Source organism: Vibrio ruber DSM 16370, from assembly GCF_900163965.1.
In the GTDB taxonomy this organism is placed as follows: Bacteria; Pseudomonadota; Gammaproteobacteria; order Enterobacterales; family Vibrionaceae; genus Vibrio; species Vibrio ruber.
The window spans coordinates 1-57,671 of record NZ_FULE01000044.1 but is presented as its reverse complement, the minus strand read 5'-3'; the positions used below and the strand labels follow the sequence as shown (position 1 = coordinate 57,671).

50 protein-coding genes (1 of these 50 running past the window's edge) are annotated in these 57,671 nt (G+C 44.7%); 22 read left to right on the top strand and 28 right to left on the bottom strand.

Annotated elements, in window-relative coordinates; all coding sequences use genetic code 11:
• Together VR7878_RS15655 and VR7878_RS15650 are read left to right on the top strand one after the other, a co-directional pair.
• Positions 1-43, top strand: partial view of a GNAT family N-acetyltransferase gene (locus tag VR7878_RS15655; RefSeq protein WP_077336983.1) — the 3' portion only. The gene continues 470 nt to the left of window position 1, outside the view; only the last 43 of its 513 coding nucleotides appear in the window; its start codon lies off the left edge, out of view; the stop codon is at positions 41-43.
• Between the two features lie 124 nt (positions 44-167).
• Positions 168-554, top strand: a complete 387-nt coding sequence (locus VR7878_RS15650) for a hypothetical protein (RefSeq protein WP_139344117.1) — start codon at positions 168-170, stop codon at positions 552-554.
• A 98-nt stretch (positions 555-652) separates the two neighbouring features.
• On the opposite strand, the gene VR7878_RS15645 is transcribed toward VR7878_RS15650, so the two are convergent.
• Genes VR7878_RS15645 through VR7878_RS15630 form a run of 4 tightly spaced genes read right to left on the bottom strand, consistent with a single transcriptional unit; the run spans position 653 to position 6,302 of the window.
• On the bottom strand, positions 653-2,110 hold the full coding sequence (locus tag VR7878_RS15645; protein ID WP_077336981.1) for a glycoside hydrolase family 1 protein: 1,458 nt from the start codon (positions 2,108-2,110) through the stop codon (positions 653-655).
• 9 nt (positions 2,111-2,119) lie between these two features.
• Positions 2,120-2,959 (bottom strand): BglG family transcription antiterminator LicT, encoded by an 840-nt coding sequence (licT, locus tag VR7878_RS15640; RefSeq protein WP_077336980.1) that lies wholly within the window; start codon positions 2,957-2,959, stop codon positions 2,120-2,122.
• 18 nt (positions 2,960-2,977) lie between these two features.
• Positions 2,978-4,888, bottom strand: a complete 1,911-nt coding sequence (locus tag VR7878_RS15635) for a PTS transporter subunit EIIC (protein WP_077336979.1) — start codon at positions 4,886-4,888, stop codon at positions 2,978-2,980.
• A gap of 28 nt (positions 4,889-4,916) precedes the next feature.
• Positions 4,917-6,302, bottom strand: coding sequence for a PTS transporter subunit EIIC (locus VR7878_RS15630; RefSeq protein WP_077336978.1), 1,386 nt, complete (start codon positions 6,300-6,302; stop codon positions 4,917-4,919).
• A 407-nt stretch (positions 6,303-6,709) separates the two neighbouring features.
• Between VR7878_RS15630 and VR7878_RS15625 the strand changes: the two genes are divergently transcribed.
• The 3 genes from VR7878_RS15625 to VR7878_RS15615 all read left to right on the top strand — a co-directional run bounded on the left by VR7878_RS15625 (position 6,710) and on the right by VR7878_RS15615 (position 9,648).
• Complete coding sequence (locus VR7878_RS15625) at positions 6,710-7,297, top strand: LysE family translocator (RefSeq protein WP_077336977.1); 588 nt, start codon at positions 6,710-6,712, stop codon at positions 7,295-7,297.
• Between the two features lie 147 nt (positions 7,298-7,444).
• Positions 7,445-8,890, top strand: coding sequence for a sodium:proton antiporter NhaD (gene nhaD / locus VR7878_RS15620; RefSeq protein WP_077336976.1), 1,446 nt, complete (start codon positions 7,445-7,447; stop codon positions 8,888-8,890).
• 143 nt (positions 8,891-9,033) lie between these two features.
• On the top strand, positions 9,034-9,648 hold the full coding sequence (locus VR7878_RS15615) for a fumarylacetoacetate hydrolase family protein (RefSeq protein ID WP_077336975.1): 615 nt from the start codon (positions 9,034-9,036) through the stop codon (positions 9,646-9,648).
• 8 nt (positions 9,649-9,656) lie between these two features.
• On the opposite strand, the gene VR7878_RS15610 is transcribed toward VR7878_RS15615, so the two are convergent.
• From VR7878_RS15610 to VR7878_RS15600, 3 genes are all read right to left on the bottom strand, one after another.
• Entirely contained in the window at positions 9,657-9,977 is a 321-nt protein-coding gene (locus tag VR7878_RS15610; RefSeq protein ID WP_077336974.1) for an AzlD domain-containing protein, read from the bottom strand.
• Between the two features lies 1 nt (position 9,978).
• A complete protein-coding gene (locus VR7878_RS15605; protein WP_370737097.1) occupies positions 9,979-10,689 on the bottom strand; it encodes an AzlC family ABC transporter permease in 711 nt (236 codons plus the stop codon).
• 198 nt (positions 10,690-10,887) lie between these two features.
• Positions 10,888-11,943 (bottom strand): DUF3103 family protein, encoded by a 1,056-nt coding sequence (locus VR7878_RS15600; RefSeq protein WP_077336972.1) that lies wholly within the window; start codon positions 11,941-11,943, stop codon positions 10,888-10,890.
• A 281-nt stretch (positions 11,944-12,224) separates the two neighbouring features.
• On the opposite strand from VR7878_RS15600, the gene VR7878_RS15595 reads away from it, so the two are divergent.
• Complete coding sequence (locus VR7878_RS15595; RefSeq protein ID WP_077336971.1) at positions 12,225-12,788, top strand: GNAT family N-acetyltransferase; 564 nt, start codon at positions 12,225-12,227, stop codon at positions 12,786-12,788.
• 51 nt (positions 12,789-12,839) lie between these two features.
• Here VR7878_RS15595 and VR7878_RS15590 read toward each other — a convergent pair whose 3' ends face one another.
• Complete coding sequence (locus tag VR7878_RS15590) at positions 12,840-13,769, bottom strand: LysR substrate-binding domain-containing protein (protein ID WP_077336970.1); 930 nt, start codon at positions 13,767-13,769, stop codon at positions 12,840-12,842.
• 152 nt (positions 13,770-13,921) lie between these two features.
• Here VR7878_RS15590 and VR7878_RS15585 point away from each other — a divergent pair, with 152 nt between their 5' ends.
• Complete coding sequence (locus tag VR7878_RS15585; protein ID WP_077336969.1) at positions 13,922-14,917, top strand: aldo/keto reductase; 996 nt, start codon at positions 13,922-13,924, stop codon at positions 14,915-14,917.
• A 55-nt stretch (positions 14,918-14,972) separates the two neighbouring features.
• On the opposite strand, the gene VR7878_RS15580 is transcribed toward VR7878_RS15585, so the two are convergent.
• The gene (locus VR7878_RS15580) at positions 14,973-15,860 is read right to left on the bottom strand and encodes a LysR family transcriptional regulator (RefSeq protein WP_077336968.1); all 888 of its coding nucleotides are present in this window, start codon (positions 15,858-15,860) and stop codon (positions 14,973-14,975) included.
• A gap of 101 nt (positions 15,861-15,961) precedes the next feature.
• Here VR7878_RS15580 and VR7878_RS15575 point away from each other — a divergent pair, with 101 nt between their 5' ends.
• The gene (locus tag VR7878_RS15575) at positions 15,962-17,188 is read left to right on the top strand and encodes a multidrug effflux MFS transporter (RefSeq protein ID WP_077336967.1); all 1,227 of its coding nucleotides are present in this window, start codon (positions 15,962-15,964) and stop codon (positions 17,186-17,188) included.
• A 4-nt stretch (positions 17,189-17,192) separates the two neighbouring features.
• On the opposite strand, the gene VR7878_RS15570 is transcribed toward VR7878_RS15575, so the two are convergent.
• Positions 17,193-17,807 (bottom strand): acyl carrier protein phosphodiesterase, encoded by a 615-nt coding sequence (locus VR7878_RS15570; protein WP_077337011.1) that lies wholly within the window; start codon positions 17,805-17,807, stop codon positions 17,193-17,195.
• A 331-nt stretch (positions 17,808-18,138) separates the two neighbouring features.
• Here VR7878_RS15570 and VR7878_RS15565 point away from each other — a divergent pair, with 331 nt between their 5' ends.
• Complete coding sequence (locus VR7878_RS15565; RefSeq protein WP_077336966.1) at positions 18,139-19,092, top strand: porin; 954 nt, start codon at positions 18,139-18,141, stop codon at positions 19,090-19,092.
• Between the two features lie 320 nt (positions 19,093-19,412).
• Here the strand turns inward: VR7878_RS15565 and VR7878_RS15560 are convergent, their stop codons facing one another.
• On the bottom strand, positions 19,413-19,763 hold the full coding sequence (locus VR7878_RS15560; protein ID WP_077336965.1) for a hypothetical protein: 351 nt from the start codon (positions 19,761-19,763) through the stop codon (positions 19,413-19,415).
• Positions 19,764-19,989: 226 nt separating this feature from the next.
• Between VR7878_RS15560 and VR7878_RS15555 the strand changes: the two genes are divergently transcribed.
• Positions 19,990-21,831, top strand: a complete 1,842-nt coding sequence (locus VR7878_RS15555) for a putative bifunctional diguanylate cyclase/phosphodiesterase (protein ID WP_077336964.1) — start codon at positions 19,990-19,992, stop codon at positions 21,829-21,831.
• 35 nt (positions 21,832-21,866) lie between these two features.
• On the opposite strand, the gene shyA is transcribed toward VR7878_RS15555, so the two are convergent.
• The gene (gene shyA / locus VR7878_RS15550; protein ID WP_496477926.1) at positions 21,867-23,183 is read right to left on the bottom strand and encodes a peptidoglycan DD-endopeptidase ShyA; all 1,317 of its coding nucleotides are present in this window, start codon (positions 23,181-23,183) and stop codon (positions 21,867-21,869) included.
• Between the two features lie 186 nt (positions 23,184-23,369).
• Positions 23,370-23,669 (bottom strand): isoamylase early set domain-containing protein, encoded by a 300-nt coding sequence (locus VR7878_RS15545; protein ID WP_077336963.1) that lies wholly within the window; start codon positions 23,667-23,669, stop codon positions 23,370-23,372.
• A 528-nt stretch (positions 23,670-24,197) separates the two neighbouring features.
• Between VR7878_RS15545 and VR7878_RS15540 the strand changes: the two genes are divergently transcribed.
• The gene (locus tag VR7878_RS15540) at positions 24,198-25,577 is read left to right on the top strand and encodes a YjiH family protein (RefSeq protein WP_077336962.1); all 1,380 of its coding nucleotides are present in this window, start codon (positions 24,198-24,200) and stop codon (positions 25,575-25,577) included.
• Between the two features lie 221 nt (positions 25,578-25,798).
• Here VR7878_RS15540 and pstB read toward each other — a convergent pair whose 3' ends face one another.
• From pstB to VR7878_RS15520, 4 genes are all read right to left on the bottom strand, one after another.
• Positions 25,799-26,548, bottom strand: a complete 750-nt coding sequence (pstB, locus tag VR7878_RS15535) for a phosphate ABC transporter ATP-binding protein PstB (protein ID WP_077336961.1) — start codon at positions 26,546-26,548, stop codon at positions 25,799-25,801.
• Positions 26,549-26,598: 50 nt separating this feature from the next.
• Positions 26,599-27,462, bottom strand: a complete 864-nt coding sequence (gene pstA, locus VR7878_RS15530) for a phosphate ABC transporter permease PstA (RefSeq protein ID WP_059122220.1) — start codon at positions 27,460-27,462, stop codon at positions 26,599-26,601.
• 3 nt (positions 27,463-27,465) lie between these two features.
• On the bottom strand, positions 27,466-28,410 hold the full coding sequence (pstC, locus tag VR7878_RS15525) for a phosphate ABC transporter permease subunit PstC (protein WP_077336960.1): 945 nt from the start codon (positions 28,408-28,410) through the stop codon (positions 27,466-27,468).
• A gap of 89 nt (positions 28,411-28,499) precedes the next feature.
• Positions 28,500-29,321: a phosphate ABC transporter substrate-binding protein gene (locus tag VR7878_RS15520; protein ID WP_077336959.1), complete on the bottom strand. Its 822-nt coding sequence runs from the start codon at positions 29,319-29,321 to the stop codon at positions 28,500-28,502.
• Between the two features lie 332 nt (positions 29,322-29,653).
• Here VR7878_RS15520 and VR7878_RS15515 point away from each other — a divergent pair, with 332 nt between their 5' ends.
• Positions 29,654-31,297 (top strand): methyl-accepting chemotaxis protein, encoded by a 1,644-nt coding sequence (locus VR7878_RS15515; RefSeq protein WP_077336958.1) that lies wholly within the window; start codon positions 29,654-29,656, stop codon positions 31,295-31,297.
• A 132-nt stretch (positions 31,298-31,429) separates the two neighbouring features.
• Here the strand turns inward: VR7878_RS15515 and VR7878_RS15510 are convergent, their stop codons facing one another.
• On the bottom strand, positions 31,430-32,773 hold the full coding sequence (locus VR7878_RS15510) for a DEAD/DEAH box helicase (RefSeq protein WP_077337009.1): 1,344 nt from the start codon (positions 32,771-32,773) through the stop codon (positions 31,430-31,432).
• Positions 32,774-33,079: 306 nt separating this feature from the next.
• On the opposite strand from VR7878_RS15510, the gene VR7878_RS15505 reads away from it, so the two are divergent.
• On the top strand, positions 33,080-33,349 hold the full coding sequence (locus VR7878_RS15505) for an Lpp/OprI family alanine-zipper lipoprotein (protein WP_072954543.1): 270 nt from the start codon (positions 33,080-33,082) through the stop codon (positions 33,347-33,349).
• Positions 33,350-33,476: 127 nt separating this feature from the next.
• Here the strand turns inward: VR7878_RS15505 and VR7878_RS15500 are convergent, their stop codons facing one another.
• The 4 genes from VR7878_RS15500 to VR7878_RS15485 are packed head-to-tail and all read right to left on the bottom strand — an operon-like array spanning position 33,477 to position 37,638.
• The gene (locus tag VR7878_RS15500; RefSeq protein ID WP_077336957.1) at positions 33,477-34,379 is read right to left on the bottom strand and encodes a L,D-transpeptidase family protein; all 903 of its coding nucleotides are present in this window, start codon (positions 34,377-34,379) and stop codon (positions 33,477-33,479) included.
• On the bottom strand, positions 34,369-35,790 hold the full coding sequence (gene phrB / locus VR7878_RS15495) for a deoxyribodipyrimidine photo-lyase (RefSeq protein ID WP_077336956.1): 1,422 nt from the start codon (positions 35,788-35,790) through the stop codon (positions 34,369-34,371). The genes VR7878_RS15500 and phrB overlap by 11 nt, the downstream gene beginning before the upstream one ends.
• A 35-nt stretch (positions 35,791-35,825) precedes the next feature.
• Positions 35,826-36,689: a MerR family transcriptional regulator gene (locus tag VR7878_RS15490; protein WP_077336955.1), complete on the bottom strand. Its 864-nt coding sequence runs from the start codon at positions 36,687-36,689 to the stop codon at positions 35,826-35,828.
• On the bottom strand, positions 36,679-37,638 hold the full coding sequence (locus VR7878_RS15485) for a YbgA family protein (protein WP_370737096.1): 960 nt from the start codon (positions 37,636-37,638) through the stop codon (positions 36,679-36,681). Before VR7878_RS15485 ends, VR7878_RS15490 begins: the two co-directional genes overlap by 11 nt.
• Positions 37,639-38,057: 419 nt before the next feature.
• Between VR7878_RS15485 and VR7878_RS15480 the strand changes: the two genes are divergently transcribed.
• Together VR7878_RS15480 and VR7878_RS15475 are read left to right on the top strand one after the other, a co-directional pair.
• On the top strand, positions 38,058-39,524 hold the full coding sequence (locus tag VR7878_RS15480; RefSeq protein ID WP_077336954.1) for a tetratricopeptide repeat protein: 1,467 nt from the start codon (positions 38,058-38,060) through the stop codon (positions 39,522-39,524).
• Position 39,525: 1 nt separating this feature from the next.
• The gene (locus VR7878_RS15475; RefSeq protein WP_077336953.1) at positions 39,526-41,109 is read left to right on the top strand and encodes a GGDEF domain-containing protein; all 1,584 of its coding nucleotides are present in this window, start codon (positions 39,526-39,528) and stop codon (positions 41,107-41,109) included.
• Positions 41,110-41,188: 79 nt separating this feature from the next.
• Here the strand turns inward: VR7878_RS15475 and VR7878_RS15470 are convergent, their stop codons facing one another.
• Positions 41,189-42,370: an MFS transporter gene (locus VR7878_RS15470; protein ID WP_077337007.1), complete on the bottom strand. Its 1,182-nt coding sequence runs from the start codon at positions 42,368-42,370 to the stop codon at positions 41,189-41,191.
• Positions 42,371-42,936: 566 nt separating this feature from the next.
• Between VR7878_RS15470 and VR7878_RS15465 the strand changes: the two genes are divergently transcribed.
• Together VR7878_RS15465 and sstT are read left to right on the top strand one after the other, a co-directional pair.
• A complete protein-coding gene (locus tag VR7878_RS15465) occupies positions 42,937-43,857 on the top strand; it encodes a polyprenyl-phosphate transporter (RefSeq protein WP_077336952.1) in 921 nt (306 codons plus the stop codon).
• A 377-nt stretch (positions 43,858-44,234) separates the two neighbouring features.
• Positions 44,235-45,452 (top strand): serine/threonine transporter SstT, encoded by a 1,218-nt coding sequence (sstT, locus tag VR7878_RS15460; protein ID WP_077336951.1) that lies wholly within the window; start codon positions 44,235-44,237, stop codon positions 45,450-45,452.
• A 62-nt stretch (positions 45,453-45,514) separates the two neighbouring features.
• On the opposite strand, the gene VR7878_RS15455 is transcribed toward sstT, so the two are convergent.
• Positions 45,515-46,681, bottom strand: a complete 1,167-nt coding sequence (locus tag VR7878_RS15455; RefSeq protein ID WP_235862899.1) for a tetratricopeptide repeat protein — start codon at positions 46,679-46,681, stop codon at positions 45,515-45,517.
• A gap of 426 nt (positions 46,682-47,107) precedes the next feature.
• On the opposite strand from VR7878_RS15455, the gene glgX reads away from it, so the two are divergent.
• The 3 genes from glgX to VR7878_RS15440 all read left to right on the top strand — a co-directional run bounded on the left by glgX (position 47,108) and on the right by VR7878_RS15440 (position 52,012).
• Positions 47,108-49,126 (top strand): glycogen debranching protein GlgX, encoded by a 2,019-nt coding sequence (gene glgX, locus VR7878_RS15450; protein WP_077336949.1) that lies wholly within the window; start codon positions 47,108-47,110, stop codon positions 49,124-49,126.
• 139 nt (positions 49,127-49,265) lie between these two features.
• Positions 49,266-51,095 carry an ABC transporter ATP-binding protein gene (locus VR7878_RS15445; protein WP_077336948.1) on the top strand — a complete coding sequence of 610 codons (1,830 nt, stop codon included), beginning with the start codon at positions 49,266-49,268 and terminating at the stop codon, positions 51,093-51,095.
• A 212-nt stretch (positions 51,096-51,307) separates the two neighbouring features.
• The gene (locus VR7878_RS15440) at positions 51,308-52,012 is read left to right on the top strand and encodes a DUF445 domain-containing protein (RefSeq protein WP_077337006.1); all 705 of its coding nucleotides are present in this window, start codon (positions 51,308-51,310) and stop codon (positions 52,010-52,012) included.
• 142 nt (positions 52,013-52,154) lie between these two features.
• Here the strand turns inward: VR7878_RS15440 and VR7878_RS15435 are convergent, their stop codons facing one another.
• Positions 52,155-54,041 (bottom strand): methyl-accepting chemotaxis protein, encoded by a 1,887-nt coding sequence (locus tag VR7878_RS15435; RefSeq protein ID WP_077337005.1) that lies wholly within the window; start codon positions 54,039-54,041, stop codon positions 52,155-52,157.
• Between the two features lie 425 nt (positions 54,042-54,466).
• On the opposite strand from VR7878_RS15435, the gene fos reads away from it, so the two are divergent.
• Complete coding sequence (gene fos, locus VR7878_RS15430; protein WP_077336947.1) at positions 54,467-54,865, top strand: fosfomycin resistance glutathione transferase; 399 nt, start codon at positions 54,467-54,469, stop codon at positions 54,863-54,865.
• A 29-nt stretch (positions 54,866-54,894) separates the two neighbouring features.
• Positions 54,895-55,266, top strand: a complete 372-nt coding sequence (locus VR7878_RS15425) for a RidA family protein (RefSeq protein ID WP_038180174.1) — start codon at positions 54,895-54,897, stop codon at positions 55,264-55,266.
• Between the two features lie 65 nt (positions 55,267-55,331).
• Here VR7878_RS15425 and VR7878_RS15420 read toward each other — a convergent pair whose 3' ends face one another.
• The 3 genes from VR7878_RS15420 to VR7878_RS15410 form a co-directional block, all read right to left on the bottom strand.
• Positions 55,332-55,868: a nucleotidyltransferase family protein gene (locus VR7878_RS15420; protein ID WP_077336946.1), complete on the bottom strand. Its 537-nt coding sequence runs from the start codon at positions 55,866-55,868 to the stop codon at positions 55,332-55,334.
• 45 nt (positions 55,869-55,913) lie between these two features.
• Positions 55,914-56,621, bottom strand: a complete 708-nt coding sequence (locus tag VR7878_RS15415; protein ID WP_077336945.1) for an ion transporter — start codon at positions 56,619-56,621, stop codon at positions 55,914-55,916.
• Positions 56,622-56,713: 92 nt separating this feature from the next.
• Positions 56,714-57,094, bottom strand: a complete 381-nt coding sequence (locus tag VR7878_RS15410) for a hypothetical protein (protein ID WP_159440481.1) — start codon at positions 57,092-57,094, stop codon at positions 56,714-56,716.
• Positions 57,095-57,671: the final 577 nt, after the last annotated feature.

Sequence of the window (57,671 nt, the reverse complement as noted above, 5' to 3'; positions counted from 1 at the left end):
CTGGCAACTGGAAATTGATGCCAGCATGCGGCAAAGGGATTGATGTCATCACCATCATACTGCGTGATGAACGTAGAAAATCACACTTATTATATTCAATCAAACACATACCATCGCAAAGTGAACTATTGTCATATCAGTACATCACATTGATTAAGGTGAAAGATATGAATCCATGGTTTACATTTTGGTTAAAAGACATCTACTTACCGTTAAGCGGCGCGGTTGAACAAGAGATTAACGCCCGGAATAACTTTTTATCCCCCCAAATCGAACTGAATTTTGCCGGCAATCAAGCGATAGAAAAAGAGATCGTGAGTCATGTTGCAAGTTACGGTACTCAGCTAGGTTTGCTAGCCAAGGTGGTTCTTGAGTTAAGTAAGAATAGTAAAAGCAAAGAGGTTGCAGAACTGACTAAACTTTTGGATAAAGTTGAAACGGTGAAAAAAACGCATCAGGAGAATATAAGAAACACTGCAAAAGATGCTTTGGATAAGCTTGCACAGCAAGACCCGGATGCATTGAAACGTTTATTGGCACAATATAGCCACTGAGTGAATGTCTGCGGCTGAACGATGAACACCTTGGGGGAAAAATCGGATTGATATGACTCAGGTAAGGTGTTCATCATTCTTCTTGCACTACAGCTTAATTATAAGCCATTATCTTCAATGACATTTTTATACCATGAGAAACTTTTTTTCACTTTCCTTTCTAAAGTCCCATTACCATCATTATCCTGATCTACGTAAATTAAACCATATCGCTTCTCCATCTCTGACGAAGAATAACTAATCAAGTCAATGATCCCCCACAATGTATATCCCATGAGTTCAACACCGTCTAAAATCGCTTCGTGCATCTGTTCTATATGAGCCCGTAAATATTGAATTCGATAGTCATCGATAATCGAGCCATCATCTTCAACTTTGTCATATGCACCCAGTCCATTTTCCACAATAAAGAGTGGTTTCTGGTAACGCGAATATAAATTATTGAGTGCGATTCTCAAACCAAGCGGATCAATTTGCCAGCCCCATTCAGATACAGGCAAGTATGGGTTCTTTATTCCACCCATCGTGTTACCACTGACGGTTTCCAAACCCTCACTATCCGCACTTGTCACGAAAGAGTTGTAATAACTAAAAGAAATGAAATCTACAGTATTATTATAGAGTAAAGCTTCATCCCCCTCTTCTAGTTTTATTTCTATTCCTTTATCATTAAAATAGCGTTGAATATATTTAGGATAAGCGCCCCTTACTTGAACATCAGTAAAGAAATAATTAAATTGATTATTCCAATGTGCTGCGAACACATCATCAGGATTACAAGTATGCGGATAAGTGAGCAGGCTTGTTAACATACAGCCGATCTGTGCATCAGGTATAATTTCTTTACAATGTTTAACCGCAATAGCACTTGCAATAAATTGATGGTGGAGGCCATCATAAACTGCTTGCTCTACATTCTCAAAGCGATGTGGAATAATACCACCACTACTGAATGGATGGCGGACAATACTATCAATTTCATTAAATGTGATCCAATATTTAACTTTTTCTTTGTAGCGTTCAAATAAAGTCACACATAAGCGTTCAAAAAAACCGACAACCTGACGAGAAGACCATCCACCATATTTATTCACTAAATGCATTGGCATTTCATAATGAGATAAAGTGACTACAGGCGTAATATTCTGTTCAATTAACGCATCAATTAAACGATCATAATATGCTAGACCTGCTTCATTTGGCTGCGTCTCATCACCATGAGGATAAATTCGAGTCCATGCAATTGAAAAACGTAACGCTTTAATTCCCAACTGCCCCATCAAGGCAACATCATCTTTATATCTATGATAGAAATCAATCCCTCTACGTTTCGGGTATTCATCTGTTGATACAGATGCCATTGCATCTTTAATTTGCTGTTCATCAACAGCATTATGTTTTGCGTAGTCACCCTTTGATAGATTTTTTTTATAAGTTGCTATATCTGCCGTTGATATTCCCTTACCATCAATATTCCAAGCTCCTTCGACCTGATTAGCGGCTATTGCACCTCCCCACAAAAATTCGTTTGGGAAATTTCTCATCACTTCGGACATTTTAGCTCCTTATTTATCTCTTACAATTACTCGATTAATATGAATAATTAAATACAAAAGTTCTTCATTTGGAATTGAGCGCTCAAATCGAGCTTTAACATAATCACTAATCGATAATGCACACTCATATTCTTCATTGTACTTATGTATTGCACTCATTAAAAACTCATCATCATCGCTCTTCAACATTTTATCGCCCACTAGTCTTTGAGCAAAAAACTGCAAATGATTGACAAAGCGAGAATAGTTTACTGAAAACGTATCAAATTCAACATCAAATGTCATTTTGACAATATTTAAAATATTCTTCACAATGCTTGCTAGCAACATCACCTGATTCATATTTTGATCAATCTGCTGTGCGTTAATCAGATGGAATGCGATATTAGATGCCTCTTCTTCAGGAAAATCGACATCTAAATATTGCTTAGCAAGTATTAATGCATGTTTGCCTAAGCTATATTCAATAGGATATAGCTTTTGTATTTCCCAATGCATTCGATTAGAGATAGGCATATTTTTTTCTAATCTTTTAGCTGCGAAATATAAGTGATCAATAAGTGAAACATAAATATGCTCGTATAAGGATACTTTTAACACTGATTCAGAATGTTCAACAATTTCACTCACCAAAGACAGGAACTCTCCGGGGATATCTCTCAGTAAGTCAATCACATCTAATGTTACGGATTCACTTTCCAGTATGTATGTTTTTTCAATATCGTCCGGATTAACTCGATCACCCGGCTTGCTTTTGAAGCCAATGCCTTTTCCAAATACAATAACTTCTTGATTGTCATCTCTTTTTACAAGAACAACACTTATGTTTAAAACTTTTATAATTTTCATATTCATATCACCATATAATTATAATATTGTAAGCAAAGGCTTACTTGGTTTTATGCTATTTGTTTCTATATTTGAAATAACATCAACATAGTCGGACGAATTGGTAACAATTACCACACTTAGAATATCCATATTATGTTTGATCATTTTCTCAATATCAAATTCAATCAGTTTATCACCAAGCTCTACATAATCTCCCACATCAATATATGAGGAAAATAAATCTGAATTCGTTTGGCGTTGATTCACACCGACACATATCAGTAACTCAACACCTTCTATTGAAGTTAAACTTATTGAATGATTACTTTCAGATTTTGAGGTGATAACGCCATCAAATGGTGCTCTGATAATGCCTTGAGTGGGAAATATGGCAACCCCTTTACCGTTTCTCAAATCTTCGTTATTTATTTCATCTAATAGACGTAACTCACCAAACATCGGTGAAAAGATAACGGTCCGATCTGCTAGTTTATTGGAATTTTTTATTTTATTATCATGCTCTTCCCTGTCTGTAATATCATCAATGTTACTTGTCTCATCAGATTCATTGACCGCAGAAAGGAATCCAGTTTTCAAATTCCATAAATATATAGAGGCAGATGTAACCAAAATAGAAGTAAATATGACTATCAAAGAATATTGGAAATTTAATCCATCATCAATAAACATAGGTAAAGTGACTAATCCGGGGGCTAAATTTGCGTAAGCTTTAAGTCCGAACATACCGGCAAGCAAGCCGGAAGTTGCAGCACCAATCATACAACAAATAAATGCTTGTCTAATTTTTAAGTGGACACTATATAATGCAACTTCGGTAATACCAAATAACGACGCTATCCCCGCAGGTAATGCGATTTGCTTGATCGACTTTCTCTGTGTGAATAACCAAACCGTTAAAGCACCAGCCCCCTGAGCAACATTAGATGCTAACATCGCGGTAAGAACCAATGTATCATACCCTGTTTTAGCCATTGCTGATATCACAATAGGATAGAATATTTTGTGAATGCCAAACATGACAAAAAATGGCATACAAGCAGCAAGAAGAGCATTCGCAAACCAGCCAAATTCTCTCTGAACAAAAACCGTGAAATTGGATAGCATATCTCCGATATAATTACCAATAGGACCTAAAATAGTCAGTGAGATTGGCACAATAATAATTAAAATAACGACTGGTTTTAAAAATATTGCAACCATACTTGGTATCACATGATCACAAAATCGTTCAATATAAGACATCAACCAAATTGTGAGTATGATAGGAATAATCGATGATGCATATTGTGTAGAAGATATATCTATTCCAGCTATCTGTATAATATTGTTATTCAACAACACCTTTAAAAGTTCAGGATGAACTAAAACACCTGCAATTGAGATAGATAAAAATGAATTTGTGTTAAACTTATATGAGCACGATAATGCAAGTAGTATCGGTAGAAAATAATATATGGAGTCAGAAATCAAACTTAATAATTGATAGATATCACTCGATTTATCTATAAAATCAAGACTAACAAAGAGCAACAAACCAGCCTTAATCATACCTGCACCAATGATCGCAGGGACAATAGGTTGGAATATACCAACCAGCGTGGACATCAATTTATTTAAAGTTCCTTTTAATGAGGAGTCACTATGATTAAATATCAATCTTGATTGACATTTAACAGGGATTTCATAAGTTCTCAATAATTCTTTATATATAATACTAACATCATCTCCTATAATAATTTGAACTTGTCCTGCTCTGTAAAATGCCTCAACAACTTTAGGAATTCTATTGAGTGCATTTATATTCACTTTTTCTAGATCATTAATATCAAATCTCAATCGAGTTGAGCAGTGGTTTACCCCAAGGACATTATGTATCCCACCAATATATAATATAATCTCACGGATAAACTCACTGACTCTTATCATATTTTAATTTACCAAATCATTAATAAATTTACTGTTTATTTTCCACAGGGCTATCTACACCAATAAAATATACAGCAATTGGCGTAACAATTACAGAAATGGCAAGCGTAATCAGTGCATGATAGAAATTATCACCTTCACCAATCCACATTGGTAATGAAGCTAATCCGGGGCCAACGGGAGCATATGCTTTGAGTGTGACGACACCGGCATAGATCCCCGCACAACCGGCACCAACCATACAACCAAGCAACGAGCGTTTTAACTTTAAATGAACGCCATACAAGGCAGGCTCAGTGATACCAAATAGCGCTGAAATCCCTGAAGGCAATGCATTTTGTTTTAATTGAACATCCTTAGTAAGATACCAGACAGCCAATGCGCCTGCACCTTGAGCCATATTTGAGGATAACATAGCACTATGAATTAATGTCTCATATCCCGGAGATGCCATTGCAGCAAATATAATTGGGTAAAAAACCTTATGCATACCAAACATAACAATTAATGGCATAAAAATAGATAACAGTGCAACTGCTAACCAACCAACTTTGCTTTGTATCCAAAAAACACCACTGGATAAGCCTTGTCCCATATAAGTCCCCATTGGCCCTAATATAATCAAGGCGATAGGTGCGACAATAACCAAAACTAATAGAGGCTTCATAAATATTTTCACCGCACCTGGAGATACTTTATCAGCAAGAGGTTCAATATATGACATCAACCAAATTGTGAATATAATTGGCAATACAGAAGAGGCATAAGAAACAGAAGGGATATTCATACCAATATATTCAATCGGTGTTCCGGACCCCATTAATGCAATAAGTTTCGGATGAACTAGTACACCGGCTAAAGCAACCGAAACAAAAGGATTAGTTTTAAACTTCTGAGCACAGGAAAAAGCCAAAAGCAACGGAAGAAAATAAAAGGCCGCATCGGCAATAAAGCTGGTCACCAAATAAAACTGACTTGTTTTTGTAGTTAGCCCCATAGAAACAGAGAGTAAGAGTAATGCTTTTAGCATACCCGAGGCAGCAATCGCAGGAATAATTGGCTGAAATATACCCGTCACAAGCGCGGCAAATTTGTCAAACAATCCTTTCAGAGACAAATCTAATTTTTCAGTCGCTGCTTTTTCAGTTTCAATGTCTTCACGATGACCATGACCAATCAAGGTGGTTAATTTATTAAAAACAAAGCTCACATCATTGCCAATAATCACCTGACATTGGCCACCACTATTTACAGCCCCCATAACACCATGAATTTCTTTAATTTTTTCTAAATTTGCATCAGATGCATTATGAAGTTCTAATCGGATTCGGGTTGAACAGTGTAAAGCATTGGATATATTATCTTTTCCACCCACACACTCTAAAATGGACTTTGCTATATTCTCGTAATTCATTATTTATCCTTTTTAAAGTAAAAAAAAGACCTGGATTGGGCAGTTCAAAATAAACTGTCCAATCCAGGTCTTGCCTGCGTATCAGTAACACGCCTGGTAAATACTATCGATATCAATATTGTTAGTAATGTAACAAAAAGAATTATGATCGAAACTACAAAGGTTAAAATTTTTGAGATACGTCACTATCTTGCTCACAGCTTTTAATGCGGCAGCGGTTATGAATCTCAATCATATGCACTCTGTTATCTATTAACTACACAACACAATATTTATATGAAAAAAAGCAAAAATATAAATTTTATTGCTTCAAATTCCATTTAAGATGCAATATAAACACAAAATTGCGCCACTATCTCGTTATGATTGCTGTTATTCACACGGCAAAAATAATCAGAGACCAATCCATGCTATTTGAACAAATCCCCGCACTTGTACTCTTTGCATTTACCGCAACATTCACGCCCGGGCCAAACAATATGATGCTGATGGCTTCCGGGGCAAATGTCGGTTTTATGCGGACACTCCCCCATATGCTGGGCGTCACTCTGGGCTTTGGGGCGATGCTATTTCTGGTCGGGATCGGGGCTAGCAGCGTCTTCCACGCTTTCCCGGCCCTGCAACCGATTCTCAAATGGCTGTGCCTGGCTTATCTGGTTTATTTGGCAATCAAAATCGCAACCAGTCAATCAAAGATAGCCACCGGTGACTACCAACCGATGACATTCTATGCCGCAGCATTGTTTCAGTGGGTCAACCCGAAAGGCTGGTCGATGGCACTGACCGCGGTGAGTCTCTATAATCCTTCGGCAAGCGTGCAAGGGCTGCTCTGGACGGCTGTGATTTTTATCATCATCAATATTCCCTCCAGCACCACTTGGATTTTTGCCGGAAAGCAGATCAGCACCTTACTGAGAAAACCGGCTCATCTTTTATGGTTTAACTACACCATGGCTTTCCTGCTGGTTGCATCAACTCTGCCGATGGTATTGTAACGTTCTTGAGTTTGTCGGCAGCTAAAGCACTGGTGCAATGATTGATATATTGAACAGAGTGAATATGGTTGATTTTGATTCGACTCACAGTCAGCACGATGAATGCGGTCTACACTAAATATGCTTTTTCATCAGAAGGATAACGTGATGACGACAAGATCAGCCGGACGCTTTTTGATTTTACTCCTGTTTGTTCCCTTTCTCAGTGTTGCATCGACCCATTCCAGCCCATCACTTTCAATTGATATGACACATTCTTGGGCGGGGTATGCTTGTGTGATTCTCTTCGTGCTCGCCTATATTACGGTCACTTTTGAAGAAGCTATCAAGCTGAAAAAATCGAAACCGGTACTATTGGCTGCCGGGATTATCTGGGCCATTATCGGGTTCTCTTATCAACAAATTGATCAAATTGAAGTTGCCAAAGCAGCTTTCGAGAAAAATTTGCTGGAATATGCTGAACTACTGCTCTTCCTGCTGGTGGCGATGACGTACATCAACGCGATGGAAGAACGCCGCTTGTTTGACACATTGCGTTCATGGATGGTCAGTAAAGGGTTCAGCTATGCAGCGTTGTTCTGGCTGACGGGATTACTCGCTTTTTTCATTTCTCCGGTTGCAGATAATTTAACCACGGCGCTGTTGATGTGCGCTGTGGTGATGAAAGTCAGTGAGAATAACCCATTTTTCGTCAACCTGTGCTGCATCAATATCGTAATTGCCGCCAATGCCGGCGGCGCATTCAGCCCGTTCGGGGATATTACCACCCTGATGGTCTGGCAAGCGGGCATGGCCAGTTTCCTCCAGTTTTTTGACCTTTTCATACCATCAGTCGTCAACTACTTAGTCCCGGCACTGATCATGTCATGTTTTTTACCCAAAGGCCGTCCTGACCTTGTTCAGGAACAAATTACGCCCAAACGGGGAGCCAGACGGATCGTGGCATTATTCTTACTGACGATTGTCACCGCGGTCAGTTTTCACGCCTTATTTGAGTTTCCGCCGGTGGTCGGCATGATGATGGGATTGGCTTATCTGCAGTTTTTCGGCTATTACCTCCAAAAATCCCTGCCCCGTTTCCTCGCCCAACAGAAGGCGCTGGCGCAGGCCAATCATGATGAAAAAACCCTCAAAAGACTGGGTTCAATCGTGCCATTTGACGTGTTTAAACGCATCTCACATGCAGAATGGGATACGCTGCTGTTTTTCTATGGCATCGTTATGAGTGTCGGTGGCTTAAGTCTGTTGGGTTACCTCAGCCTGATCTCGGGCACCATCTATCCGTATTGGGGTGCGCAATGGGCGAATATTTTCATGGGCGCCCTCTCTGCGATTATCGATAACATCCCGATTATGTATGCCGTACTGACGATGGATCCGGTGATGTCCGGGGGAAACTGGCTCCTTATCACACTGACTGCCGGTGTCGGCGGGAGTATGTTATCGATCGGTTCTGCGGCCGGTGTTGCGTTGATGGGCGCGTCTCACGGGCAGTATACATTTTTGAGTCATTTGCGCTGGACGCCCGTCATTGTCTTAGGCTATATCGCCAGTATTGTGACACATATCTGGCTCAATCAAGCCCAGTTCTGAAGTCGGTCAATTTAGTCTGAAAGCAAATAAGCTATTGAATATATATTAATATTCATTCTGCCTCAGATCGGATAGACTATTCTCTGACCATCTCTGACAGTCAGATGCAGAGCTTTACGAGAGACTTTATCAAGGACAGGATCATGAACACCATTCGCTTCGGCAACCGGAAAATCACACCGTCAAAAGTTGTCTGTGTCGGCAGAAATTACATCGAACATATTCATGAATTGGACAATGCCGTGCCTGAGCAGATGGTGGTATTTCATAAACCCAACAGTAGTATCACCACGCAGTTGAATGCCTTCCATGAAGAGCCGCTCCACTATGAAACCGAAATCTGCTTTCTGGTCAAAAATAACCGCTTTCACGGGGTTGGGCTCGGCTTGGATCTGACTAAAAGAAACCTGCAATCCCAACTGAAGAAACAGGGACTGCCTTGGGAGCGGGCAAAAGCATTCAACGGTTCAGCGGTATTCAGCAAGTTTATTGCTTTAAAAGATATCAGTGTCGAGACACTCAATCTGGAGTTACTGATTAATTGCGTGCGCATTCAGCATGGCCGGGTTACACAGATGATGTATTCGCCCGATACCATTTTGCAGGAATTACAACGTTATACCACGCTGGAAGACGGAGATATTGTCATGACCGGAACCCCCAAAGGTGTTGGCGTTGTTCAGGCGGGTGATGTTTTCCTTGCCCGGCTGAAGAGTGAAGACAAAACCTTAATCGAGATTGAATGGGTCGCTCAGTAACCTTGCCGTTATGCCGGAAACACCACCAAATGAAGGATCAAAAACACCATCATGCTCAGCACGGTGGTGAGCAGAACATTTTTGGTTTTCCAAGAAATCACTCCTGCCGTTAAAGCGCCCCACAAATAAGGGTTGTGCCAGTGAATCCATAACGACTGTTCCGGCATAAACACAATCGGTGCCCAGATCACCGTTAAGATGGCCGGACCGGAATAGCTCAAAAACCGATGTAAATGAGGGCCAAAACGTAAGGGCAATTTAGGTTCTAAAAAGAGATAGCGGCTGAGAAACACCACCCCTGCCATAGCTATAATTTGGATGAGCACCATACTATTTCCTCTCCAGATAGGTTTCAGTCATATAACCGGCGATCATCGCAGACAGACTGGCGATCACCAGACTGCCGTCCACCTGATATAAATTCAACAGAACCGACATCACCAGCCCCGTCAGGACGGCAACTGTCACTGGTACTGTTTTGACATTCGGAATGACAATCGCAATAAAAGTGGCTGCAATGGCAAAATCAAGCCCCATCGAATTAAGTTGCGGAATCGTATGACCGGCAACAATCCCCACCAGCGTGGCGATGTTCCATAACAGATAAAAACTAAACCCGGCTCCGAATGCATACCAGCGGTTAAAGCGGGCATCATCCTGATGGTTGAGTAAAGCGAACAGTTCATCGGTCAGTAAAAATCCCAGAATGAGCCGCCAGCGCAATGGCATTGGGCTGATTTTTGAACGCATCGACACACTGTAGAGAAAATGGCGTGAGGTAATAAAAAAGACCGTCAGGAGCAGAGAAAACAATCCGGCACCGGCTTTTAGCATCCCAGTGGCAACCAACTGGGCTGAACCGGCAAATAAAATCGCAGATAACGCTTGGCTCTCTATCACGGTTAATCCGGATTCGACTGCAAAAGATCCCGCCAACAGCCCCCAAGGTAGTACCGCAATACTTAAAGGCATCATCGCCAGCGCCCCACGGAAAAATAACCTCATCGGCGAATCCGAAGCGTGATGTGCTGCTGTCACCATCGTCATAGTTTGCTGATTCCTTATCCTTATCTTTTTGCCCTATCATAACCAACACTGAAGCAAAAAAATTGTACATTATTGCGCTTGAGTGATTCGCATCAGAATAGACACGAGGCGCAATAGCATAGCAACATCAGCAACACATCGGAAACAAAAAAAATCCGGCGGTTGCCGGACTCTTACTGAACGCTCAAAGATTTAGTTGGGTTCAACGAAAAAGGGTTCCATACTGATAGCTGCATTATCGGCTGAACAATGGAAATCCGCATAAGATTTACCGCGCTCAAGGGTATAACAGGCATCAACAAAATCATCGTCATCAACAAACACAGAATCTGGCATCGCAGCAATCACACGGTTGGTAATTTCAGCAATCGCAGATGAGGGTGGCCAGCCAGCCAGAGACCCTGCGGCGCCAATCGCACTGACTAATGCCTGAACCAAGGTTTTATAATTGGTTCCTGAATCATGTTCATACATCAACATATCAACCACCCGATAATCATACGCTGACCAGTTAATCACGATTTGATTAGGATAATAGGTGGCCTCTTTGTCATCCAGATAAGGCATTTCAACGGCAATCACTTGCGGTTTATTATCGGTCAGAACCCCCGTGACCAGACTGTATATTTCTGCCGGGCCTTTGACCCAGGGTTCATGAGTATCTTTGACGCTGATTTTGGTTAATTTCGTCGCATCAAACCCGGTCGCGGCCTGAGCTTGCATACTTTGCTGAGGGGCTGCTGATGCTTTTTCCTGTAAACCGCTTTTCTGTAAGAGGGCATTGAGTTTTTCCATTCCCTCTTTCATGGCGTAATAACCATTGTCATCGACTACCAGTACCGGGACATTGGGTTCCTGATCGACCGCCAGCGAGGTTTTATCACCGCTGAGCGTATAACCGGTCACTTCAGTCCACGACGCTTCATCACCGGATGGCGGATACGCCACCACCAGATCGGACATATCATCGTCCAGCGCCCGATCTACCGGCAGAAATAGCCACATCTCGGTATTATCCCCTACCGAGCGTTCTGTCAGCATATTATGCGGAGCCAGAAATGTGTCTACCCGTATCGGGGTGTGTGATCGCTCGATCTGTTGAATTTGCTGATTTAAATTACCTGAATTATGTAACTGAGAAGCCAACTGTGCTGCAATCGCATCTTTATTGACTGCAAAAGCACTCACGGAAGTGAAAGACGCGACAGCACACAATGCGATAAATATCGTATTTTTTAGTTTCATCATTTCTCCATTATTCCATTACAGTGTTTAAACAATATATGCTTTTGTGTTCATATAGCATCTCAAACCATAGCACGATAATTTTTTTGACTGTAAATAATTCGATGAACAGGAAGAAAAATACGACAGAACATCACACTGTTTTAGCACTGATAAAATAACCGGGTATTTTATCTGTCGTTTGATGAGATGTTCCTTTAAGGTATACGGATGAATATTCAGATAGTTTTCAAATACAAAATTCAATATAACCGGTAATAATTCAGAGGAAAGTAAATCCCCTTATGCTGAAATGGACGATCGATCAGGATATTATTTTATACCAGCTGCATGAATCATTTGCGCCGCGATATGCTGAGCTCGTACAAGAAAATAAACAATACCTCTCACAGTGGTTAAACTGGCCCAGAGTTTGTCATACCACCGATGATTTCAAAACCTTTATTCAAGGTTCACGGTATAAATATATTGATGGCGATGGTCTGGATTGCGCGATTGAATATCGCGGTGAACTGGTGGGTAATATTGGCTTTAATAGTATTGATCATGAGCTTAAAAAAGCCGAAATCGGTTATTGGCTCGGCCAGCAATATCAGGGTAACGGCATTATTACCCGTGTCTGCCGATTTTTAATTGCTTACGCATTTGAAACACTCAACGTCGAAAAAGTTCAAATTGCGGTCGCTGAAGACAACTTGCCAAGCAGAGCCGTCTGTGAACGGTTAGGCATGACACTGGAAGGGATTATCAGCCATCAGGAAAAAGTCGGGGATCGAATTCTGAGTCATGCGATTTACGCCACTTTCTCACCCAGCATAAGTCCATCCAATACAACCCCATCGACATAAGCCGATGTCACCAACCCCATTTGCATCACATCCACCTGCATCGGTTATCGGTTATCGGTTGCTCAGTATAGGTCGTTCAGGCGTGAGCGGATAAGCCTGACGCATGAACTGAATAAATGCTTGCAACGCGCTGGACGTATGCCGGTGACGCGGATAGCAGAGATGCCATCCCGGAAAGAACGGACAGAACTCATCCAGAACGGACACCAGTTCACCCCGCTCTAACCAAGGTCTGAGTTTATCTTCCGTCCAGAAAACAATGCCCTGATCTTCACAGGCCGCTGTCACCGCCAGCTCTCTGCTGGTGGTGATCAAGGGACCATCGACAGCCATTGAGAACCAGTGCCCGTGCTGGAAAAACTCCCACCGATATACCGCTCTGTCGCCGAAACGTCGCCAGTTCAGACACTGATGCTCACGCAGCGCAGCCGGGGTTTCAGGCCAGCCATACTTTTCCAGATACTGAGGCGAAGTCGCAGCACACATACGGACTTTCGGCCCGATCGGGTAGGCTATCATGTCCTGCTCAACAAACTCCCACAACCGGATCCCGACATCAAATCCATCCGCGACCAAATCAATCACTGCATCTTCGACCAGAATATCCAGCACGATATCGGGATATGCCCGATAAAACTGCCCTAAAACCGGCTGTAAGATCGCATCAGCCGCAGCCGTAGTCAGGTGTAACCGAACCGTGCCGGCCAGTGCGCCCGACTGAGTCTTCACTTCATTAAATGCCGCTTCGACTTCATCCAGTGCCGGTCGCAGACGCTGATAAAACCGCAACCCGATTTCTGTCAGTACCACACTGCGCGTGGTCCGGTTTAACAGCCGGCTGCCCAGATTATCTTCCAAACGTTTAATAATCTGACTCAAAGCCGAGGGCGTGATGCGTAATACCTTCGCGGCAGCAGAGAAACTCCCCTGTTCAGCAACGGCTTTGAACGCTTTCATTTCTGTATATTCACTGCTTTTCATGGATATGACTCTTGAGACAAATGATGTTCAGCATGATTGAGGCGAGATAATTATCAATCTTATCCTTCATAGTTAATGAATATTCTGAAGCATTAATAAACAATGTCAATGTGCGCATAATAGCCTGGTTCATCAATGATAAGGATACACACATGCTAAAGCGTCGTTTAGGAAGTCAGGGTCTACAAGTCTCAGCGTTAGGGTTAGGCTGTATGGGCATGAGTCATGCTTATGGGGGTTATGATGACAGTGCATCGTTCGCCACACTCAATCATGCGCTGGCTCAAGGGATTAATTTTTTCGATACCGCTGAAATGTACGGGCCTTATACCAATGAAAAGTTACTGGGCCAATGGATCAACTCACTGAAAAGTCAGCGGCAAGAGCTCGTCATTGCGACCAAATTTGGGTTTGATATCCGTGACGGTGCGTCCATCGGACTCAACAGTCGCCCGGAACATATCCGAGACGTGGTGGATGCATCACTGCAACGGCTCCAGACCGATTATATTGATATTCTTTATCAACACCGGGTGGATCCCAACGTGCCGATTGAAGACGTTGCAGGGACAGTCGCCGAACTGATTGATGCGGGAAAGGTTCGCTATTTTGGTTTATCTGAAGCATCACCGAAGACTATCCGTAAAGCGCACCAGACATGTCCGGTGTCGGTACTTCAAAGTGAGTATTCATTGTGGGAACGACGTCTGGAACATGAGACGTTGCCCGTGCTGCGCGAGCTGGGGATAGGCTTAGTCCCATTCAGCCCCTTGGGACGTGGATTTCTGAGCGGTGATAGCAAACCCGCTTCCGCCTACGATAAGAATGATTTTCGGGCCTGGGGCGATCCGCGGCTGAGTGACGAGAATTACGCCACCAACCTGCGGTTGGTTGATGCAATCCGTCAGCTCGCTGCAGACAAGGCCACGACGCCAGCCAGAATCGCACTGGCTTGGTTGCTCCATCAGGGCGATGACATTGTGCCGATTCCGGGCTGCCGGCGAATTGCTCACCTCGATGACAACCTCGGTGCCGCCAGTCTCGAACTCAAAGCCGATGAAGTCCGTCAGCTCAGTGAGATCAGCACGCAACTCGGTGTTGCCGGAGAACGATACACCGCTGAATTTGCCCGCTTTACGGATCAGTAAAGTGATCTGATGACGGTGGGTGGTTGTTTCTTCCAGTCAATGAGCCATGTTAGGCTCATTGACTGTCGGCAGACATCGTCCTCAGCGCAGTTTCAATCCCCTCCATCGCTAGACTCACTTTTGCACTGGCTTGCTGAAATGGTCTGAGGGCATAAATCGTTTCACAACGATCAAACGGATCATCCATCACTTTGACCAGCTCTCCGGAGGCAATTGCTGGCGCAACAACCCAATTCGGTAAACAGCAAACACCAATGCCTGCCATTGCCAGCATCAACTGTGCATGGAAATCGTCACATCTGGCCGCAATAACATTTGATTTCTCCAGCCCTTTCCAACACAGCGAGTTGTACTCGGCGCATTTATCAATCAGCGGCAAATGGTTGAACTGGCCAATCTGCTCAGCAGAATAGCGGGACAATAACTGCGGACTGGCACAGATGTGCCATGTTTGAGTCCCGACTTTTTGCGGATACAAACTACTATCGGGTTGTTCACCGATGCGAATGGCAAGATCAAGACGCTCAACAATCGGATCAACCAGTCTTTCCGTTAAATTCAAATGAATATCAAGGTTTATCTCTTGTCGGTGACACTGAGCAAGAAAAGGGATGACGATCATTTTGCCAAAGGTCGGCAAACAGCTCATGCGGATAACACCTGATGTTGACGACTCTATCGCACGAATCGTCTCCATTGTATCGGTGAGATCTTTTAACAGCGGCTTCGACTTCTCATAAAGATATCGCCCCGCTTCCGTTAACCCTAAAAACCGGCTTGAACGAATCAGTAGCTTCGCTTTAATGCGTTGCTCCAGTTGATCTATCTGTCGGGTGACGGTGGATACATGCACCCCTATATGTGCAGCAGCTTTGGAAAAACTGCCTTGATCAACAACCGTCGAGAATAAAAAAAGCTGCTCAGAACTCGGATAATGATTCACTGGTTTGCACCTTACGCAAAGATGTATTGCAAGAATATTTATATTAATCCGATCACATTTGAATACAATCCTGAATATCGTTCACACACCATGGACTCCAAATGCACAGCGCTCAGTCTCAACAATCACACATTAAAAAACTCATCCTGATTATCACGATTTTAGGTCAGGCGTCGATTGCGTTATATCTGCCTGCGTTGCCTGAAATCAGTCGTGGTCTGGTCATTGATGAATTCCAGACCAAACTCACCGTGACCTGTTTTATCATTGGCTTTGGCATATCTCCGATGTTTTTCGGTCCGATTTCCGACCGCATCGGGAGAAAGCCGATTCTGTTTACCGCGTTACTACTGGCACTGATCGGATTTGTCGGCAATATATTCAGTGCCACGTTTGAATTGTTCATCTTATGCCGCATTTTGGAAGGTCTGGGGTGTGGGGGATTACTGACCAGTGGACGGTCGATTGCCCGGGACGTTTTCTCCGGAAAAGAACTGGCGAGTGCATCATCCTATCTCTCGATGGGATTTGCACTTGGCTTCGGATTAAGCCCGGTGATTGGCGGTCTGCTGACCAAGACTTTTCACTGGACCTCCGTTTTTATTTTTCTGGCTCTGTTTGATCTGTTCATCATGGTCCTGTGCTTTTTCTATCTCCCGGAAACCAAAACAGCAACCCCGGAAAAACAGCAGGCTCCTTTATTAAAAATAACCCTGAAGGATTATCTTCATGCAATAACCAATTCGCAGTTTATGATCAACGTATTGGGGGGATTTTTTGCCTACTGCATTGTGATTTCCTACAACGTGATGACACCATTTTTAGTTCAGGACAATTTTAACCTCTCTCCGGATGAGTATGGCTATCTCGCGGTTCTTATTGGGGCGCCCTATTATCTGGCAGCATTGATGAACCGTCAGATGGTTCTGAAACACGGTATTTACTTTTCATGTATGCTCGGGAGCATCTTAATTCTCACTGCCGGGGCAGCCATGCTCTTTGCCAACCTGAACGGATACCAAAATATTTATGTATTGATTATTCCATTCATGATCGCCACCTTCGGTCAGGCGCTGATATTCAGTAATACCATCGCCTCAGCACTGCAACTGTTTCCGGCGACATCCGGCGGTCGAATGAGTGCGCTCTACAGTAGCTTGCAGATGATTCTGGTCAGTCTGACCTCAACCTACTTTGCCCGTTTACCCGATAACAACACCATTTATCTGGCGACGGTGGTGCTGTGTATGGGCGGGTTTTGTCTGATTTTTATCCTGCTCTCGGAAAAAATCCGGCAAAAACAGCTCGCCAAAGCTGCGGTCGTCTAAGACCTCACTCATGCAATGATTCGTTCCCTGATGCCATCGCTGAAGATGCCACACTGACTGCTTCCAGAACTTGTGGATAGAACTGAGTAAAGTTCTCAGACAAATGTTGATAGTGTGTCTTCAGCGATGGAATACAGCTGGTGAGCGCCTGCATCCGCGGTGAGCGGCGCGACATTCGCTGTAAAGCAAACTCAATATTCTCGAACTCGGCGTAAGACTCCAGCCAGCGCCCTTGCCACATCCGTTGGTGAACCTGCATAAAAGATTCCGGTGGCGTAAACGTCAACTCTTGCTCAATTTGCCCATACACGGTTTGGCAAAATCTATCCAGCGGGTGGTCATGTCGCTCATGCCAGTCACGGGCTAAACAGTGATCCCAGAATAAATCGAGTCCGATAGGGGCAAACCGGCGGCTCTCTGCCGGGAAACAGGATTTCAGTTGCAGCACCAATGGATGTCGATCCGTATATGCATCAACAAATCGATGTAAGCGGATCCCCTGAACAACGGGCTCCGGGTAGCGTCCCTGTGGGTCACCTTTGACAAAATCCCCCAGCAGGTTTCCCAGCGGACTGGACTGACAGGCCTGAGCAAGATGCAGGTGAGCTAAAAAATTCATAATCTTCACCACCGTGATTCAGAATGTGTCATCAAACCACAAAATAAGCGAATGCACTAGCTTGGTCAGGGCTGCAAGGCGAGTTTATATACATAAAAAAGCATATAAGTCAGGATTAAATCATAAACAAAAAGAATATATTTATGATTTACATTTTCAGTGGATAGCAATCGAAGTTCATATTTTCATAAAAATCATAAAAAAATCAAATAAAAACAACATCTAATAGTAACAACATTGCAATCTGATATTCATATTTCCCCTCTAACTTACTCCAGTCATTACAAAAAAGAGCAAAGAAGCTCAATCACAATGGAATAAGGTAAACAAGATGAAAAAAGCAGTTCTGACAACAGCCATTCTTACAGCATTGGTATCCGGCTCTTCTATTGCTGCCACAGTCTATGATAGCAAAGGTACAACCCTGAAAGTGGGCGGTCGTGCCGAAGCGCGTTTCAATCTTTCCGACCAAAATGAATCGACTAAAAATAGCCGTTTTAAAGACAAATCCCGGGCACGGGTTAATCTGGTCGGCAAAACTGCACTATCTGATGATTTGTATGGCTTTGGTAAATATGAAGCAGAACTCGATAACAGTAGCAGCAAAGGTGACGGGGATGGTGATAACCTGACCAACCGTTATTTCTATGCAGGTATGGGAACCAGCATTGGTGAGTTCTCTTATGGTAAGCAAGATTCAGCGCAGGTTCAGGTCACTAACTTTACTGATCTGATGAATACCTTCGATGAAGAAGCCGCTGACCTTATCGGCGGTAACAAAGATAAGCGTGACAACAACTTTGTTTATTCCGGTCAGTTCGATGCGCTGAGTCTTCAGGCGAACTATATTGCCTCAGACGAGAAAGACAATGATAGTTTCGGTATCTCTGCCGTGTATGGCTTCACCGATAGCCTGACTGTTGGTCTTGGCTATGTAACGCAAGACAGTGGTTCTAACTCTGAAGACCAGTTCAATATCGGCGGACAATTTAAGCTGGATGCATTAACTCTGGGTGCTCTGTACGGCACTGGTACTGTCGTTTCAGGCGGCAAAGAAGTTGATGCCGATGACTATGAGCTGGGTGCAAAATACAAGTTTGGCAAAACATCACTGATCGCTGTCTACAACTTCAAGGAAGTAGATAACAAAGATCAAGTCGATCATCTTGCGCTGGAAGTTGAGCATAAATTCAATGGCAACCTGCGTGTTTATACCGGCTACAAGTTCGAACAGCTGACGAAAAAAGACGATCAACTCCAAGCGGGTATTCGTTACGATTTCTAATCTGAACACATAAAACCATATAATCCACGATTGGTCAGGCAGAGATGTCTGACCTTTTTTATTGTCAGGCCGTCCGGCATAGCACTCTGCACCATTTCATCCCAGCCTTGCCCCATCGTAACGCACATCGCAAAATGGATTTTTACAAACTGACAAATAACTTATTGATTTAAAACATATTAAAAAGTTGGCATAAACTCTGCAATCTATTGGATGACAAATGCAGGCAGCGTTTGTGCTTCTTTCACAGTGATATGGCAGAATCACTGGTCACTTCATGTTCTTTGCCTCCCTCTAATCAGGGAGGCTTTTTTATGAGGCTATTTGCGCTTTGGCTGAGTATAGGTTTTACCCGCAGCCTGATAGGTTTCTTTGCCTTTGATACCAAATTGTGTATCGAAAAACCAAGCCACAAAGCGAATCACATCATCCCCTTCCGTCATCACGTATTCAGCCAGCTCTTCAGACGTTCCCGATTCGTCTTCTTGGGTAGTCACATGATAAATACGTTGTTCACCTTCAATCTCTGCAATCATAAACTGTCCGCTTAAAGCTCCAGCCGCTGAAGCAATTTCTGCTTCGTCAACCTGCTTTAAATAGGCCAGTGCGAGCGGTAAACTTCCGGTCTGACAGGCTTGTTTTACCATCTGTTCAAAATCATGCTGTAACATTTATATTCCGTCTCTGTTTTTTCTGACATTCGAATCATCCCGACATGCTGAAAATACATCATCGGGTAACCCGCGTATACTCTCACAAATTCATTTATTCTCAAGACTAACCCCATACCTGACCTCAGACAATGGGCGTCAATCGAGCCAAAAACTGGAAAAAGCATCACTCTTCGCCCAAAGTTATGTGGTAAAAACAAAATAACAATGTCAGTAGGCTTTCAATATGAATATAAGAGAACCACGCTCGTCCGGCGCAGTGGATTTGCAGTCGATTTCTGAACTGATTTCGATTACCGATGGCTCTCTCTATCAGAAATCAACCGAGATGTTGCATCAGGCAACCGATTCAAATGCTGCCTTGCTGTTTGAGATCGACAAAATAAAACAACAGCGGCGTTTGCTTGCGGCATCCTCGAGAGAACCGTTTGATGAAGACATCGGCACGCATCTGGACACGCTGATTACATATCAGCTTGAGTATCAGCCGCATCAGTATTACCTCATCCCGACTCAGGTTCACCAACGCTACCCGCAGGTCAATTATTTGGTAAAACATCAAATTGAAGGCTATCTGGGAACGATGGTGAACCATACGGTATCCGGTGACCAAATCTATCTGTTTGTTTCGTTGACACAATCCCCGATTGTCGATCCATCAATCATCGTACAGTGGCATCGTCTGGTCTCACAAGTCGTCATGCAATATCGTCGTTTTCAACACCAAACCGACCGAACGGATGTATTACTCAATCGCCTGAATTATGAAGTCTCCCACGATGACCTGACCAATTTGATGAACCGGAGTTTTCTGGCCGATACTCTGGAAAGACTGGTATCAGCATCTCAAAGCCAATTTAATTTTACGCTGGGAATGTTGGATATTAATGATTTCAAACACATCAATGATCTCTATGGCAATTATATCGGTGATCAAGTTTTAAAATTTGTCGCTCATACCATTTCTGAATGTATTCAAGACCGGCAACTGACATTTCGGATCGCCGGAGATGAGTTTGCTTTTATCACCTTTGATCCGCACCCTGCTGAACTCTGCCAAGAGATACTGACCCGAATTCGAGCTGGCTACCGGGATACGGCGCATTATATTAAAATCTCAGCCAGTATCGGGGTTGCCAGCTATAAGGAAGAATCGATCGATGCAGATCAATTACTACTGAATGCCAGTCTTGCACTCAAAAACAGTAAGAAATTATGCCAGCCTAACATTTGCTGTTACGACACGCATCTGAGCGAGGAATATCATCGCAAAAATCAGGTTATTGACGCACTTCGGGAAACGTTGAGTACAGAGATTGACGAACCGCAGGAGCTTTATGTGGTACTCCAACCGATCGTCAGACAGCATCAATCAACCTGGAATTATTTTGAAGTGCTCTGCCGTTGGCAGAGTCAGGTGCTCGGCGAAGTATCTCCGGTCGAGTTTATCGCTGCGGCTGAACAATCCGGCCTTATTATTGAATTCGGCCATCGTGTTATTGAACTCGCCTGTCTTGCCAAAAGGCAAATTGAGCAATCGCTGAACCAAAAAATCAGGCTCAGTATTAACTGTTCAGCCTATGAGCTAACCCAACAAAGTGATTATATCCGGACATTGAAAGCACTCATTACGCGCTATGGTTTTTATCCGGGAGAGTTCACCATTGAAATTACCGAAACAGCACTGTTATCACAACGGCAAGTCGCTCAAAATATTATCAGAAATCTACGCGATGCCGGTTTTAAAGTTGCGCTGGATGATTTTGGAACCGGTTACTCCAGTCTTAATTATATTCATAATTATCCAATCGACTGTATTAAGATCGATGCATCATTTATCAAAAATATGCTACGCAATGAGACCTCTGAGAAGGTTGTCAGTTTGATTATTCAACTAGCGGAACAATTGGATGTCGATTTGGTTGCCGAAGGCGTGGAAGAGGAACAATCACTGGCACGGCTCTATGAGATGGGTTGTACACAAATTCAGGGGTATTTGTTCTCTGTGCCCCTACCGCCCGACATGGTGATTCACCAATTGCTCGGGCGGAAAGAATCAAACCGATAATACTCGGGATAAATTAAGCGCAGCGCTCCATGTGCTTAACTCTGCCCTGTTTTGTCTTCTGTATGGGCCGCAAGTTTTAATTCTTGCCGTTCAAGTAATTGATCCATTTTATTACGGTGTGTCATAAATTGCTGCATCTCTTTCTTGGCGACTGAGGTTGCCATCGGGATTTTGGCTTTCATTGCGTTAACCGGACGTCCCTTCACAATCAGCTCATAGTGCAAATGCGGGCCGGTGACCCTTCCCGACTGCCCGGATAACCCAATTTTTTGCCCCCGGGACACTTTCTGTCCGCGATGAACCAGAATCTTACTCAGATGCAGATAACGTGTCATGTAAGTGCTGTCATGACGAATTACCACGTAATTCCCTGCGTACGGGTGCTTACGAACGATAATCACCGTGCCATCACCGGTAGACAGTACGGGTGTTCCGACCGGGGTGGCAAAATCGGTTCCGTTATGTGGCATGATGCGCCCCGTCACCGGATGACGACGGAAAGGATTAAATGGTGAGCTCATCCGCCAATGACGACTGGTCGGGTAACGACGAAATGCTTTTTGCAGACTATGACCATCCTGATCGTAATACTGTCCGTCCGTATGCAGGTAAGCGGAAACAACTGTGCCACGAGTAAATATCTTGATCGCCTGAATTTCATTGTTGCCGGTCAGTTGATCCCCGACAAATTGCTTCGATTGAACAATTTCAAGCTGATCGCCGGCGCGTAAATCTCTTGAGAAGTTGACCTTATCTTTCAATAAACTCACCATCTGTTCAATTTCATTACTGCTGAGCCCCATCCGATAAGCAGACTGCGAAAACGATCCTTCAATCTCACCGATCAGTGGAAACTGTTTCCAGGTTCCGGGGATTTTAATCTCTTGATACGCATAGCTGCCGTCATCCAGACGGGTATAAACAACCTGTTTAACTAGGCTAAATTGTAATGACATTTTTGCTAAGTCATTGCCATCTTTACTTCGCCAGAATCTCAGGGTATCACCGGGCTGAATCGTATCAAGTGCCAAATAGTTCAAGTCCGTTTCCATGATTTTCAACAGATCACGATAACCGAACCCAAGCTGTTCAAAAATGGTACTGAGGTTATCTCCGGAACGGATAACATACTCATAATCAGGCAAGTTTTCTGCGGGTGATTGTGTCTGTTCGGCAACCAGCGAATCGACCAGATCTTTCTCTGAAGCAATGCTGACATCAAGACTGTGACGTGTGGTGTGATCATTCAGTAGTGTATAAAAAGAAACCCCGACCAATAAAGGTAATCCCAGGATGAAAACACGCTGTCGTCTGGACAGCGACATCACTCGTTCAACGATTAACTTGATCACAAACAACCCCACCTTGCAAATATATCAAAGACGCTCAAGCATAGGATTTTATGACGTAATCAATATCAGAGTAAAGTCAAAGCATAATCAAAGGGTACCAAAGTACCCTTTCTCTGCCCCCGACAGGGAATAATACCGATACGATGCAGCGCTGCTTAGCTCAACACAAGCATCAAAATCAGAATATTACTGGTGGGTAGAAACAAGACAGTTATCTTCCCCATACCCGTTAGGAATATATTGATCAGCATTGGGATCATTCATCCACTGACCTTCATCAAGCAGGTAGCGGAACTGATATTCACCGTCTTTCGGCAGCCGCGCTTTGTATTTGTACGTCGAAGATTTGGCGACTTTCTTCATCGGTTCCGGTTGCCAATCCAGAAAATCCGCTACAATAGCAACATCGGACGCTGTTTCAGGAATGTCCAGTTCAAAAGTGACTTCTACTTCGTCTTTGGTTTTAAAAAAGCGCTTACTAATCATCTGCAAACTCCGTTTTATCGTATGGCCGGTTCTCTTTATTTTAGTCTGATCATCATCATTTGCTGACGAAAATGAGTCGCACCCTCAAATATGAGCAAAAAATAACCAGACCCATCTATCATAAGCAAGATCACACACATCTACAATCATAGATGAAGACCAAAACAAACACACGGTCATCATGATGGTATGAAGCACTGATTTTATGTCACTCAAGTTTCCTTTCCGTCAGGGCATATCATCTTGAATCATCAGCGTAACTTCAACGCAACACCAAGATACAATTATCTAACTTAACCATCATCTATAGCACAAAAATAGTGAATAAATAGATACTATAGATGAATAGTGTTGCGACAACATTTAAAAACAGATATTCTTCGCGCCTTATTATTTGGGCTCTTTCAAACATCCGGGCCTGAACAGACGATTTACTTTTTGAATATCTGCCGGTGTCAGGCATCGCGGACACGCCTCACAATGAGAGCGTTCACCATGCATAGGCCACTGACATATCTGAGAACCACAATGCAAGACAATACAAAAGCGGTTGACGTTGCTCAGCCTTCAGAATCCCGAGCCTATTTCTGGCGCTTTCTGCTCCCATCATTAGCAGGTATTTTCCTGTTTATGGCTCCGCTACGCTATCAGGGTGATCTAACCATCCCCGTTGCGATTCTTGCTGCGACGCTGCGCGATCTCCTCGACGAGTATATAGTGACGATTATTACGCTGATCATAGCGAGTATGGCAGCCGTATCGCTGCTCTACCGCTGTTATCAACCTACCGCCATTCGTCAGCGTCCTTTCTTCCATCAACTCTTATCACCGTCACCACTGTGGCTGATTGTCCGGGTCATCGGGGGAATCGCAGCACTCTCCAGTTTATATCACTGGGGGCCGGCGCTGATTTGGGAAGAAAATACCGGTGGCATGGTATTAGAAGGGCTACTGCCAACGCTGTTTTCTGTGTTTATTTTTGCGGGATTACTGCTGCCTTTATTACTCAATTTCGGTTTGCTTGAATTATTCGGTACTCTTTTGAGTAACGTGATGCGGCCGATCTTCAACTTACCGGGACGCAGCGCGATCGACTGCATGACATCTTGGCTGGGCGACGGCAGTGTCGGTATTTTGTTAACCAGCAAACAATACGAAGAGAAGTTTTATACCCAACGGGAAGCTGCGGTTGTCGGTACCACCTTCTCAGCCGTGTCGATCACGTTCAGTCTGGTGGTACTCGCTCAGGTCAAGCTAGAGCACTTGTTTTTGCCATTCTATGGCACGATCTGTCTTGCCGGCCTTGCGGCTGCAATTATTTTGCCGAGAATTCCCCCATTAAGCCTGAAAAAAGATCTGTATGTGGATGGCAGCCAGCCGGATCGGACTGCCGATGCGATTCCTGACGGACATCATTCATTCTCCTGGGGCATGAAGCTGGCAATCCGGCGGGCACAGCAGGTGAAATCAGCTCGCGCCATTGTAGCAGAGGGGCTACGTAATGCCGCAGATATGGTTTTTGGCGTACTCCCCGTCGTCATGGGGCTGGGTACGCTCGCGCTCATTGTGGCAGAACATACTTCTGTTTTTGCGCTGCTGGGTCAACCGTTTATTCCATTTTTACAATGGCTCGGTGTCCCTGAAGCAATTCAGGCATCGGAAACGATCGTTGTCGGCTTTGCCGATATGTTTATCCCGGCAATTTTGGCTTCAGGGATTGATAATGAGATGACGCGGTTTATTATCGCAGCCATGTCGGTCACTCAGCTGATTTATATGTCTGAGGTTGGCGCCTTGTTACTGGGCAGCCGTATTCCGGTCAATATTATCGAACTGTTTATTATCTTTATTCTGCGTACCCTGATCACGCTGCCGGTCATCACGGGTATCGCTCATCTGATATTTTAGTCACACTCAGAGCACTTTCGACACGAGCCCCGAGTCAGCCCGCGTCAGCGTAGAGCATATCAATTGTAGGCATCTGTAATAATGCTGATGTAAAAAATACTGATGTAAAAAAGCCCCTTCATTGAAGGGGCAAAGTTTACCATCGCTTATTATTATATGAATTATTTCATTCGCGCTACAGGCTCAATCCGAGCCTGCAGTATGGATTTTTACAGCCTCGGTTAACCAAAATCACCGTTCACGTAACCACGGGTGCGGTCATCTTTCGGCTCGCTGAAGATAATCTGAGTATCGTTATGTTCAACCAGTTCTCCCATCAGGAAGAATGCGGTTCGGTCAGAGATACGACGAGCTTGTTGCATTGAGTGAGTCACAATCACGATGGTGTAGTTTTTCTTCAGCTCTTCCATCAATTCTTCGATTTTGTGCGTTGCGATCGGATCCAATGCGGAAGTCGGTTCATCCATCAGAATGACATCCGGTTCCATCGCAATCGTCCGGGCAATACACAGACGCTGTTGCTGACCGCCAGACAAACCAAACGCGTGAGACTTGAGACGATCCTTTACTTCATCCCATAGTGCTGCGCTGCGTAGTGAACGTTCGACCACTTCATCAATATGCTTTTTATCGCGGATACCTTGCGCTCGTAGTCCGTAAGCGACATTTTCATAAATGCTCATCGGGAAAGGATTTGGCTTCTGGAATACCATCCCGACTTTAATCCGCAGATCAGAAACATCAACATCACCGTAAATATCTTCACCGTCCATGGTCAGCTTACCGGTAATTTTTACCCCTTCGATCAGGTCATTCATCCGGTTCAGACAGCGTAACAATGTTGATTTACCACATCCGGACGGACCGATCAAAGCAGTCACCTGACGCAGTGGAATCGGAAGGTTAATCGATTTTAATGCCTGATTATCACCGTAATATAAATCTAAATTTTCAATCGCAAATTTATTCATTGTCTTTCATCTCAAAAAATTCTTTATGACCTGTAACCAAGTTGGCTATTTTAATAAGTTGCCGTATTGAATCGCTTAGCAATCAGCTTGGTGACCATATTAATCAGCAGAACCACCACAATCAGAACGGTTGCAGTACCGTAAGCCTGATTCCACTCTTCTACAGTAAACAGCTCGGTAGTTAACTTATACAGGTGAACCGTCAGTGTCCGTCCTGAGTCAAACAGAGAGTCCGGAATCCGGGCAACCATCCCGGCCGTCAAGAACACCGGTGCAGACTCACCAATTACTCGCCCGATACTTAAAATAACCGATGCCAGAATTCCCGGGATCGCACTGGGTAAAATCAGACGCCAAATCGTATAGATTTTGGATGCGCCGAGACCATATGACCCTTCACGGTAAGTTTGCGGTACCGCCATCAGCGCTTCTTCAGTGGTTCGGATAATCACCGGTAAGATCAGAATACTCAATGTGAGAGCACCCGACAGAATTGAGAATCCAAATCCGAGAATGGCGACAAAGAACGTCATACCGAATAAACCGAAAATAATTGACGGGATACCCGCAAGAGACTCCGTACAGAAGCGAATCACTTTCACCAGTCGGCTGCCGACTTTGGCATATTCCGTCAGATAGATAGCGGTCATAATTCCCATTGGTGCAGCAACGGCAATCGACGCAATGACCATATATAAAGTGGCAACAATCATCGGGAAGATCCCGTGCTCATCACCGGTACGGGTATAATTGTCGGTGATGAAATCCCAATCGACATGCTGGATACCGTTGGAAAGGATGTACCAAATAATCCAGAATAAGAACCCGACCGTAAACGCGGCAGATAACCAGATAAATGCTCTGAGGATGTTATCTTTCAGCACCCGGGATTGCTTTAGTTTTACGCGATTCATAACTTATTTCGCCTTCTCTCTGTTCAGGTATAACAAAGCTGCATTGAGCATCATAATAAAGACCAGCAACACAACGCCTGTCGCATAAAGCGCATTGGCGTGAATCCCACTGGCGTAAGACATCTCAATGGCGATATTCGCGGTTAATGTCCGGGCTGAATCGAGGATTCCCTGAGGCATTGCAGGGGCATTACCCATCACCATAATGATAGCCATGGTTTCACCCAAAGCCCGACCGATGCCTAAGATAACCGCTGTCATAATCCCTGAGCGAGCCGCCGGCACAAGCAGTTTGAAAATCGTAAAGATATTGGATGCACCAAGCGCCAGAGAACCTTCTTTATAAGCAGCAGGCACGGCACGAATCGACGTTTCAGAAACGGTGATAACGGTTGGCAGAATCATCACTCCCAAAACAATCATTCCCGCCAGAATTGTGTTACCGGCAGGGACATCAAATATCTGTTGAATCAGAGGAACAATGATGATTAATCCGAAGAAACCATAAACGACCGAAGGAATCCCAGCTAACAGTTCAACTGCGGGACGAATGATGTTCGCCAGACGTTTGGGAGCAATTTCAGCGATGAATATCGCGGTTAATATCCCGATTGGCACGCCAATCAGTACCGCACCAAAGGTAGAAACAACCGATGCAACGATCATTGTCGCAACACCGTACAAAGCAGGTGGTAACCAGTCTTCACCGAGGACAATCCCCAGTACACCGGCTTCTTCAAAGGCAGGAATACTTTCCTTAACAATAAAATAAGCAATGATAAAAAGTGAAACGATACCGATGGTCGCACTGGTCAGAAATAAACCATGAAAGATTCTTTCTTTCCAGTCAATACGCTTTCCGACCCGTAGTTTGCGGACGGAAGATACAGAACTTTGAGCAGAGCTATCGTTCATAAACTTGTCACTATCTGTTGTTGCGATGGTCATAATCTTCTTCTCACTTATCGGATAAATCCGCGTGAATAGAAAAGGCTCAGCCAACGCTGGCTGAGCAATATATCAAATAAGAGCCAAACTTAGTGGATAGAAATGTAGCCTTTCTGGTCTACGATTTTCTGAGCTTCTTTTGTCAGCATCCAGTCCAGGAATTTCTTCGTTGCCGCAGAAGGTTTGCCTTCACGGTAAAGAACCAGGAACGGACGAGCGACTTTATAAGAACCGTTTTTCACGTTCGCAACATCAGCAGCCACACCATCGATAGACAGAGGATGAACAGTTGAGTCAACAGAACCTAAAGAAATATAACCAATTGCATATGGGTTCGATGCAACCATGGTTTTCAGACCACCGTTACCATTAGCAACTTGTGCACGTTGAGAGATAGCAGAAACTTTCTTACCGCCAATCTTTTTCTTCAGTTCCATGATTTCTTCAAATGCACCACGAGTCCCGGATGCAGTATCACGAGTGATTGCGACGATTGGTTTGTCGTTACCGCCAACATCTTTCCAGTTAGTGATTTCACCACGATAAATTGCAGAAACCTGCTCAGAAGTCAGACCTTTCAGATGGTTTTTTGGGTTTACTACAACTGCGATACCGTCACGAGCAATCACTTCTTCAACCAATGTCGGCTCTTTTTCAGAAGCTTTCAAATTACGAGAAGACATACCGATATCTGCACTGCCATTTTTTGCAGCTTTGATACCGGCAGAAGAACCCGGGCCTTGAACTTCAATGAAAACATTTGAGTGGCTTTTCATATAAGTCTCACCAAATACTTCCATCAATGGTGTCACACTACTAGAGCCCACTGCTGAAATCGTTTCCTTCGCTGAAGCAACGTTCACTGATAATGCACTGATAAGAGCAACTGCACCGATAACTGTTTTTTTCATCACTATATCCTTAAGTGGCTTGATTGCCGTTTGTGTTTTGTTTCAACGAGGGTCACTTTAGGACGGAAATATGACAATTGTGTTTCAATCAGTTGAAGCATGTATGACAAATGATGAAATTATTTATGTGATAACGCTTCCAACAGCAATTCAACCTTACTAACTGAAAACTTATATAAGACAATACGATAAACGATTACATCAACCATCATTCATTATTCAACGTATTGATTAACCTGAGTAATAACATCTGTAACACGTCATTTTTGACGTTGAATTATTCAGATGACGGGCTAGAATCGACAACCTAATTAATTATTCGAGGTAAAAGTATGCGCCAGATCATCAGTCGATGCTCTATCAGGGTCCAAGTCCTTATTCCGGTCCTGATAGCTCTGGTCCTATTAACAGCAGGTGTCCTATTTGCGACCGACCATCTCAGTCGGGCCTTTAATGGCGTATCCACTTCAACAACACGTATCATTCAGAATAAGGATAATCTGACTGCAATCATCGACAATATCTATGCCATGCGGATCCGTGCTATCTACAGTATTTTCCAACCTAAAGATGCACAAACGTTGACAGCTACGCTACGTGAAAAACAGCAAGTGAATGCGCAAATGCTGAATCAGTTAAGTCAGATGCCAGAGATCAAAAATGAAGCCCGGGCACTTCATCAGGCAATGGATGAGTATGTTCGTTATTCCACCGAAGTCATGCTGCCACTGATGAACGAAAAACATAGCCAGCAACTTCGTGCTGATTTTGAACAGCGTTATCATCAGGCTTCTGAAAACTATCGCACCGCAGGGCGCAATATGATCAAAGCCGTTCAGACACTCTCAAAACAGATGAATCAAGCTGCGTTACAGGAGATTGATATTCACGCTCAGGAGCACCATTCTATCCTCACGGATTCACTCATCTGGCTCCTGATTATTTTAGTGATACTGGCAATTGTGGCTTGGTTATTGGCGGGTATCATTGTCAAGCCGATTCAACAGCTACAGGATGCGATGCGACAGGTTGCCCAAGGTGATTTGACTGTGAATATCACAACAGAAGGCAATAATGAACTGTCTTCGCTTGCCAGAGATGTCAATACGACTGTGACACAGTTGAAACAAACTACTCGTACACTGACATCTATCAGTACCGATGTCGCATCAGCGGCCACAGAACTCGCGACCGTGATGACACAATCTAAAGTCAACTTCGATCATGAGAAAACCGATCTTGAACAAGTTGCATCGGCAGTCTCTCAATTAGAGGTGACAGCCAACGATGTGACCAGCCACGCGCAAGAAGCTGATACCGCCGCGCATCAGGCCAGTGAACGTGCCAGAAAAAGTCTGGATATCTTCGAGCAAACGGGTCGTCTCAGTACGCAAATGGCAGGGCAAATCGGAGATGCGGCTCAAGTTGTTGCCTCACTAAAAGTACAGTCGGAACAAATCGGCACCGTGATCGAAGTGATCGAAAATATTTCTGAACAAACCAATTTGCTGGCGCTCAATGCAGCGATTGAAGCAGCGAGAGCCGGAGAAAGCGGGCGAGGCTTCTCTGTTGTTGCCGATGAAGTTCGGCTGTTGGCCGCCAGAACGCAAGAATCGACCAAAGAGATTCAGGAAATCATAGAAACTCTTCAACAACAGTCCGGGCTCGCCAACGAGAGTATGACTACCAGTCTGGGAATGCTGGATAAGAATCAAGCGATGGTTCAAGAGGTCGAAACATCACTCCATCACATCGTAGAATCGATTACTCACTTGGAAACCGTCAATGCTCAGGTTGCGTCTTCTTCTGAGGAACAGCGTTCCGTGACGGCTGATATTAGTCAGAATATTAATAATATCTACCAACTGGTGACCCAAAACGTAACCGGTGTCATTCAGTCAGCGGAAGCGAGTCAGGAACTCTCATCTCTGGCAGAGCAACAGTCACAACAACTCAGTTACTTTAAACTGAGCTGAGTTACCGATCATACCTATCGGTTTATCCCGGTAGCGGTTTATCCCGATAGGTATACGTTCGAGCTGACACCGAAAAAAATGCCGGGGCCCGACTGCCACGGCATTCATGATTCAATCACACAATCAAATGACTCAGCCATTATCATCTTGTGCAGCCGGTTTCTTACGCGGAATAAAGACCGCATCACCCACTGGTGTATTTTGATAAAAGCTTTTATCCCGTTGTGGCGCTTTCTTCTTATCTGTCTGTTTTGCTTGACGAACCGGTGCTTTTTTCTTCATTGGTTGACGCGGAATTATTTTCTTCGGTTTAATCCCTTTAAATTTACCTTTCAAATCGTCAAAGACCGAAAATTGAATCGTCTGCGCTAAGAATGCTTCAACCCGCTTGAAACTGTCCCAGTCTTTCGGCCCCACCAGCGAAATGGCATCACCTTTGCTGCCTGCCCGGCCGGTACGACCAATCCGGTGCACATATTCCTCGGTATGCTTGGGCATATCAAAGTTAATGACATGCGTCACAGTGCTGATATCCAGCCCCCGGGAAGCAACATCCGTTGTCACCAGAATCTTAAACACTCCCCGTTCGAACTGACTCATGATGGTATTGCGTTGGGTCTGATTCAGCTCGCCACTTAAAGCCACCGCCTTTAAATTGCGCTGGTTCATTTTTTCCGTCAATCGTTCAGTGTCCGCACGGGTGGCCGTGAAGATAATGATCTGCCGGTAAGATTCAGACTCCAGCACGCGATCGAGAATCGCCTCTTTATGATCAAGATGATCACACAGATAAAAACGCTGACGAATATCTTGGTGCTGTTCATTCGAGAGACCAACAGCGATGCGTTTCGGCTGATTCAGCATTTCCATCGCGATATCGTTCACTTCAGCATGGTCAAGTGTGGCTGAAAACATCAGGGTCTGACGTCGACGATGTTTGGCAGCGCGATGAATCCGTCGCAGTTGCGGCGCAAAACCTAAATCCAGCATTCTGTCGGCTTCATCTAAAATTAAGGTTTCCAAACCATCGAGAAACAGAGAACGGTGATCCAAATGGTCAGCCAGACGTCCCGGAGTTGCCACGATGAATCTCGGATGGCGACGCAGCGCTTTCACTTGGTCATTAAAGTTTTCACCGCCGACCACCAACACGGCATCGTACATCAGCCCGCCCAGCATGGTACGCAGTTCTCCGTACACCTGCTTTGCCAGCTCACGCGTTGGTGCCAAAATCAATCCGCGCGGATCTTTAGCAGAAAATGCTTTGCTCTTTAATGACTTGTGCAACATAGGGAGTACAAAGGCAAGCGTCTTGCCTGAACCGGTTTGCGAGGACGCCAGTAGATCCTTGCCGGCAATCGTCAGAGGAATCGCTTTCTGTTGTATTTCCGTTGCTTGCTTGAAATCGTAATGGTTGACGTTCTTTAATAAACGATTATCTAAGCCTAAATCTTTAAATTGCAAATGAGTCTCCAATATTTGTGACCAAATGAATGTCTGCCCCTGATTGGCAGGGGGAACCAGATGAAACGCGCTATCATAACGCAATTCCCCGGAAGTGAATAGAAGAGGTGGAGAGAAAAAGCCATCCGCTGCCGGGCGGCAAAATCAGTAACACAAAGATGATTTTCTCATAAGTTTTTCATATTTCTTATTTTCCTCTGACTTTTCATTGTCTATTTCAGTGCTACAATCATAAAACATACTGCTTGTTGCCGTCGTATCGTCAAAATGATGGAAAGCAAGTGACTTTGATCCGAAGGAACAATCAAGGAGTTCATAATGAACAAAGTATTTTTGGCAGTAGCAGCGTCAGGTGTTGTCTTTCTTTCCGGGTGTGCCTCTAGCACAGATAGTGCAACAACGGCCAAAATGGATGAGCTGAGCAATCAAGTCAGCCAATTGAGTGACCAAGTCGCTTCTCTGAAAAGCAGTCAAATGATGCTTAGTGATAAAATTGATCAGACTTCAGACTCCGTCAATGCGGTACGGGAAGAAGCACAAAGAGCGAATGAGCGTATCGATCATATTGCCCAGTCTTACACTAAATAACCCCCTTCTCTTTTCGATATCCATTCAGGGCAACATCCGTTGCCCTGAATTTTTTCATCGCTCGTACTCGCAGAAACGTGCTCTCCCATTCACGCTCACTGAGCGTTGAACGGCGAACCTGAGCAAACTATTGCGCTTTGACAACCTCAATCGGGATACCATTTTTAGTCATCAAAGCTGCTTTGGCTTTCTGATCGGAATGGTGAAACTCCGCCATCCACCAGACCAGCTCCTGAGGCAGAGTCAGTACTTTTTTACTCCCGTTACTGCGTGTCAGCGGTTCATGTGCCTCGACAAATACCGAGCGATCCGGTTCAAGAGACACTTTGACGGGTTCATCAATCACACGTACTTTCTCTCCCACATTCACATGGTGGAATAACCAGTCGATATCCTTCGGGTTCATCCGGATACAGCCGGCACTCACCCGCAACCCGATACCAAAGTCTTTGTTCGTGCCGTGAATCAGATAATCCCCCGCCCCATAAGCGAGCCGCAGTGCAAATAACCCCAATGGATTATCAGGCCCGGCCGGGACAACCGCAGGCAGCTCAATGCCCTTTTTGCGATACTCAGCCCGGATCGACTGAGGCGGCGTCCAGGTCGGGTTAGGACGTTTCTGGCTAATTTTGGTTTCCATTTCCGGTGTATCGCGTCCGATTCGGCCAATGCCGACAGGGAAAATATGCACCAGACGTTTTTCAGGTTCGAAATAGTAAAGTCTCAATTCCGCCAGATTAACGACAATCCCTTGCCAAGGCACATCCGGTAAAATGGTTCGCGCCGGAATCGTCACCACATGCCCGACTTGTGGTAAAAACGGATCCACACCGGGGTTGGCTTCCATCATGTTCAAAAAACCTACATTGTAAGCATCCGCGATATGCGCAACCGTTTCGCCTTTTTGCACCTCATGATAGATAATTTTACCGACAATACGACTTCCCTGAGGCGGGAAAGGGTAGGTTTTGGCCTGAATCTGCAAACTCAGCCCACATATCACAAACGCCAACAGCAGATTACGAATCATGGCAGCAGTTATCCTTTGCTTTTTGATAAAGAGACAAGGTTAGCTTTCTTTCGACCTGATGATCAACGATTGGCTGAGGATATGACATATAATTCACAGATGGATCACGCCAAGGCTCGTGAATCCACTTGTTTGACACCGACTCAAGCTCCGGCACCCACTTGCGCACAAACGCACCATCCGGATCAAATTTTTTCCCCTGAGAAACCGGATTAAAAATCCGAAAATAAGGCTGTCCGTCGCATCCCGTCGAAGCAGACCACTGCCATCCGCCGTTATTGGCGGCGAAATCACCATCAATCAAGTGACGCATGAAGTAACGTTCACCTTCTCGCCAGTCAATGTGCAGGTCTTTCGTCAGGAAGCTTGCTACCACCATTCTCAGACGATTGTGCATCCATCCGGTGTGATTCAGTTGCCTCATCGCAGCATCAACAAGCGGATAACCGGTCATTCCCTGTTGCCAACGCGCTAACGCTTCCGACGCATTGTGCCAGTGCAACTGCTCTCCCCAAGGATGAAATGGCTTGCCCTGACACAAAGATGGCTGAAAATAGATCAAATGCTGATAAAACTCTCGCCAGATCAATTCACTTAACCAAGACTCGGCCCCCGCAGATAAGCGGCCATGTTCTGCCGTTTGATACAACCTTGCCAGACACTGGCGTACCGATAACGCGCCAATAGCCAGATACGGCGATAATCCGCTGGTCGCGCTCAGCGCCGGGAAATCACGCTGTTGATGATAAACATCAACGGATTCGTGGCAAAAAGCCCGCAACCGGTCGCGAATTTCACGGGTTGTTACCGGCCATGCCTGACTTGATTCACGCGGATAAGAAAAAGGCTCACATGTCTCGTTCAGCTCAGCTTCATCATTGACTGACGCATTGGCGGCCGATGCAGGTGCAACCACCGTTGGGATGATGAACTGTGCTTGCCATGCTTTACGGAAGGGCGTAAAAACTTTAAAAAATTCACCTTGCTTGGTTAACACCTGCCCGGGTGAAAACAAACATTTATCATGGCATGCCTGATAAGCAATGCCCTGCTGCTGTAAACATTGCTTCAGTTTCTGATCCCGCTGCTGCTCATTGAGTTCATATTCAATATTGACGAACACCGTGTTTGCTTTGAGTTGCCGGGCTAAAGCTGCAACTGTTCCGACACTCTGTGCAAAATCACTCACTTCCCGATAGTAGAAAGGCACATTCAACTGGCGAAGCTCATCACGAATCACCGGCAAACGCCGGGCGATCAAATCAGCCTGTATCGGTGCCATATCATGCTGTCGCCACTGCTCCGGTGTCGCAACAAAAATGGCACAGACCGGCTCACCGCTGTGAAGTGCCTCATTCAACGCTGTATGATCAACTGTCCTCAAATCACGTCTGAACCAAACCAGCTTCATGCTTATTTCCCCTTAGCCATCAATTTTTAGCGATATCATGCTTCGCTCTCGAATGGTTGTAACAGACCATCACAGGTCACAACCAGCGGTGTCTGTCCCCTGAATGGTTTTCCTCGTAACGCTGTCTGTTCATCGGTATTCGTCGGCTGCTCCTGTAGCTGCTGTAGCTGACGAATGACTTGCTGCTGCTTGCTCGTCAGAGCCCGATTCGAAAAAAAGTCAATTCGCTGAAATGCCCCTTCGCTGGCATGATCGAGCAGGCCGGACAGTTCCTCAACACCATCAAGTAACGCCGTAAAATATCCCTGTTCAGCAATCTGTAACGCACGCAACCATGCCCAGATGCTCCCCACCGGGTCGAGACTGACGCAGAGACATTTCCCCAGATGGCTGGCTCGGTTCGCTGTGGTAATCATCCAGGCAAACTGCCCGATCAGCATCGATTGAAACAACCCACGTTGAATCGATTGCCGGGAACTTTTCATCCTTAGCAACGCTTCATCAACCGGAATCACGAATTGCTGTCTGACAATTTCCAACGGATAGTTTTTCAATATCGCCACCATGATTGCCTCGGCTTTACCCCGGTTCAGCTCTACCAGCGCTGAAAGAAATGACTCACACTCTTCCAATCCTCCGGAGCCGGAAGGCTCCAACTCCGATGCGTCTGTCGATTGAAGCAACTGGGTTACATTACCAATCGAAATCCCTTTCGCCAGCCAACTCTGAATCTGCTGAATCTGCTGAATATCTTGTTCACTGTATAACCGATGCCCTTTTTCTGTTCGGCTTGGCTCAACCAGATGGTAACGGCGCTGCCATGCTCTCAGCGTCACAGGCTTGACACCTGTGATCGCGGCGACTTCACGAATTGCATAACGTTTTTCTTTAGAGTCCATAACGTAACTTCAATGCTTGTGGGTAAGGATTTAAATAATGCTGTTGTGCCAAATAAGGATTCGGGTAAAGCGTCAGATAGTGCTGAATCAGTGTCACCGGTACCAGTAGCGGTACCAATCCCTGACGATATTCGTGGATGATGCGTGTCAGCTCTGCTTTTTGCTCCGGTTGGAGCAACTGCTTAAAGTATCCTTGGAAATGCATCAACACATTGGTACTATTTTTCCGGCTGGCCGGCTTGGCTAATGCCTGCATCAGTGCCAGCCGGTACTGTTCAAAAAATTCTGTCGGGGTTGAATCTCCCATATGGGCAACCATTCTTCCGAGCGAACGGTACGCTTGCGGGCTATGCGCCATGAGCGTAAATTTATATCGGCTGTGAAACGCAACGACATTGCCCGGTGTCGGGTCAACGCCGACCGACTGGTACAGGTCATACAGACAAAATACGCGCAAGATAAAGTTCTCACGCAAATTCGGGTCATTCAGACGCCCATCTTCCTCAACCGGTAACCACGGCATTGTTGCCATCAGCTTCTCGGTATATAAACCGACGCCCTCTTTACGAACGCCTCCATCGTGATACACCTTCACTTGCTTCATGCCGCAGGTCGGTGATTTAGCGGCCACCACATAACCACACAATGGCTGAGATAACTGACCGAGCTCCTGAAGCACTCTGTCAGTAAAGCTGGCCATTTGGTCAGTATAATCAGCTGCATCATTCTTCGTTTCAACGAGCCGAATCACACCATGCTTCTCGTACTGGCGGATGGTTGGCCTGGGAGTCGACATGCCGGCACCGACTTCAGGACAAACCGGTATAAACTCGCAAAATGGTGCCAGTTCGCCCATCACAAAATGGCTTTTCTTATGTCCACCGTCAAAACGAACCTGCTGACCTGTCACACAACTACTCACACCAACTGGGATTTTCATTTCCATCATTCCGCCCTCATCATCATACAACGCATCGTTATAGAATTTGTCGTCATATAAATAGTTATACAAAAAGTATACCTGTATAACCATGATAGCAGATTGTACAAAAACAATTCATGTATAATTTATTTGTGGCCTTTAATTTTGTACTGGTCAAAATATCGATCAGAAATATTTCTCACCTTTTTAAAATCATCTTATGATAATGACTGTATCAAAAAGAAAAAAGGCAATTGAGACGTTCTTATCGGTAATCACCTCTTATTGGCATACTTTATGCTGGTAAATATATGATTTTAACGATCAGATAAGTCTGTAACATGATCCCTGACTGGAGACTATGACCAGAATCGCTCACATTGATAATTTCAACTAAGCTCATCAATGTAACTTGTCGGAGTGACGTAACAAAGGAATAATTAAGTTTGGAAAAAAGCCTTTATCTCCTTGAAATTGAAATAGAGCAACTCAAGCGTCGTTTCGAGTTTGCCCCGACAGACGTTCTGTCTAAAGCAGAACAGTGTCTGATGCGCTCCCGACAAATTCACTTCGCTGAGGGAGCCATTCAATGTCTGATTCTCATGTGCCGGTGTGCTTTAATCCTCGGAAAACATACTCAGGGTATCCGCTATGCCAAAGAAGCATTGAATGCTCAGAATGAGCTTGATAATGACGAATATTTGCCGGAAGTTCTCCACCTCCATGCTTTACATTCGTGGGAAGAAGGGAAATTTTATACCGCCCAGCAACACTGGATTCATGCCTTAGAGCAGGCAACACTTGAAGAAGATATCCATATTCTGATCGAGAGTCTGCTCGGGCTCGGTAATATCTGGCGGAGCACGCACGAATATCACCTCGCTTGCGCGACCCATGAACTGGCCGTCAAAGTAGCCAACAATACCCGTCAGGAGTCACTCGAAGGCCGAGCCAGAATTTTATGGGCTTGGGATTTATATCTGTTAAACCGTTATGTCGATATGTTGACGGTTTTAGATGGTGCGCTTGAAGTTCTGGAGGACAAAGACTTCCTTCAGGAAGTGGCGGAAGTCTGGGATTTTCGGGCGCTTGCATTGCTGGGACTTGAGCGTCTCGAAGATGCTGAAGAAGCGGCTCAATATGCACATGATTTAGCGGTTGCAAATAATCTTTCCTGGGTAAAAACACACTCCTACATCAACCGGGCTCGTCTGGAGATGCTCCGTCAGAATATGACAGAAGCAACCACACTCCTCGATAAAGCCGAGCAGGCCGCCCGGGATTCGGCCAATGGAGAGTTATTAGCACTCGTTTATTTTCAACAGTCTCTGGTTGCTGAACAGCAAGAAGACTATCAACATGCATTAACGACATTTAAGCGCTACCGAAGCTATTCCACATCACAGCTAGACATTCAGAACAAGCGGGAAAGTAAAGACAAAGTCCGTAACTCAAAGAAACAGTTGGAGCAAAGAGCAAGAAAGCTCATCAACCGAATCCGGGGACAATATGAATATGATCCGGAGAAACATCTGACGAATGTCGTTTCGGAGACCTACTGGTGGGAACAGCTGGTTTTATTTAAAACCGCACTGAAGTCTTCAAGCTATTCCGTTATTATTATCTATCATGATACGCCCCGGTATATCGACGCCTGTACCGAGCTGACCCATTCACTCTGTTCAAAACAGGACCTTGTCTCTCGCCTGAGTTCAGACCGATTGGGATTATTACTGGCAGACACCGGTGAAAATGCGCAACAGATTTTCGATATTTTACAGCAGATGATCCAAATTTATCCTTGGGAAAGAAAAGGTCTGACAGGTGACCTCCCGGATGTGTCACTGCACAATATTCTGTCTTTCCCGTTTACATTAGATCAACTCACTGAATTACCACTGAAAGGGTCGTAAAATGCAAGACTTACTCAATAAAGTAAAAGATGCAGGTCTTGATGTCACTGCGGTCAGTGGGAAGAAAGCCATTGCTTTCTGGGAACAAGTCAAAAACAACATTGCTTCAACACCGTGGCAAAAGGCCCAGTGTTATATCATCAGTGCAGAATATCGGGCATCACTCAATCAGTTGCAGCAAAGTATCGAGGAACTCAAAGCCGCCCGGGCATTACTGCAATTCCCGGAGGACGCCGAAAAAATCTTATCGATAGAGATCAGTTTAAGCGAGCGCTTTATCGCTATCGGTGATTATCAAACCGCTTTACAAGCGTTTATTACTATTTCAAATCTTGCTGTTGAGTATGGGTTTATTGACGAATACGCTCAGGCTGTTCTGGGAATGGGCTCACTCTGTCATCGCTACGGCGATCCCGCCAAAGCGCTGCGCTTTTATCAAAAAATCGATAGTATCGATCATGCCCTTTCCAGTCGTGCACTTCGTCTTCGCTATAAAATATCGATGCTCGCTTGCTATATCGATCTTAAAAATTATAAGCAGGCAGAACAACTCATCAAAGAGTGTGAAGAACTCAGTATTCTGGTCAGTGACAAAACACTGGCAGGCCAGATTCTGTTATACAAAGCAAAAATTTGTCTCGCCAAAAATAATGTGTCCGAAGCGTTACACGTCATCGCTTCGGTCCCTTATACCACTCGGCATAACTATCTGATGTCACTGTCGTGTTTAATCAAAATCGAGTTAGCACTTTGCTTCACGCAAATCGGCAAAGCCCATATCGCAGAAATGCTGCTCCTCAGTCAGAACAAGAAAGTCGCTTCATTTACCCATCCGGAATTAAAAAAAGATCTGTATCAGGTTCTCAGTCATATTTATGAGCACCAGCATGAATACCGGCAAGCACTGGACTGCCAGAAACGTGCCTTTCAGGTCGAAATCGATCTGATGAAACGGATTCCGATCGGTGATTTGGGTTCAACGCAGCTCCGTCGGTTATCTCGCTTCGAACTACAGCTAAAGTTGATTTTGTCAGAGATAGAAAACCGGGAACTCAAAGAAACCACGGAAAACCAAAAAAATACCGTTGCCCAGCTACAACAGGATGTTTTTACCGATCCACTGACCAAACTCCATAACCGACGCTGGCTGGATACCAAACTCAAGGATCTCCTGCTGCATGAAACACCTTTCGCCTTTCTTGTCGTGGATATTGACCATTTCAAATCGATTAATGATGAGCTGAGTCACCTTGTCGGAGACAAAGCCATTGTCAATGTCTCCAGACAGTTGAGCGAATATTTCAGTTTCCCGCAGGCGTCCTGTGTGCGCTTTGGTGGCGAAGAGTTTCTGGTTATTCTCGAAGCGATAACCCTAAAAGACGCACAAACCCATGGTGAACACTTCCGGGAAAATATATACCAATTCAACTGGCAAGAAATTCTCGGAGAGCGGGGATTGACCGTCAGTATCGGGATTACGTTACATCGGGAAGGTGAAAACACCCAACGGACTTTCTATCGTGCCGATAAGGCGCTGTACCGCGCAAAAGCAAACGGCCGTAACCAAGTCTGTATCGAAGAATAGCCGAAAGTAAAGCAAATATCGGGGCTGCATATTGCTCCCCTCACTCACTATCGGCCGCAGTTCACCGGCGCCATCTAAATTACCATTGCAATATTTTCACCTCATTGCCCGGGGCAGGGATCCGAGGAATATTCAGAGACAGTAGCAAAGACAAACAAGCCAAACCGGCACCAAGGTAAAACACCATCGCAGGTGAGATCATCCAGATCAAGCCGAAAGAAGCCGGAATAACAACTGCCGCAATATGATTAATGGTGAAAGACACCCCGGCGGTAGATGCCATATCTGCCGGATCCGCTATTTTCTGAAAATAGGTTTTGATCGCCAGCGCCAATGCAAAAAACAGATGATCAATCACATACAGTCCTGCCGCGTAATGGCCATTCTCAACCACAGCATAACCGATAAAAACAAACAGTAACCCCAGATATTCAATCATCAACGCACGTTGCTCACCGATTCTGCCAATAGCCCGGCCGATTCGCTTGGCGAACAGAAAGTTAAACCCGTAATTAATCAGAAAAAGTAACGTGATATCTCCGGCAGAATAACCGAATTTGTCAACCATCAGAAAACCGGCAAATACCGTAAAAATCTGACGCCGAGCGCCACTCAGGAAGGTCAAAACGTAGTACAACCAATATCGTTTTCTCAGCAGTAACTTTTTATTTTGAATGGTATGAGCCTGATATTGAGGAAAAGCCACCCAGACAAACAGTGCCAGTAAAAAAGCCATGCCGCCACTGACGAGGTAAACCCACAGATAAGGCCACGACAGTACCTCTAACATGAACCAGAGCGCACCATAAGTCAGTAACGATGCAAACGCACCCACAGAGATCATTCGCCCCAACATTTCCGGAGTCTCTTCTTTATTGATCCACTGTAATGCCAGCGATTGCTTGAGTGTTTCCATATAATGAAACCCCGCCGACATCAGTAACGTTGTCCAAAGCAAACCTGAAAATGAGGGGAAAAAACCAGTTATCGCGGTACCAACCGTCAACATAAATAAAGCGACCACGAGAAATCGCTGCTCTTTGATAAACGGCAGAATAAATACCACCGTAAAAGCAAGTAAGCCGGGAATTTCACGGACACTTTGTAAAATGCCCATATCAGCACCGTTAAACTGTGCTTTTTCAATTGCAAAATTGTTCAACAGTGCCATCCAACTTGAGAAAGCAATCGGCACAATCACCGACACAATCAATAAAAAGTTAGTCGGTGTCTGCCAGCGGTGCGTTTGCCGATTTAACATCATGGTCACTTCTATTTTATATTTAAAAAAAGAGCCTCATCATACGCTGTCCGAATAAAAATGAGAATGTATACCAACTGACATAAATGTATACCAACTGTCATATCAGCGATAACGTCAGCTCTATCTAATGCAGTAAATCAAATAAATATCGTCAATTAAAATACTGATGGGCAAATGGCGCGATTGGCCAACACTCAGCGACTGAAAAATAGCTGATTCATACGCAAAAAAAAGCCAAGTGCAATCCGCACTTGGCACAATCAATGTGAACAACAGGGTTCACTAACAACGTCAGTTGGCTAGGTGACCCTCGGCTTAAGGGTCAATGTTAATATCGCACATCCCATGCCAACTTTAAATAATCAGTAAATACAGTGAATTAGATAGCATGGCCTATGATTGAATGCATTTATACGAATAAACAGGTTGCACTTTGCAAAGAAACAACTTCATTTTGCAAAAAGCAAACAAAACTCCGACACCGATCTTGCAAAGTCTATAGGGATCTCGACCATAATTCGATATACTGCGTACCCAATGACTCTTTATCTCTGATTGACTCAATGAATTATTTCATCACTTTCTTAAAAGGCCTCGCTATGGGAGCCGCTGATGTGGTGCCGGGCGTTTCCGGTGGCACAATTGCTTTTATTACCGGTATCTATGACACACTGCTGGAAAGTATTCGTCGGATTAATCCCAGACTTATCTCTTACCTGCGCCAGCATGGTGTCGCTGCAACATTGGGTCATATCAATGCGTTATTCTTACTGAGCCTCTTTGGTGGTATTTTTGTCAGTATTCTCACGCTGGCCAAACTGATCTCGTGGTTACTGGACACGCATCCCATCCCGATTTGGTCTTTCTTTTTCGGCCTGGTTCTGGTTTCCGTCTACCACATTTTCAGACAAATTGAACAGAAACGTCTGTTGAATCTTGTTGCGTGGGCACTCGGTTTAGTGCTCGCCTATACCATTACAGTCTTACAACCACTGAGCTTAGAACCTTCACTCCTGAATGTTTTTATTGCTGGATGTGTCGCTATCTGTGCCATGATTCTACCGGGAATTTCAGGGAGCTTTATTCTACTGTTACTCGGCATGTATGCTCCGATTCTCGGTGCGGTAAAAGCCATGCAAATCGACCTTCTGATGGTATTTTTGGTCGGGTGTGTAGCAGGGTTACTCAGTTTCTCTCACCTGCTGTCTTGGTTACTAAACAATTATCGAGACATAACGCTGTCAGCCCTGACGGGGCTCATGGTCGGTACATTACCGAAAATCTGGCCATGGAAAGAGACTCTGACTTGGCGCACCAACTCTCACGGAGAACAAGTGCCGCTGGTACAGCACAATCTGTCACCGATGGCGTATGAGCAACTCACCTCTCAATCAGCACAACTGTTTTTGGCGATTGTGATGATGTGTAGCGCGATAGTCTTGGTTCTGGCGCTCGAAAAGTTTGCCAGCCCCTCAAAAAAATAATCCATCGTAGGCTAACAACGACTGGGGAAGTCGCCCTTCCCCATTGTCATACTCAATGACACACCCATCCAAAAAGTTAACACACCATAGAATTCTTGGTTACAAAAGAGCAACAAACACAACAAAAAAATACATTAATTTGCTCAAGTAACAATTTTCCTACCTGAAATTTAATTAATCCTAGACACATCATTTTGTCACTATAATATGACTTTTTCTGGACATTGTTCTCATGAACCACACCACGGTTTTTGTCTCACTGTCGTTCAGAAATATTATAATTCGAATCCGGATGTGATCTGATACAGAAATAAGCCGTCCTCCGGCAACAATCAACCACGATCAACATCCCCCATCACTAAATCGCAGGAATTAGTATGCAAAGCAACAACATCTTCGCTCGTTTTGCCCGGGGCAACTTAGTGCTGCAAATTATTGCAGGCATTGTTCTCGGCGCACTTCTGGCTACATTCGCTCCCGAAGCGGCCAATAAAGCCGGTTTGCTGGGCAGCTTTTTTGTCAGTGCACTGAAAGCCGTCGCACCTGTTCTCGTTTTCGTTTTAGTTGCGGCTTCAATTGCCAATCAGAAAAGAAATCAACATACCTTTATGCGCCCTATCGTGGGACTGTATTTACTAGGAACATTTACCGCAGCACTCACCGCAGTGGTTCTAAGCTTTCTGTTTCCAACCACATTGACACTGGTTGCCGGAGCGGATGGCGCAACACCACCGCAAGGCATTACTGAAGTGCTTCATACCCTTTTGTTTAAGATCGTCGATAATCCAATCAATGCCATTATTCAAGCCAACTATATCGGTATTCTGGCCTGGGCGATTGGTTTAGGGTTAGCCTTACACCACGCCAGTGCATCAACCAAAGCCATACTCGAAGATCTCAGCCACGGTGTATCAATGATTGTCCGTTTTGTCATTCGCCTCGCCCCATTCGGTATCTTTGGTCTGGTAGCTTCAACATTTGCCACAACCGGATTCTCGGCACTTGCAGGCTATACTCATCTGCTTGCCGTCTTGTTGGCGTCCATGCTGATTATTGCCCTGCTGGTCAATCCGCTGATTGTTTATGTCAAAACGCGACGCAACCCTTACCCACTGGTTCTGCAATGTTTGCGTGAAAGCGGTGTGACCGCATTCTTCACCCGTTCTAGTGCGGCCAATATTCCCGTTAACCTGAACCTGTGTGATAAGCTGGGACTAGATGAAGATACTTACTCCGTGTCGATTCCTCTCGGAGCAACAATTAACATGGCAGGTGCCGCCATTACCATCACGGTTCTGACACTGGCTGCAGTCAATACAATGGGAATTGAAGTTGATATGATGAGCGCGCTGCTGCTCAGTTTTATCGCGGCCATCTCGGCATGTGGCGCTTCGGGCGTTGCCGGAGGCTCACTGCTCCTTATCCCGCTGGCGTGTGGCCTTTTTGGCATCACCAATGATGTGGCAATGCAGGTCGTTGCGGTCGGATTTATTATCGGGGTCATTCAGGATTCGGCAGAAACTGCGCTAAATAGTTCAACAGATGTTGTGTTCACCGCAGCAGTCTGTCAGGCGGAACATCAGAAGACAGTCTGATGCTTTCGTTTCGCTATCCTGCCCCAGCTGTGGCAGGATAGCGACTTTCGATAAGATGAATATCAATGCATATTCTTATCGGTAAAATCCAGTTTGAGATTCTTTTCCTCACCACCGCTACTTTTTTCAGGATCCGCTTGAGTTTCTGTCTTCCCCTCATGCCCTTCGGGTAACAACTCCTCCATTCCTGCAATTAACTCATCGCTATCATCAGTTGACGGAAAATCATCATCCGGATATTCACGTTGGGGAATCGGCACATTGCGTTTATATAATTTATTAAACGCCCGGATAATCAGATGCTTGCCGATCGTCCCTGCCTGAATTTTTTTCAACAGTGGTTTGGCAAAACTTTGCAACAGCACAATTGAGTCAACCCCAAGTCGGCTGCCGACATCGTCACGCATCGCTTTTGCCGGCTCATAACCACTATGCGCTGATAAAAATAGCCAAATATAGGCTACCGAATTACCGTACGCACCATGATCCATCCACGCTTTCCCTGCATGATACATCGCCTCAGCATTGCCTCTTTCCCCGGCACACTCCAGCCAATAACAACCTTTGCGATGATCCCGGCTCACGCCATTGCCTTTGAGATAACTCAAACCTAATTTCATCATCCCTTCGGAGCTATCGAGTCTGGCTGCCTTCGCATACCAAAAACAAGCATCTTCAGGCTTAGGAACCGGGTTATCCCGGGAAACATACCAGTCTCCCAATATAAGTTGTGCCGGAATGAAGTTCGACATCGCTACCTTTTCGAGAATCCGCACCCCTTTTTCAATATCAACCGAAATACCCAGCCCGGCGCAATAGGCTTTCGCAGTTTCGCAAAGTGAATGTAAATCCCCTTCCATACCACGAATATACATTTGCCAGAATTTAGCTTTTTCCTCGAGAACCGTATCCTTGCGGGAACGCTGACAAATCCGCACAACACCATACATTCCGGTAATATTTTCAAGATTCGCAGCCTTTTCATACCAAAATAATGCTTCCCGCAGATCACGTTTCTCCGCTTCTTTCGCCAAATAGAGAATGGTCGGAATATGGCCTTCCTCGGCTTTTCTCTGACGCTCTTTTCGATCTTCTGCCACGGCTTGTTCTCTCGCACGGCGATCCGAACTTTCCCGGGCTTGACGTTCGGCTTCCAGCCGCTTTTGTTTTACCGAGAGGATCATCATCCAAGACACCAATAAAATCAGTGACAGGCCTACTAGTCCCATTAAAAATCCGATAATATTCATTCATGCCTATTTCTGGTTGGTTGCAAAGCAAAGCATTCAGACTCTGATGCCAGACAATTCCCATATTAAAAAAGAATATCAGCAACAGATGTAATGACGCGAGTCATTTTCCTCACAAAGTGATATCTACCTAAAATAAGGATGAGAATCGATACTGAAGATGTATCACTTCTAATGAACTCTCATTGATTTCCCCAGCAAAAATACAAATCCTGTGGTATATAAAATATATAGCGTGCGTCACCTTCGTTTGCGTTCATCTTTTGACGCTCGCGTGATCTGTGTACATTTTGTGGCGAACACTTGACCAATGCACAACAAAGTTTTTTACTAGAATTGTTTTTAGCAGAAACCACAGTTTTTAGCAGAAACAACACGAGTAAAGATAACCGGGTGGAAAACTAAATGCATAAAGTGAACGATACGGTCCAATCTCAACCTTATCCTTTAGGCGCCACACTGGATGCCGACGGATGCAATTTTTCTATCTATGCACCGGGTAACCCATCCATTCGTCTCGCACTATTCGATGAACAGGGACACTACGATACCTATACACTCGACAATGAATATGCCGGCATCCGGTTTACTTATATTCCTGCGATTCGTGCGGGTCAAAAGTACGGATATCTCATCAAGCAGCCAGACCAAAAAAAGTGGCAATATATTTCTGACCCTTATGCGAAATCGCTTGACGGGCCACTCACCTATGAGCCGCCCTTTACGATTCAATCGAGCTTTCAACTTCCCAAATGTGTGGTGGTCGATGACACCTTTGACTGGCAGGGGGCATCCCGCCCCAATATTCCACGCGAAGAGACCGTTTTATTCGAAACCCATGTGAAGGGATTGACCCAACAACATCCGGATATCCCGTCAAAACTGCGCGGAAAATATCTCGGGCTGATTCATTCAGAAATGATGGCGTTTTATAAAAAGCAGCATATTAAAACGCTACAGCTCCTCCCTATCGCAGCGTGTATGCACGAGCCCCATCTGCTAGAGATGCAACTGGTCAATTATTGGGGATACAATCCGTATCTGTTTATGGTCCCCGATCCGCGCTACGCTATTGATGATCCGGTGACTGAGCTGAAAACGGTGATTCGCACCCTGCATCAGGCCGGTATCGAAGTCATTCTGGATGTTGTATACAACCATACTGCCGAAGGCGGTGCTGACGGGCCGCTCTTCAATCTGAGAGGGTTGGATCCCAAATACTACATCACTCATGAGGATGCTTACGCCAATTTCACCGGTTGTGGCAACACGGTTGATCTGGCATATCAGCCATCCCTTAATCTGGTTATGGATACGCTTCGTTACTGGGTCAGTGAATATCACATTGATGGCTTCCGTTTCGATCTCGCCGCAACCCTAGGCAGATCAGGTGAGACATACAGTCCCGATGCACCGTTTTTTAAAGCCGTTGCGCAAGACCCGGTGCTCAAACAAACCAAACTGATCGCAGAACCCTGGGATATTGGCCCGAACGGTTATCAGGTCGGCAATTTCCCGTTTGGCTGGAACGAAACCAACGACAAGCTCAGAGATATCAGCCGCAGCTTCTGGCGCGGTGATCAAGGATACCTCAAGGAATTCGCCACCCGAATCATGGGATCCCGTGATTTATACAGTGCTGCCAACTGGCCGTTCAAATTGACCGTCAACTACATTACTTATCACGATGGTTTTACGCTTCAAGACTTGGTGTCGTATAAACACAAGCATAATGAAGCCAACGGCGAGCAAAACCGTGACGGGCACGGGGATAACCGCTCTGAAAACTATGGTGTCGAAGGGCCGACCCAAGATGCAGAGATCAATAAAGTCCGGATGCAGCAGAAACGCAACTTCATGGTCACAGTTCTGTTCTCATTTGGCATTCCCCACCTGCTGACTGCCGATTTACTCTCTCATTCGCAACAAGGTAACAACAACGCTTACTGTCAGGATAACGAGATCAGTTGGCTCAAATGGCAGTCAGGAAAAAATGAGCAACAGTTTCAGGAATGGCTGGGCAAACTTGTTACCGCCCGGGAAAAGTATATGGTGCCGTTTATTCAGGCGTTCAGTGGCGAATCACGCAACTCCAATCGTGTTTTCTGGCGTAATGTGGATGGTTCGCTGATGACGCAGGATGACTGGAACCAACGCAATAGTGTTTCATTGCATATGGGCATCGGCGATACCGGTGATGAAATCCTTTATCTGATCAATCGGACCAAGGCTCCGGCTCGTTTTTCTCTGCCCGAAAGTCAGCAAGAGTGGCAGGTTTTATGTGATACCGCATCCTTTGAAATCCTGTCGACCACGGTCAGGAATGAACGGTTACAACCCCCTATGTCTTTTGCGATTCTCTATTGTGCATCCAAGGACTGTTCATCCCAAGATAGTCCCTCTCGGAAAACATCAGCCTCGTAGCAGACTGTGAAAGCCTCCCAAGATGATTATAATGGAGGCTTATCGTTTTCTCACACGCTTGCAGGGTGACAGTCTGCTCAGAGAATAATGCTATTTCCCCATAATTTACCGAGTGATTTACCCAAACCAAAGGACCTTTATGTTTAAGCGATTTGAGGGGTTTACGCAGGCTTTCCCCTCTGAAGAACCACAACAACCGCCAGCCACTTTATGGGCGTTTTGTCGTCATTACACCCAAGGATTTATCAAACCATTAATCATTATCGCTATATTGAGTACGGCGATTGCCATTATTGAAGTGGCTCTATTCGGATTTATGGGCCGTTTGGTAGACTGGCTTTCAGCCAGCCAGCCGGAGACATTCCTTGCCGATAATCAGTCACTTTTAATCGGCCTGACCGTGTTGATCCTGATCGGCATGCCACTGATTGTTGCGATTCATTCACTGTTAATCCACCAGACGATGCTCGGCAACTATCCGATGTCCATTCGCTGGCTGGCACACCGTTACCTGTTAAAACAAAGCCTCGCTTTTTATCAGGATGAATTTGCCGGCCGGATCGCAACCAAAGTAATGCAGACTTCACTGGCCATTCGCGAAACCGTGATGAAAATGGTCGATGTATTCATTTACGTCAGTGTTTATCTCACCGCGATTCTGGTGCTGCTTGGTGATTCTGACTGGCGACTGATGCTCCCCATGTTACTCTGGCTCATCAGTTACATCGGCATTCAGTTTTTCTACGTCCCGAAACTCAAACATGTTTCATCGCTTCAGGCCGATGCCCGCTCAACCATGACAGGACGCTTTGTTGACAGCTACACCAACATTCAGACGGTCAAGCTCTTTTCCCATAATCGCCGGGAGACCAGCTACGTCCAAGAAAGTATGGAAGGGTTTCTTGGCACCGTGTACCGCCAGATGCGTCTGGTGACCGGCTTTAATCTCTCAGTTGAAGTCGCCAATTACCTGCTGCTATTCGCCATTTCTGCCATTTCAATTTATCTGTGGGCACAACAAGCCATTACCGTCGGTGCAATCGCAGTGGCGATTTCTCTGGCACTGCGTATCAACGGCATGTCCAAATGGATCATGTGGGAAATCGGCGGATTGTTTGAGAATATGGGTACCGTCGTGGACGGAATGAACTCGCTCTCCCGCTCAATTTCGGTTCAAGACAAACCGGATGCCAAGCCGTTCCGGATCACCCAAGGTGCGATCGAATTTGATCACGTCCATTTCCGCTACGGCACCGATATCAATGTGATTAATGACTTAAACTTATATATCCGTCCCGGAGAAAAAGTTGGCATTGTCGGACGTTCCGGCGCCGGTAAATCGACCCTGGTCAACTTACTGCTGCGTTTTCATGATGTCGAAAACGGTCAAATCCGCATTGATGGTCAGGCCATCGATGAAATGACCCAAGATTCACTCCGTAGTGTCATTGGCATGGTCACACAAGATACATCCCTGCTGCATCGCTCCATCCGTGAAAATATTCTCTACGGTAACCCACAAGCCACTGAAGAAGAGATGATCCGCGCAGCAAAGCAGGCGCACGCCCATGAGTTTATTGAAACGCTCTCTGATCCACATGGTAATCAAGGCTATGATGCGCAAGTCGGAGAACGGGGAATCAAACTGTCTGGCGGGCAACGCCAGCGCATTGCCATTACCCGGGTCTTGCTGAAAAACGCTCCGATCCTGATTCTCGATGAAGCAACTTCAGCACTCGACTCAGAAGTGGAAGCCGCCATTCAGGAAAGTCTCTACGAGCTGATGGAAGGCAAAACCGTGATTGCAATTGCGCACCGTCTCTCAACCATCGCTGCGATGGATCGCCTGATCGTGCTCGATCAGGGCAAAGTCGTCGAAGAAGGAACACATCAAGCGCTACTCGCCAAACATGGTATCTATGCGCACCTGTGGGAACATCAGACCGGTGGATTTATCGGTTGTAAATAAAATCAAGCACATGGGTCACCACGGTGGCTCATGTTGGCCTTCCCACGCGCTTGTCCCTGTCAAGAAAGTACCTTGTCAAAAAAGCTCCTTATCAACGAAGCACCTTGATTCATTGTTTCTTTCTCCGGATGCAAGGCTTTTCTTCTAAAACTGACCGTTTTCTTCTAAAATCCGCCTGTTTTGAGATATTCAGGAGATGAGACACCAAGATGATCAACAAAAGCCTTTATACGAACCTGATTGCGATTCTCTGCATGATTGCAGGCTATCAGCTGCATGAAGATATTTTATTCACTGCGGGACTATTTGCCTTTTCTGGTGCGATCACCAACTGGCTCGCCATTCACATGCTCTTCGAGAAAGTCCCGGGATTATACGGCTCAGGTGTTATTCCCAAACGGTTTGATGCATTTCGCTCCGCAATCAAATCGCTGATGATGGAACAATTTTTTACCGACACCAATATTGATAAATTCCTCGATCAAGAACTGAATCAAACCAGTCAATTCAGTTTGGAACCCGTGATCGCGCAGGTTGATTTTAATCCGACATTTGATGCACTGGTTGAAACCATTGCTCAGTCATCGTTCGGGGGAATGCTGTCCATGTTTGGCGGCACCGACGCACTGCAACCGCTCAAACAGCCTTTTGTCGAAAAAATGCAGCAGGCTATGGTTGAAATCAGCCACAGTGACTCCGTACAAAACGCCCTGAAAGAACAGTTAGAATCTGAGACGATGAAAGCCGATATCCGCCAAAACATTGAGCAGATCATCGATCAGCGACTCAGTGAATTAACCCCGCAACTGGTCAAAGAGATGGTACAAAAAATGATTAAAGAACATCTGGGCTGGCTGGTGATTTGGGGTGGTGTATTCGGTGGGCTTATCGGTGTGATTAGCGCCCTCTTATCATAAGCGCTATTGTCACACTCGATGATCATGCCACACTCGATGATTATCACACTCGCTCATTGCCATTACAGGCTGTTTTGACAGCGACTACATAAAAAAACCACATGGACATCCATGTGGTTTTTTTATGGCATCAGGCAACGAGTTAATCCAGTTTAAACGTCGCCACTTTGGCATTCAGGGCAATCGCCTGCTCTTTCATTTCATTGGTCTGACGCAAGCCGGATTCAGCACCACTTGCCAGCCCCTCAGTTACATCTTTAATCGCCGTAATATTTTGAGTAATTTCACCGGTGACATGAGTCTGCTCTTCTGCTGCGGTGGCAATCTGGGTTGCCATATCACTAATCAGCCCGACAGAAGTCAAAATTTCCTCTAAAGCCTGACTGGCATGATCGGCATCCTGAACCGAGCTTTCGGCCAGTTTGGCACTATTTTCCATAAAACCGACTGCCCTTTTGGTCATTTCCTGCAGCGTTTGAATGGTCGATTTGATCTCTTCAGTTGAAGTGTGTGTCCGCTGAGACAGCATCCGAACTTCATCTGCTACCACCGCAAATCCACGCCCCTGTTCTCCGGCTCGTGCGGCCTCGATTGCAGCATTCAAGGCTAACAGGTTGGTCTGCTCTGCAATGCCCTGAATTGTACTCAGCACGGTTGATATTTCCGCAGAGTGCCGATCAAGTTCTGAAATCACTGAGCTGGCTTGGGTGACTTCACTCGCCAGATGATTGATCGATTTTCTGGTATTCATCACCAACTGATGCCCGTGCTGCGTACTCTCAGAAGAATGCTGTGCCGAATGGGCCGTCTGTTCTGCATGAGAGGCGATTTCCTGTGTCGCGGAAGCCATCTCGGTCACTGCGGTTGCAACCATTGTGATTTCCTGCTGCTGCACCGAGAGCTCCTCAGCGGTCTGATTAACCCGTTCGGTACTCTTTTGTGACATATCGGTCAGCACATCGGATTGTTGACGAATATGACCAATCAACTGTTGCAGACTATCCACAAAGGTATTAAATCCGTGCGCCAGCTTTCCGACTTCATCGTGACTACGAATCTCGATACGCTGTGTCAGGTCCCCATTTCCTCCGGCGATTTGTTCCAAGGCATCAGAGACATGCTTTAACGGACGGAACAAAATATTACAAATCCAGTTGAACAGCGCAATCCCGATCAAGACCAGTAACCCCGTCACCGCAAGCTGACTATACAAAGTATGATAAAGCGGCTTGAGTAAAGAATGCTGATCAACCACCGCCACTGTGATCAAATCACTGCCTTGAATCGCCCGGGCGTAGACCACATATTTTTTCCCCTGAATGTCTATCACTTCATCTTGACCGGAGCGGACAATATTCTGAATATCTGCAAAAGAAATCCCCAGTTTTTCAATCGGTTGATTCAGTAAAGAAACATCCTGATGAGTGAAAACATGCCCCGTTTTATTGGTGATAAACATATAGCCATCACCCGGCAGAATCACCTGCTTCAGACTGTTGAGAATATCATTCAGTTCAATATCGATACCCAGTACCAGCTCCGAACCAAACAGATTGACGACTTTCCCCATCGACACAACATTTTTCCCGGTTGCCGCAGCGACGGTCGGATTATCCATAAACACTTTATCCGGATTTTTCTTCGCATTGATGTACCATCCCCATTTTCTGGGATCATTATTACCCGGAGGCAACACCACCCCATTGGCATTTTTCTGACTACCATCAGGATAAGCAAGGAAGACATTCTCAAAACCGGCAGCACGTTTCATTTGCTTCAAATGAGCTACCACCGCCCCTTCCTGAATTTCTTCAGATAAGGAAGTCAAAGCCAGTTCTTTTGACTTCAGCCAGTCAGTTACATATTGATTATAAGAGGCACTGGTACTCAGCAATCGCTGTTCGACAGAAACGGATAATCGATCCAAAGAGGCATTAAAAGAGATGATCTCCACCAATATGCAGCCAACAATAATGGCAATACTGGCAGATATTGCTAATTTATTTTTTAGTGATAGATTTTTAAACATAGATACACCTTGTTTGACTGGGGGATAGAACATATTTCCCAATGAAGATACTTTCAATAACGACATATCTTCAATGACAAAGTATCCTGACTTTATCTGCCTATTTTCGACATATAACAATGATGATCGTCATACTTTGATGAATCACAAAGGCACTCAAAACAAAAGTAAACAAAACATACGCATACAATATAAAATGTAGACTATTGATGTTTTTTTTCTATGCTTTAACAGCCAAAATGAAGCCAAGGTAACACTTGTTGGACATTCTTTTTCTTATTGTTAACTCACTTCTTTGTTAAGATCCTTGCCTATCATTTCTAATCGGTTTTGTTCTACCATTTCACTGGAGCAAGTGATTTACCGTTTGGAAAATACAACCGATCCATTCCGGGACACTCACATCATGTTCAGTGGAGTAAATCATGATTTCAGGACTAAATCATATAACCATTGCAGTCAGTAACCTGGAGCGTTCGCTAAAATTTTACCGAGATATTTTAGGGTTCACCGCTCATGTCAAATGGCAAAATGGCGCATATCTATCTGTGGGTGAGTTATGGTTTTGTCTGTCATACGACGAACCTTGCCCAAAAAACGATTACACCCATATAGCCTTTGATATTCCATCAGATGAATTTGAAGCTTACTCTTCACATATCATGTCGCTAGGCGTGAAAATATGGAAAGAAAACCAAAGTGAAGGACAGTCACTTTATATTTTGGATCCCGATGGGCACAAATTGGAGTTACATGTCGGCTCACTCAAAAGCAGACTCGAAACACTGAGAGCGAAGCCATATCGTGGACTCATCTGGCTCTAAACATATAAATGATGTTTGAAGAGGAAAAAATGGTCGAAAGAATTCATTATGAAGGATTACCGCAAATTGCCGGTCCTTACGTTCACGCAACCAAACATAATCAAACCCTGTATATTTCAGGCTTGACTGCGTATGGCACAAAGGCGCAATCATCGGATCTGCCTCAACAAAGTCAGGCGATCTTGAATCAAATCGCAACAATTTTGAATTGTGAGCAGCGCTTAAAAAGTGATCTGGTCAAACTGACAATCTTTGTCCGTGATATAAGCCAGTTAGCGACCATTCGGGAACAGTTGTTTGAATTCTATGAAGGACACCTCCCGGCTTGCTCTCTGGTTGAGGTGTCACAATTCATTCACCCTGATCTGCAAATCGAGATAGAAGCGATTGTAGCGCTATAGGAATCGATGTGAGGGGTATGTAACATGGCATGCCAAACGTTATAGGCATCCATGGAGATTTCTTATTATGGCGCAATTTTCAAACAAGGCCATCGAACTAACCAGCCTTTTGAATGAACACGAGTTTCAAAGATTGTTCGTGACCTTTTAGGGTTATGCGTGATACATCCTCTCACTAGAGATCCAATCCCAAACACAGCAACAAGTTCATATTGGTTGAGACCGGTTTGACGAACTGCGACTGCCGTTTCTTTTTCCGGCCAATAACGCATCGCATCCACTGAACTTTGGTAAGGTTGGTCACCATTACGCTCGTGCATCGTCGCCTGATTACGCACTTGCCAGTTAAGCTGAGGCATACAACCTTTTAGCTGTGCTTCGTATTTCAAATAGGCGTAAGGATCAGACTCATCAGGATCAAAGTAGATCACATCCACATCATTTAAGGGCGTTGCTGATTTGAAATGATGTAGTGAGTCCCAAACTAAATTCCGGACGAAACCCGCTGCGATATAACATTGAGGTAGCCCCAACTCAAACACATATTCGAGTGCCGCGACTCTTATCGGATCCCGTTTGATTAATGCTACGATCTTGTTCATGGTCGTCCTGTATGATAACGGTATGGTCACATGCTCAGTTCTGTTTTAATCATCCACTAATTCTCTCGCCTTAGACAATGCAGAAGCAACGATACCCGCAGGGATAGACACAACACCTAATCCGATTATAAGTATGAAAAAAGTGAATATTTTCCCACCGACAGTAATCGGATAAATATCACCATAGCCAACTGTAGTAAGTGTTGCAACAGCCCACCACAAACTGTGAAAAACTGAACAAAACGCTGCTGGTTGTGCCGGATTTTCAAAGTAGTAAATCCCAACACCAGCTAAATATAAGATAATCAACGAAGCCATGAGAAAAAGCGTCAATTCTTCTTTTGCAATGATAAATGCCCTATGAATACGTCGCATCGCTGCATTATATCTAGCTAGTTTCAAAATCCTGATTAAGCGCAACAACCTAAAGCTACGGATTGATCTTAAATCTAACCCGGCACCAATATAAAATGGCAAGATTGCTAATAAATCGATCACCCCAAAAAATGAAAACACAAAACTAAATTTATTCTCTGCATAATAAAGGCGCAATAAATATTCGACAGTAAATATACCAACAGTTATAACTTCAAATAAATTCAAGTATTTTCTAAACTCATCACTTATGTCTGGTAATGTTTCCAGAGAAAAGCTAATCAACGACAAAAAAATCAACATCTGAATAAATAGATCAAAGCATCGTTTTAACTGTATGTTTCGATCTTGAATTATTTTTTTCGCAATAGAAATCATTTTAGTTCTTCTGAAAATAAGTATTTGTATTTACGCCTGATTTGGAATACAGCGGAAAACCAGTCCGACAACGTGTGCTTGTTATGTTGAAACTACATTGCTATCCAAGAATCAGAACCTTCTGCATATAACTTGACACTATTTCCAACACACTTGAATTTATATGCTTTACCAAAGTCATTCAAATATGTCATCGATATATTCCCTTTATCCATACCAATATATCCAAGTCGTTCCTTCTTATAATGTGTAGCTGTACTAATACTTTCTCTGCATTGCTCAATAGCGCTTTGTGAAGGTTGTTCTTTTATAGAAACATCCACTTTAACTGTAACATCGCTATTTCTAATTTGATCTTGTGTTTTATCTCCAAAGACAACGTACAAGATGAGAACAGTTAGAACTATAGCAAACCAAATTTTATTCTTGCTCGTAACGATATTATTCTTCCAAGGGTCTTTTTCTTTCATCATAACTCCCATTCAACATAACATCTAATTCAATGCTCTATAAACACCATCATCACAAAAAATAAATAGCTTCAAACCAAGAATAGCAGACGTTATATGCATCCATTGCTATTTCTTATTATGCTTTTGCCTTGTCTATCGAGTAAATCTACAGACCGTATTCTGTTTAACTCTATTGAATGATGAGTTGCTTCATCGTTCAATTGCCCTGAAAAATCTTTCACCCCACTCAAATCCCCCCCCCAACCAAGAAAACCATTCAAGGATGAATGGTTAGGCTTTTCCGGGCAGGACGCCCGTAAAAGCCGGTTCTGGACAACGTGCGACTCAATCAAACAAAAAAGATTTTCTGATGGGATGGTCACTCCATCACTCGGCATCGTGATGTGCCATGATTGAAGTGATATCAACAATCGAAATCAGGAGTGACCACCATGAAATGTAGCGTAATCAGTATCGACTTGGCAAAAAACGTTTTCCAAATCTGTGCATTAGATGACAAACGTCTGGTTCTTTTGAACAAAAAAGTTAGACGAAACGACTTGCTCGATCAACTCAGACAATTTGAACCCACTCTTGT

What these genes read in the sequence shown, in the direction of transcription:
- VR7878_RS15650 (WP_139344117.1), top strand. Translation starts at nt 168, where the DNA reads ATGAATCCATGGTTTACATTTTGGTTAAAAGACATCTACTTACCGTTA.
- VR7878_RS15645 (WP_077336981.1), bottom strand. Translation starts at nt 2,110, where the DNA reads ATGTCCGAAGTGATGAGAAATTTCCCAAACGAATTTTTGTGGGGAGGT.
- licT (WP_077336980.1), bottom strand. Translation starts at nt 2,959, where the DNA reads ATGAAAATTATAAAAGTTTTAAACATAAGTGTTGTTCTTGTAAAAAGA.
- VR7878_RS15635 (WP_077336979.1), bottom strand. Translation starts at nt 4,888, where the DNA reads ATGATAAGAGTCAGTGAGTTTATCCGTGAGATTATATTATATATTGGT.
- VR7878_RS15630 (WP_077336978.1), bottom strand. Translation starts at nt 6,302, where the DNA reads ATGAATTACGAGAATATAGCAAAGTCCATTTTAGAGTGTGTGGGTGGA.
- VR7878_RS15625 (WP_077336977.1), top strand. Translation starts at nt 6,710, where the DNA reads ATGCTATTTGAACAAATCCCCGCACTTGTACTCTTTGCATTTACCGCA.
- nhaD (WP_077336976.1), top strand. Translation starts at nt 7,445, where the DNA reads ATGACGACAAGATCAGCCGGACGCTTTTTGATTTTACTCCTGTTTGTT.
- VR7878_RS15615 (WP_077336975.1), top strand. Translation starts at nt 9,034, where the DNA reads ATGAACACCATTCGCTTCGGCAACCGGAAAATCACACCGTCAAAAGTT.
- VR7878_RS15610 (WP_077336974.1), bottom strand. Translation starts at nt 9,977, where the DNA reads ATGGTGCTCATCCAAATTATAGCTATGGCAGGGGTGGTGTTTCTCAGC.
- VR7878_RS15605 (WP_370737097.1), bottom strand. Translation starts at nt 10,689, where the DNA reads ATGGTGACAGCAGCACATCACGCTTCGGATTCGCCGATGAGGTTATTT.
- VR7878_RS15600 (WP_077336972.1), bottom strand. Translation starts at nt 11,943, where the DNA reads ATGATGAAACTAAAAAATACGATATTTATCGCATTGTGTGCTGTCGCG.
- VR7878_RS15595 (WP_077336971.1), top strand. Translation starts at nt 12,225, where the DNA reads ATGCTGAAATGGACGATCGATCAGGATATTATTTTATACCAGCTGCAT.
- VR7878_RS15590 (WP_077336970.1), bottom strand. Translation starts at nt 13,769, where the DNA reads ATGAAAAGCAGTGAATATACAGAAATGAAAGCGTTCAAAGCCGTTGCT.
- VR7878_RS15585 (WP_077336969.1), top strand. Translation starts at nt 13,922, where the DNA reads ATGCTAAAGCGTCGTTTAGGAAGTCAGGGTCTACAAGTCTCAGCGTTA.
- VR7878_RS15575 (WP_077336967.1), top strand. Translation starts at nt 15,962, where the DNA reads ATGCACAGCGCTCAGTCTCAACAATCACACATTAAAAAACTCATCCTG.
- VR7878_RS15570 (WP_077337011.1), bottom strand. Translation starts at nt 17,807, where the DNA reads ATGAATTTTTTAGCTCACCTGCATCTTGCTCAGGCCTGTCAGTCCAGT.
- VR7878_RS15565 (WP_077336966.1), top strand. Translation starts at nt 18,139, where the DNA reads ATGAAAAAAGCAGTTCTGACAACAGCCATTCTTACAGCATTGGTATCC.
- VR7878_RS15560 (WP_077336965.1), bottom strand. Translation starts at nt 19,763, where the DNA reads ATGTTACAGCATGATTTTGAACAGATGGTAAAACAAGCCTGTCAGACC.
- VR7878_RS15555 (WP_077336964.1), top strand. Translation starts at nt 19,990, where the DNA reads ATGAATATAAGAGAACCACGCTCGTCCGGCGCAGTGGATTTGCAGTCG.
- VR7878_RS15545 (WP_077336963.1), bottom strand. Translation starts at nt 23,669, where the DNA reads ATGATTAGTAAGCGCTTTTTTAAAACCAAAGACGAAGTAGAAGTCACT.
- VR7878_RS15540 (WP_077336962.1), top strand. Translation starts at nt 24,198, where the DNA reads ATGCAAGACAATACAAAAGCGGTTGACGTTGCTCAGCCTTCAGAATCC.
- pstB (WP_077336961.1), bottom strand. Translation starts at nt 26,548, where the DNA reads ATGAATAAATTTGCGATTGAAAATTTAGATTTATATTACGGTGATAAT.
- pstA (WP_059122220.1), bottom strand. Translation starts at nt 27,462, where the DNA reads ATGAATCGCGTAAAACTAAAGCAATCCCGGGTGCTGAAAGATAACATC.
- pstC (WP_077336960.1), bottom strand. Translation starts at nt 28,410, where the DNA reads ATGACCATCGCAACAACAGATAGTGACAAGTTTATGAACGATAGCTCT.
- VR7878_RS15520 (WP_077336959.1), bottom strand. Translation starts at nt 29,321, where the DNA reads ATGAAAAAAACAGTTATCGGTGCAGTTGCTCTTATCAGTGCATTATCA.
- VR7878_RS15515 (WP_077336958.1), top strand. Translation starts at nt 29,654, where the DNA reads ATGCGCCAGATCATCAGTCGATGCTCTATCAGGGTCCAAGTCCTTATT.
- VR7878_RS15505 (WP_072954543.1), top strand. Translation starts at nt 33,080, where the DNA reads ATGAACAAAGTATTTTTGGCAGTAGCAGCGTCAGGTGTTGTCTTTCTT.
- VR7878_RS15500 (WP_077336957.1), bottom strand. Translation starts at nt 34,379, where the DNA reads ATGATTCGTAATCTGCTGTTGGCGTTTGTGATATGTGGGCTGAGTTTG.
- phrB (WP_077336956.1), bottom strand. Translation starts at nt 35,790, where the DNA reads ATGAAGCTGGTTTGGTTCAGACGTGATTTGAGGACAGTTGATCATACA.
- VR7878_RS15490 (WP_077336955.1), bottom strand. Translation starts at nt 36,689, where the DNA reads ATGGACTCTAAAGAAAAACGTTATGCAATTCGTGAAGTCGCCGCGATC.
- VR7878_RS15485 (WP_370737096.1), bottom strand. Translation starts at nt 37,638, where the DNA reads ATGATGGAAATGAAAATCCCAGTTGGTGTGAGTAGTTGTGTGACAGGT.
- VR7878_RS15475 (WP_077336953.1), top strand. Translation starts at nt 39,526, where the DNA reads ATGCAAGACTTACTCAATAAAGTAAAAGATGCAGGTCTTGATGTCACT.
- VR7878_RS15470 (WP_077337007.1), bottom strand. Translation starts at nt 42,370, where the DNA reads ATGTTAAATCGGCAAACGCACCGCTGGCAGACACCGACTAACTTTTTA.
- VR7878_RS15465 (WP_077336952.1), top strand. Translation starts at nt 42,937, where the DNA reads ATGAATTATTTCATCACTTTCTTAAAAGGCCTCGCTATGGGAGCCGCT.
- sstT (WP_077336951.1), top strand. Translation starts at nt 44,235, where the DNA reads ATGCAAAGCAACAACATCTTCGCTCGTTTTGCCCGGGGCAACTTAGTG.
- VR7878_RS15455 (WP_235862899.1), bottom strand. Translation starts at nt 46,681, where the DNA reads ATGGGACTAGTAGGCCTGTCACTGATTTTATTGGTGTCTTGGATGATG.
- glgX (WP_077336949.1), top strand. Translation starts at nt 47,108, where the DNA reads ATGCATAAAGTGAACGATACGGTCCAATCTCAACCTTATCCTTTAGGC.
- VR7878_RS15445 (WP_077336948.1), top strand. Translation starts at nt 49,266, where the DNA reads ATGTTTAAGCGATTTGAGGGGTTTACGCAGGCTTTCCCCTCTGAAGAA.
- VR7878_RS15435 (WP_077337005.1), bottom strand. Translation starts at nt 54,041, where the DNA reads ATGTTTAAAAATCTATCACTAAAAAATAAATTAGCAATATCTGCCAGT.
- fos (WP_077336947.1), top strand. Translation starts at nt 54,467, where the DNA reads ATGATTTCAGGACTAAATCATATAACCATTGCAGTCAGTAACCTGGAG.
- VR7878_RS15425 (WP_038180174.1), top strand. Translation starts at nt 54,895, where the DNA reads ATGGTCGAAAGAATTCATTATGAAGGATTACCGCAAATTGCCGGTCCT.
- VR7878_RS15420 (WP_077336946.1), bottom strand. Translation starts at nt 55,868, where the DNA reads ATGAACAAGATCGTAGCATTAATCAAACGGGATCCGATAAGAGTCGCG.
- VR7878_RS15415 (WP_077336945.1), bottom strand. Translation starts at nt 56,621, where the DNA reads ATGATTTCTATTGCGAAAAAAATAATTCAAGATCGAAACATACAGTTA.
- VR7878_RS15410 (WP_159440481.1), bottom strand. Translation starts at nt 57,094, where the DNA reads ATGATGAAAGAAAAAGACCCTTGGAAGAATAATATCGTTACGAGCAAG.